The 57,272-nt window shown below is 67.2% G+C and carries 50 protein-coding genes and 1 pseudogene (1 of these 51 running past the window's edge); 25 read left to right on the forward strand and 26 right to left on the reverse strand.

What is annotated here, in order from left to right; genetic code table 11:
* Positions 1-583 (forward strand): MFS transporter (locus tag A5699_RS29500; protein ID WP_197508227.1); only part of this gene is annotated, 583 nt, incomplete at its 5' end.
* Between the two features lie 142 nt (positions 584-725).
* On the forward strand, positions 726-1,730 hold the full coding sequence (locus tag A5699_RS07930) for a L,D-transpeptidase family protein (RefSeq protein ID WP_067767929.1): 1,005 nt from the start codon (positions 726-728) through the stop codon (positions 1,728-1,730).
* 58 nt (positions 1,731-1,788) lie between these two features.
* Here A5699_RS07930 and A5699_RS07935 read toward each other — a convergent pair whose 3' ends face one another.
* Positions 1,789-3,771 carry a M13 family metallopeptidase gene (locus A5699_RS07935; protein WP_067768085.1) on the reverse strand — a complete coding sequence of 661 codons (1,983 nt, stop codon included), beginning with the start codon at positions 3,769-3,771 and terminating at the stop codon, positions 1,789-1,791.
* Between the two features lie 66 nt (positions 3,772-3,837).
* Between A5699_RS07935 and A5699_RS07940 the strand changes: the two genes are divergently transcribed.
* Together A5699_RS07940 and A5699_RS07945 are read left to right on the forward strand one after the other, a co-directional pair.
* Positions 3,838-4,449, forward strand: a complete 612-nt coding sequence (locus tag A5699_RS07940; RefSeq protein ID WP_067768087.1) for a hypothetical protein — start codon at positions 3,838-3,840, stop codon at positions 4,447-4,449.
* Positions 4,446-5,135, forward strand: coding sequence for a hypothetical protein (locus tag A5699_RS07945; protein WP_067767932.1), 690 nt, complete (start codon positions 4,446-4,448; stop codon positions 5,133-5,135). Before A5699_RS07940 ends, A5699_RS07945 begins: the two co-directional genes overlap by 4 nt.
* Positions 5,136-5,148: 13 nt before the next feature.
* On the opposite strand, the pseudogene A5699_RS07950 reads toward A5699_RS07945, so the two are convergent.
* Positions 5,149-5,604 (reverse strand): annotated as a pseudogene (locus A5699_RS07950) (XRE family transcriptional regulator); the annotation flags it as partial.
* Positions 5,605-6,020: 416 nt separating this feature from the next.
* Positions 6,021-8,879, reverse strand: a complete 2,859-nt coding sequence (locus A5699_RS07955; RefSeq protein WP_067767938.1) for an MMPL family transporter — start codon at positions 8,877-8,879, stop codon at positions 6,021-6,023.
* A 241-nt stretch (positions 8,880-9,120) separates the two neighbouring features.
* Between A5699_RS07955 and A5699_RS07960 the strand changes: the two genes are divergently transcribed.
* The 4 genes from A5699_RS07960 (at position 9,121) to A5699_RS07975 (ending at position 12,306) form a co-directional block, all read left to right on the forward strand.
* Positions 9,121-9,672, forward strand: coding sequence for a hemophore (locus A5699_RS07960; protein WP_067767941.1), 552 nt, complete (start codon positions 9,121-9,123; stop codon positions 9,670-9,672).
* A 131-nt stretch (positions 9,673-9,803) separates the two neighbouring features.
* Positions 9,804-10,187, forward strand: coding sequence for a heme-binding protein (locus tag A5699_RS07965; RefSeq protein ID WP_067767943.1), 384 nt, complete (start codon positions 9,804-9,806; stop codon positions 10,185-10,187).
* A gap of 73 nt (positions 10,188-10,260) precedes the next feature.
* Positions 10,261-10,929, forward strand: coding sequence for a response regulator transcription factor (locus A5699_RS07970; RefSeq protein ID WP_197508229.1), 669 nt, complete (start codon positions 10,261-10,263; stop codon positions 10,927-10,929).
* A 132-nt stretch (positions 10,930-11,061) separates the two neighbouring features.
* Entirely contained in the window at positions 11,062-12,306 is a 1,245-nt protein-coding gene (locus A5699_RS07975; protein ID WP_369806674.1) for a sensor histidine kinase, read from the forward strand.
* Here A5699_RS07975 and A5699_RS07980 read toward each other — a convergent pair.
* The 3 genes from A5699_RS07980 to A5699_RS07990 are packed head-to-tail and all read right to left on the reverse strand — an operon-like array spanning position 12,294 to position 14,957.
* Positions 12,294-12,659, reverse strand: a complete 366-nt coding sequence (locus tag A5699_RS07980; protein ID WP_067767953.1) for a DUF3054 domain-containing protein — start codon at positions 12,657-12,659, stop codon at positions 12,294-12,296. The genes A5699_RS07975 and A5699_RS07980 overlap by 13 nt on opposite strands.
* A complete protein-coding gene (locus tag A5699_RS07985) occupies positions 12,646-13,845 on the reverse strand; it encodes a M23 family metallopeptidase (RefSeq protein ID WP_067767956.1) in 1,200 nt (399 codons plus the stop codon). The genes A5699_RS07980 and A5699_RS07985 overlap by 14 nt, the downstream gene beginning before the upstream one ends.
* An 8-nt stretch (positions 13,846-13,853) precedes the next feature.
* A complete protein-coding gene (locus A5699_RS07990) occupies positions 13,854-14,957 on the reverse strand; it encodes a TIGR00374 family protein (RefSeq protein ID WP_067767959.1) in 1,104 nt (367 codons plus the stop codon).
* 72 nt (positions 14,958-15,029) lie between these two features.
* Here A5699_RS07990 and A5699_RS07995 point away from each other — a divergent pair, with 72 nt between their 5' ends.
* Positions 15,030-16,142 carry an AI-2E family transporter gene (locus A5699_RS07995; protein WP_067767962.1) on the forward strand — a complete coding sequence of 371 codons (1,113 nt, stop codon included), beginning with the start codon at positions 15,030-15,032 and terminating at the stop codon, positions 16,140-16,142.
* A gap of 18 nt (positions 16,143-16,160) precedes the next feature.
* Here the strand turns inward: A5699_RS07995 and A5699_RS08000 are convergent, their stop codons facing one another.
* The 3 genes from A5699_RS08000 to trmB all read right to left on the reverse strand — a co-directional run bounded on the left by A5699_RS08000 (position 16,161) and on the right by trmB (position 20,758).
* Positions 16,161-19,181 (reverse strand): MMPL family transporter, encoded by a 3,021-nt coding sequence (locus tag A5699_RS08000; RefSeq protein WP_067767965.1) that lies wholly within the window; start codon positions 19,179-19,181, stop codon positions 16,161-16,163.
* A 78-nt stretch (positions 19,182-19,259) separates the two neighbouring features.
* A complete protein-coding gene (locus tag A5699_RS08005; protein WP_369806675.1) occupies positions 19,260-19,946 on the reverse strand; it encodes an NYN domain-containing protein in 687 nt (228 codons plus the stop codon).
* Between the two features lie 14 nt (positions 19,947-19,960).
* Positions 19,961-20,758, reverse strand: a complete 798-nt coding sequence (trmB, locus tag A5699_RS08010) for a tRNA (guanosine(46)-N7)-methyltransferase TrmB (protein ID WP_067768089.1) — start codon at positions 20,756-20,758, stop codon at positions 19,961-19,963.
* Between the two features lie 224 nt (positions 20,759-20,982).
* On the opposite strand from trmB, the gene A5699_RS08015 reads away from it, so the two are divergent.
* From A5699_RS08015 to A5699_RS08025, 3 genes are all read left to right on the forward strand, one after another.
* Positions 20,983-21,882 (forward strand): hypothetical protein, encoded by a 900-nt coding sequence (locus tag A5699_RS08015; protein ID WP_231965645.1) that lies wholly within the window; start codon positions 20,983-20,985, stop codon positions 21,880-21,882.
* Complete coding sequence (locus tag A5699_RS08020; protein ID WP_197508228.1) at positions 21,879-23,369, forward strand: hypothetical protein; 1,491 nt, start codon at positions 21,879-21,881, stop codon at positions 23,367-23,369. Before A5699_RS08015 ends, A5699_RS08020 begins: the two co-directional genes overlap by 4 nt.
* A 156-nt stretch (positions 23,370-23,525) precedes the next feature.
* A complete protein-coding gene (locus A5699_RS08025; RefSeq protein ID WP_067767973.1) occupies positions 23,526-25,352 on the forward strand; it encodes a phosphoenolpyruvate carboxykinase (GTP) in 1,827 nt (608 codons plus the stop codon).
* A gap of 93 nt (positions 25,353-25,445) precedes the next feature.
* On the opposite strand, the gene A5699_RS08030 is transcribed toward A5699_RS08025, so the two are convergent.
* Positions 25,446-28,136, reverse strand: a complete 2,691-nt coding sequence (locus A5699_RS08030) for an adenylate/guanylate cyclase domain-containing protein (protein ID WP_067767976.1) — start codon at positions 28,134-28,136, stop codon at positions 25,446-25,448.
* The gene (locus tag A5699_RS08035; protein WP_067767979.1) at positions 28,133-30,778 is read right to left on the reverse strand and encodes an AAA family ATPase; all 2,646 of its coding nucleotides are present in this window, start codon (positions 30,776-30,778) and stop codon (positions 28,133-28,135) included. The genes A5699_RS08030 and A5699_RS08035 overlap by 4 nt, the downstream gene beginning before the upstream one ends.
* Positions 30,779-30,891: 113 nt before the next feature.
* Between A5699_RS08035 and ygiD the strand changes: the two genes are divergently transcribed.
* Positions 30,892-31,773: a 4,5-DOPA dioxygenase extradiol gene (ygiD, locus tag A5699_RS08040; RefSeq protein ID WP_067767982.1), complete on the forward strand. Its 882-nt coding sequence runs from the start codon at positions 30,892-30,894 to the stop codon at positions 31,771-31,773.
* 33 nt (positions 31,774-31,806) lie between these two features.
* On the opposite strand, the gene A5699_RS29020 is transcribed toward ygiD, so the two are convergent.
* Both A5699_RS29020 and A5699_RS08045 read right to left on the reverse strand, forming a co-directional pair.
* The gene (locus A5699_RS29020; RefSeq protein WP_076240448.1) at positions 31,807-32,025 is read right to left on the reverse strand and encodes a hypothetical protein; all 219 of its coding nucleotides are present in this window, start codon (positions 32,023-32,025) and stop codon (positions 31,807-31,809) included.
* Positions 32,026-32,090: 65 nt separating this feature from the next.
* Entirely contained in the window at positions 32,091-32,525 is a 435-nt protein-coding gene (locus A5699_RS08045) for a DUF4189 domain-containing protein (RefSeq protein ID WP_067767986.1), read from the reverse strand.
* A 151-nt stretch (positions 32,526-32,676) separates the two neighbouring features.
* On the opposite strand from A5699_RS08045, the gene fadD4 reads away from it, so the two are divergent.
* Together fadD4 and A5699_RS08055 are read left to right on the forward strand one after the other, a co-directional pair.
* A complete protein-coding gene (gene fadD4 / locus A5699_RS08050; protein WP_067767989.1) occupies positions 32,677-34,197 on the forward strand; it encodes a fatty-acid--CoA ligase FadD4 in 1,521 nt (506 codons plus the stop codon).
* Positions 34,194-35,090 (forward strand): enoyl-CoA hydratase/isomerase family protein, encoded by an 897-nt coding sequence (locus tag A5699_RS08055; protein ID WP_067767992.1) that lies wholly within the window; start codon positions 34,194-34,196, stop codon positions 35,088-35,090. The genes fadD4 and A5699_RS08055 overlap by 4 nt, the downstream gene beginning before the upstream one ends.
* On the opposite strand, the gene A5699_RS08060 is transcribed toward A5699_RS08055, so the two are convergent.
* Entirely contained in the window at positions 35,091-35,444 is a 354-nt protein-coding gene (locus A5699_RS08060) for a heme-binding protein (protein ID WP_067767994.1), read from the reverse strand. It lies immediately after the preceding gene.
* 72 nt (positions 35,445-35,516) lie between these two features.
* The gene (locus A5699_RS08065) at positions 35,517-35,831 is read right to left on the reverse strand and encodes a hypothetical protein (RefSeq protein ID WP_067767996.1); all 315 of its coding nucleotides are present in this window, start codon (positions 35,829-35,831) and stop codon (positions 35,517-35,519) included.
* Between the two features lie 205 nt (positions 35,832-36,036).
* Here A5699_RS08065 and A5699_RS08070 point away from each other — a divergent pair, with 205 nt between their 5' ends.
* The 7 genes from A5699_RS08070 (at position 36,037) to A5699_RS08100 (ending at position 43,949) form a co-directional block, all read left to right on the forward strand.
* Entirely contained in the window at positions 36,037-36,597 is a 561-nt protein-coding gene (locus A5699_RS08070; protein ID WP_067768093.1) for a hypothetical protein, read from the forward strand.
* Positions 36,598-36,605: 8 nt separating this feature from the next.
* Complete coding sequence (locus A5699_RS08075) at positions 36,606-37,934, forward strand: peroxidase (protein ID WP_067767998.1); 1,329 nt, start codon at positions 36,606-36,608, stop codon at positions 37,932-37,934.
* Positions 37,931-38,944 (forward strand): hypothetical protein, encoded by a 1,014-nt coding sequence (locus A5699_RS08080; protein ID WP_067768000.1) that lies wholly within the window; start codon positions 37,931-37,933, stop codon positions 38,942-38,944. The genes A5699_RS08075 and A5699_RS08080 overlap by 4 nt, the downstream gene beginning before the upstream one ends.
* Positions 38,945-38,983: 39 nt before the next feature.
* Entirely contained in the window at positions 38,984-39,970 is a 987-nt protein-coding gene (locus tag A5699_RS08085; protein WP_067768002.1) for a MaoC family dehydratase, read from the forward strand.
* Entirely contained in the window at positions 39,970-41,082 is a 1,113-nt protein-coding gene (locus tag A5699_RS08090; protein ID WP_067768004.1) for a CoA transferase, read from the forward strand. Before A5699_RS08085 ends, A5699_RS08090 begins: the two co-directional genes overlap by 1 nt.
* A complete protein-coding gene (locus tag A5699_RS08095; protein ID WP_067768006.1) occupies positions 41,076-42,353 on the forward strand; it encodes an amidohydrolase family protein in 1,278 nt (425 codons plus the stop codon). Before A5699_RS08090 ends, A5699_RS08095 begins: the two co-directional genes overlap by 7 nt.
* Positions 42,354-42,491: 138 nt before the next feature.
* Positions 42,492-43,949, forward strand: coding sequence for an aminotransferase class I/II-fold pyridoxal phosphate-dependent enzyme (locus A5699_RS08100; RefSeq protein WP_067768008.1), 1,458 nt, complete (start codon positions 42,492-42,494; stop codon positions 43,947-43,949).
* On the opposite strand, the gene A5699_RS08105 is transcribed toward A5699_RS08100, so the two are convergent.
* The gene (locus tag A5699_RS08105) at positions 43,919-44,566 is read right to left on the reverse strand and encodes a UdgX family uracil-DNA binding protein (protein ID WP_067768010.1); all 648 of its coding nucleotides are present in this window, start codon (positions 44,564-44,566) and stop codon (positions 43,919-43,921) included. The genes A5699_RS08100 and A5699_RS08105 overlap by 31 nt on opposite strands.
* 71 nt (positions 44,567-44,637) lie before the next feature.
* Between A5699_RS08105 and A5699_RS08110 the strand changes: the two genes are divergently transcribed.
* Both A5699_RS08110 and A5699_RS08115 read left to right on the forward strand, forming a co-directional pair.
* Positions 44,638-45,663 (forward strand): alpha/beta hydrolase, encoded by a 1,026-nt coding sequence (locus A5699_RS08110; protein ID WP_067768012.1) that lies wholly within the window; start codon positions 44,638-44,640, stop codon positions 45,661-45,663.
* Between the two features lie 50 nt (positions 45,664-45,713).
* Positions 45,714-47,810: a catalase gene (locus A5699_RS08115; protein ID WP_067768095.1), complete on the forward strand. Its 2,097-nt coding sequence runs from the start codon at positions 45,714-45,716 to the stop codon at positions 47,808-47,810.
* Positions 47,811-47,828: 18 nt separating this feature from the next.
* Here the strand turns inward: A5699_RS08115 and A5699_RS08120 are convergent, their stop codons facing one another.
* The 10 genes from A5699_RS08120 to A5699_RS08165 are packed head-to-tail and all read right to left on the reverse strand — an operon-like array spanning position 47,829 to position 55,687.
* On the reverse strand, positions 47,829-48,596 hold the full coding sequence (locus tag A5699_RS08120; RefSeq protein WP_067768014.1) for a GntR family transcriptional regulator: 768 nt from the start codon (positions 48,594-48,596) through the stop codon (positions 47,829-47,831).
* 50 nt (positions 48,597-48,646) lie between these two features.
* Entirely contained in the window at positions 48,647-49,426 is a 780-nt protein-coding gene (gene fabG, locus A5699_RS08125; protein ID WP_067768016.1) for a 3-oxoacyl-ACP reductase FabG, read from the reverse strand.
* A gap of 19 nt (positions 49,427-49,445) precedes the next feature.
* Positions 49,446-50,453, reverse strand: a complete 1,008-nt coding sequence (locus tag A5699_RS08130) for a phosphotransferase enzyme family protein (RefSeq protein WP_067768018.1) — start codon at positions 50,451-50,453, stop codon at positions 49,446-49,448.
* 32 nt (positions 50,454-50,485) lie between these two features.
* The gene (locus tag A5699_RS08135; protein ID WP_067768020.1) at positions 50,486-51,148 is read right to left on the reverse strand and encodes a microcompartment protein; all 663 of its coding nucleotides are present in this window, start codon (positions 51,146-51,148) and stop codon (positions 50,486-50,488) included.
* Between the two features lie 2 nt (positions 51,149-51,150).
* Entirely contained in the window at positions 51,151-51,432 is a 282-nt protein-coding gene (locus tag A5699_RS08140; protein ID WP_067768022.1) for a BMC domain-containing protein, read from the reverse strand.
* 12 nt (positions 51,433-51,444) lie between these two features.
* Positions 51,445-51,696 (reverse strand): EutN/CcmL family microcompartment protein, encoded by a 252-nt coding sequence (locus A5699_RS08145; protein WP_067768024.1) that lies wholly within the window; start codon positions 51,694-51,696, stop codon positions 51,445-51,447.
* Positions 51,690-52,256, reverse strand: a complete 567-nt coding sequence (locus tag A5699_RS08150) for a hypothetical protein (protein WP_067768026.1) — start codon at positions 52,254-52,256, stop codon at positions 51,690-51,692. Before A5699_RS08150 ends, A5699_RS08145 begins: the two co-directional genes overlap by 7 nt.
* A complete protein-coding gene (locus A5699_RS08155) occupies positions 52,253-52,858 on the reverse strand; it encodes a BMC domain-containing protein (protein WP_067768028.1) in 606 nt (201 codons plus the stop codon). Before A5699_RS08155 ends, A5699_RS08150 begins: the two co-directional genes overlap by 4 nt.
* 4 nt (positions 52,859-52,862) lie before the next feature.
* Positions 52,863-54,410: an aldehyde dehydrogenase family protein gene (locus A5699_RS08160; RefSeq protein ID WP_067768030.1), complete on the reverse strand. Its 1,548-nt coding sequence runs from the start codon at positions 54,408-54,410 to the stop codon at positions 52,863-52,865.
* Positions 54,407-55,687: an aspartate aminotransferase family protein gene (locus tag A5699_RS08165; protein WP_067768032.1), complete on the reverse strand. Its 1,281-nt coding sequence runs from the start codon at positions 55,685-55,687 to the stop codon at positions 54,407-54,409. Before A5699_RS08165 ends, A5699_RS08160 begins: the two co-directional genes overlap by 4 nt.
* 184 nt (positions 55,688-55,871) lie before the next feature.
* On the opposite strand from A5699_RS08165, the gene A5699_RS08170 reads away from it, so the two are divergent.
* Positions 55,872-57,272: the 5' portion of an APC family permease gene (locus tag A5699_RS08170; RefSeq protein ID WP_067768034.1), read on the forward strand. 135 nt of this gene lie beyond the right edge of the window; only the first 1,401 of its 1,536 coding nucleotides appear in the window; its start codon is at positions 55,872-55,874; its stop codon lies off the right edge, out of view.

Here is a 57,272-nt window from a genome sequence, read left to right on the forward strand (position 1 = left end):
TCTGCTGCTCCTGTCGGCATTGACCCTGATCGGCGTCACCGGCCACTTCATCGCGTACACCTTCATCGTGGTGATCATCCGCGACGTGGTCGGCATCCACGGCCCGCATCTGGCCTGGCTCTTGGCCGGTTTCGGCATCGCCGGTCTGGTCGCCATGGCGGCCATGGCGCGCCCTCTGGACCTGTGGCCCAAGGTGTCGGTGCTCGGCTGCCTGGCCGCATTGGCCGCCGCGCTCGTGACGCTGTCGGCGTTGGGGATGGGACATGTGTACGGCGCCGCCGCGGCGAGCCTGGGCGCGGTCGCGATGATCGTCTGGGGCGCCGCATCGACCGCGTTGCCACCGATGCTGCAGGCCTCGGCGATGCGTACGTCGCCGCACGATCCCGACGGTGCCTCCGGCCGGTACGTCGCGGCCTTCCAGGTGGGCATCATGGGCGGTGCGCTGATCGGCGGCGGTATCTACGACCACGGCGGCGCGACGGCGACCGTCGGGGCCGCCGCGGCGCTGATCCTCGTCGCGATGTGCGGTGTCGCGTTGTCTCGGGGCGTGTTCGTGGTTTCCTACGCCACCAGCGAGAAGTAACACAAGATCATCCGGGAGCGATGAAACTCGCAGTTCAGCGCCGCGGGCTCGGTAGCTGCCGGAGAACGACGCCTTCTCGCGGCAGTAGCTGGTCATTGCGCTGTGAGACACTGGGACGAGTAGTGCTGTCTGGAGGTTACTCATGCCGAAACCGGCAAAACGTCGACTGATCACCGCTTTCCTGGCCGCTGGGCTGGTCGGCGGGTTGGTGCTCAGCCCATCCGCCTACGCGGACCCTGAGGTGCCGCCGGCACCCGTCGACCCCGCTGTTCCGGGTCCCCCGCCGGGCGCGTACATCCCCCCGCTGCCGACCGACCCGATGGCCCCGTCGAGCACGTCCACCGGCCCGTCGGTGATCAACAACTACGGCGCCCCGGCGGTCCCGATCGAAGGCACCCCGGCCGGCCAGAGCACCGTCCCCTTCGAGGGTGAGCCGCCGTTCCTGCCGCCGTCGTTCAACCCGGTCAACGGGTCGATGGTCGGCGTGGCCAAGCCCATCTACATCAACTTCCAGCGGCCGATCGCCGACCGGCAGATGGCCCAGGACGCCATCCGGATCAGCTCGAACCCGCCCGTGCCGGGTCGCTTCTACTGGGTCACCGACACCCAGCTGCGGTGGCGTCCGCAGGACTTCTGGCCGGCCAACACCGTGGTGAACATCGACGCGGCCGGCACCAAGTCGAGCTTCCGGGTGGGCGACTACCTGGTGGCCACCATCGACGACAAGTCCAAGCAGATGGAAGTCATGCGCAACGGGAAGCTGGAGAAGACGTTCCCGGTGTCGATGGGCAAGCCCGACGGCAAGCACGAGACCAAGAACGGCACGTACTACGTGCTGGAGAAGTTCCCGGACATCATCATGGACTCGTCCACCTACGGCGTGCCGGTCGATTCCGCCGAGGGCTACAAGCTCAAGGTGCAGGATGCCGTCCGCATCGACAACAGCGGTGTGTTCGTCCACAGTGCGCCGTGGTCCACCGGTGACCAGGGCCGCCGCAACGTCAGCCATGGCTGCATCAACCTCAGCCCCGCCAACGCCCAGTGGTTCTACGACAACTTCGGCAGCGGCGACCCGGTGGTGATCAAGAACACCGGTGGTGGTTGGTACAACACGCCAGATGGCGCCTCTGACTGGCAGATGTTCTAGCAGAACGCCGATATGACAAAACCCCTGCCGATGGGCAGGGGTTTTGTCATATGTGTGGTCAGTTCCAGATGCGCACGCGCTCGGCCGGTTCCAGATACAGCTCGTCGGAGTCGGTCACGTCGAACGCCTCGTAGAACGAGTCGATATTGCGGATGACGCCGTTGCAGCGGAACTCCGGCGGGGAGTGCGGATCGACCGCCAACCGCCGGATCGCCTCGGCGTCACGGGATTTGGTGCGCCACACCTGCGCCCAGCCGAAATAGACGCGCTGCACTCCGGTGAGCCCGTCGATCACCGGGGCTTCCTGGCCCTTCAGCGACAGCTGATAGGCCAGCAGGGCGATGGACAGCCCACCCAGATCGCCGATGTTCTCGCCGACCGTGAACGCGCCGTTCACGTGATGGGAGGCGTCCAGCCCGCGCGGGGTGAAGGTCTCGTACTGGTCGATCAAAGCCTTTGTGCGAACCCCGAATTCAGCGCGATCGGCATCGGTCCACCAGTCCACCAGGTTGCCGTCACCGTCGTACTTGGCGCCCTGATCGTCGAAGCCGTGGCCGATCTCGTGGCCGATCACTGCGCCGATCCCGCCGTAGTTGGCCGCGTCGTCGGCCTGGGCGTCGAAGAACGGCGGCTGCAAAATGGCTGCGGGGAAGACGATTTCGTTCATCCCGGGGTTGTAGTAGGCGTTGACCGTCTGTGGTGTCATGAACCATTCGTCGCGGTCCACCGGGCCGCCCAGCTTGGCCAGTTCCCGATCGGAGTTCACCACGTGACCGCGGCGGTAGTTGCCGTACAGGTCGTCGCGGGCAACCTCGAGCGCCGAATAGTCCTTCCAGCGGGCCGGGTAACCGATCTTGGGGGTGAACTTGTCCAGCTTCACGAGGGCCTTGGCCCGGGTCTCCGGCGTCATCCAGTCCAGCTCGTTGATGCTGACGCGGTAGGCCTCGCGCAGGTTGGCCACCAGTTCGTCCATCCGGGCCTTGGCCTCCGGCGGGAAATGCCGCTGCACGTACAGCTTGCCCAGGGAATCGCCCATCAGGCCCTCGACCAGCGACACCCCGCGCTTCCACCGGTCACGGTTCTGCTCGGTGCCGCTCAGGGTGCGGCCGTAGAAGTCGAAGTTCTCGGCCACCAGGTCGTCGGTCAACAGCCCGGCCCGCGAGTGGATGACACGCCAGCGGGCCCAGGCCTTCCAATCCTGCAGATCCTCGCTCGACCACAGCGCGGCGAACGCCGTCACGTAATCGGGCTGGCGCAGCACCAGCTCGGCGACCTTCTCCGGGCTGGTGCCCAGGGCGTTCACCCAGCCGGTCCAGTCGAATCCGGGGGCGTCGGCGGCCAGGTCGGCGAACCGGCGCAGGTTGTAGGTCAGGTCCGCGTCGCGGCGCTTGACCACGTCCCAGTGCGCGGCGGCGAGCTTGGACTCCAGTGCGACGATTCGCGCCGCGACCTCGTTCTGGTCGGCTGTGTCGCCGTAGACAAGTGAGAACATCCTGGCGATGTGTCCTGGATAGGCGGCCAGGATCTCGGCGTGCTGCTCGTCGCGGTAGTAGGACTCGTCGGGCAGCCCGAGACCGCCCTGGCTCATGTGCAGCAGGTAGCGGGTCGAGTCCTTGGAATCGGTGTCGACGTAGACCCCGGCCCCTCCCGACACTCCGGTGCGCTCCAGACCGCCCAGCACCGCGGCCAGCGCATCGCTGTCGGTCGCGGCGTCGATCTGGGCCAGCTCCTCGAGCAGCGGGGCCAGGCCGCGGGCGGCGATGGTCTGCTCGTCCATGAAGCTGGCGTACAGATCACCGATGCGCTGCTCGTCGGTGCCCGGCTCGGCACCCGAGGCGGCGGCCTCGGTGATGATGTCGCGGATCTGCTCCTCGGCACGGTCGTGCAGCAGCCGGAACGCGCCGTCGGTGGCGCGGTCGGCGGGAATGTCGTAGTCGGTCAACCAGCGGCCGTTGACGTGGCCGAACAGATCGTCTTGCGGGCGGGCTTGCGGGTCGACATGGCTCAGGTCGATACCCGACTTGATGGCTTCTACCGTCACCGGAGACATTCTTCCAGAAGGCCGCGGGTGCGCTGGGCCGGTTTTGCGGCCGGTACCCTCACGGCCATGCCCGAGGCGCCCAGCAAGGACAGCAAGGACAGCAAGGACCGGCCTGACTCCGGCGGTGTCATCACCGGTTTCGGCTTCGCCTCGGCGGTCGCCGGTCTGATTGCCGTCGTCGCGGTGGTTCTCGGTGTGATGGTGTGGTCCGGGCATCGCAGCGAGACCGGCGAACGCGCGTACCAGACCCGGGTGCTGCGCACCGCTGTCGACTGGACGAACGTCTTGATCAACATCAACAAAGACACGGTCGAGGCCGGTATGCAGAAGCTGCGGGAGGGCACCGTCGGCCAGCTCAACGCCGACTTCGACGCCGCCGTGCAGCCCTACCGTGACCTGGTTCAGCGTCTGCAGGCCCGCACCACCGGCCAGATCGACTCCGTGGCCATCGAATCGCTGTACCACGCACCGCCGGGACCCGACGGCCGTCCGGCTGCGCCACCCGAAGCCGGGTTGGCCGGCATGGTGTCGCGCACCGACACCGTTCTGGTGGTGGCCACGTCGGTGAGCGAGAACGCCGGCACCGACAAACCTCAGACGGTGCGCTGGAACCTGCGACTCGACATCTCCGACGTCGACGGCACCCTGATGGTCTCCCGGCTGGAGCCGATCCGATGAGGAACCGGTTGCGGGTGCTGGCCTTCGACGTCGCCGCCCCGGTGGCCGCCATCGTGGCCCTGGTGTATCTCGGTGTGGCGCTGGGCTGGCCGCTGTGGTGGGTGTCGTTGTGCTCGGTGCTGTGCCTGCTGATCGTGCAGGGCGTCATCGTCAACATCGTGCTGGCGCGTCGCGACGGGGTGACGCTCGGCACCGACGACGACGCCCCGGGCCTGCGGTTCGCGGTGGCCGGAGTGGCCGCCGCCGCACTGGTGGCCGCGGTGACGGTCGGTTACCTGCGCTGGACCGTGCCCGACCGCACCTTCAACAACGACCGGGGCGAGGTGGTCCGCATCGCCAGCAGTGTCTCGGAGGCCACCGCCACCTTCAGCCCGCAGAGCCCGACGGCGTCGATCGACCGGGCCACCGCCATGATGTCACCGGACCGGGCCGATCAGTTCAAGAACGAATTCTCCACGGTGGCAAAGGAATTGACCAGCAAGAATGTGTCGGCCACGGCCGCCACCATCTCGGCCGGGGTGGAGGCGCTTGGCCCACAGGTGGCCAGCGTGGCCGTGGTCATGCGTGGCACTCAGAGCGCGCCGGGCAAACCCACCGACAACGCGGTACTGGCGTTGCGGGTCGCCTTGAGCAAGGTCGACGGCCGTTGGCTCGTCGACAACGTGACCCCGCTGCACTCCCGCTGAGTGCGCCGGAAAGCTACTTCGCGGAACGCTGGGCGGCCAGCTTGGCGAACCGGTCGGAGAGCCGCTGCATGCGCAACAGCAGCGACGCCGGTGGGCTGACGGTGCCCTCCAGATAGTCGGCGAAGGACTCGTTGGACAACCCGGCGCGCGAGGCGAATTCGGGTGCCTGCAGTTCGGAGCGGCGCAGCATGGCCTGGATCTGACGCGCCACCTCGGCCCGTTCGGTGGCCTCGAGGTGCTCACGGGTGCGCACCAGCACCTCCGACAGCGCCTTGGACACCCCGTACGGGCGGGCGGTCTGGAGCACCTCTTCAACCTGACGTGCCGTCCGGCCGTACGGATCCCGCTTGATCGCGGCGACGATGCGCTGCCAGACCGCCATGTCGTCGGTCTCCAGCGCGGCGCGGATCGCCGCGGTCGGCCAGTACTCGACCGGTCGCTCGTCGAATGCGGGTTGCCGCTGCGGCGGCGTGGCCTGGCCCTGCCGCGGCTGTCGCGACGGGGACGGCTGCTGCTGCGAGCGCTGTACCTGTGTGCGTGGCGTCTGCGTTCCCTGCCCCTGTGTGCGTTGTCTGTTCGTGCTCTGTGCGGGAGCGCTCGACGCCGGAGTGCTCTGACCCGGCGTGCGTTGCTCCTGACTCCGTTGTACCTGGGCGGGCTGATTCTGGGGGCGTTGTGCCGAAGTACGTGGTGCGGAGTTTCGCTGGGCCGACGGGCGCGGCGTGGACGTGCGCGGGGTGGACGCGCGTTGGGCCGGCGTGCGTTGGGCTTGAGGCCCCTGACCGCGCTGACCCGCAGGACGCCGCACGGATGACTGACCCGGCTGAACCTCGTCGCGACGGTTGATCCGCGCATCCCGCTGTTCCCGGACATCGGGGGCCAACGTCACTTCGCCTCCTCCAGCATCGCTACCGCAACCGACAGGCAGCGCTGCCTGACTTTCTCCCACTCGGCAGCCGCATCCGGATCCGACAGCACGAAGTCGTGTTCGTCCGATGGTTGGGGGTCGGCCAGCCGGCGCACCAGCTGGGTGGCCACCCATCTGCTCTTCGGGTTCTGCCCACAGTAATACCGGTCCATGCCCGACAACACCAGAGCTGCGGTCTCGGTTTCTACCGACTCGACAAGATCAGCAAACTCTTCGAAGTCTTTGGTGCTGTTGCGGCACATGATGAGATAGCTCTTCAGCCGCAGGGTTTCGGCGCCGGTCGGGATCTGCAGCCGGTCACCGGTCGGCAGCTGGACGTTGGTGGTCTCCACCGGGCTGAGCCGTTCCACGGGTGCGCGGTCGGCGTCGGCCTCGGTCTGCAGAGCATCCACGGCTACCGAAAGCCGGCCCCGCCACATGGTCACCGGATGCACCCCGGGGCACCGCTTCGGGCCGCCGGGGCGGCGGGCCGCCAACCGGGAGGAGGGTTTGCTGCACCCACTGAACGCCAGCGGGTCGGTGACGGTGATGGTCTGGGGCGCAAGGTGTTTCATCTTCGCGGCAGTCCGCACCATCATGCGCAGATCGGCTCCGCTCGGCCCCAGCGCCGAGATGTCGTCGGGGATGATCACCAGATCGGTCACCTCGACCTTGGGCAACGGCTTCTCGAAATCCACCTCGGGCAACAACCGGTCCAGCCAGTGCGGCAGCCACCAGTTCCACTCGTCGAACATCGCCATCAGGGCGGGCACCAGGACCAGTCGCACCACGGTCGCGTCGACGGCGATCGCCACCGCGCAGGCCACCCCGAGTTGCGCCACCAACGGCATGCCGGCAAATGCGAAGCCGATGAACACCGCGATCATGATCAGCGCGGCGCTGGTGATGGTCCGCGCGCTGGTGCTGACCCCGTAGGCAACCGCATCGCGGGTGTTGTTGGTCTGCAGGAACCGCTCCCGAATCCGGGTGAGCAGAAAGATCTCGTAGTCCATCGACAGACCGAAGGTCATCGCCAGGACCAACGGCGGGATCGTGCTGTCGAGTGAGCTGAGCTTCTGGAATCCGAGCCCCTCGAACCAACCCCACTGGAAGACCACCACCAGGCTGCCGTAGGCCGCGGCCACCGACAGCACGGTCATCAGCACACCCTTGAGGGCCAGCACCACCGAGCGGATCGACACCAGCAGCATGACGAACGCGATCAACGCCACGAACACGAACACCAGCGGCTGGGTCGCCGAGACCCGGTCGTCGAAGTCCTTGATCAGCGCGGTCGGACCGCCCACGTCGATCCGCGCGTCGGGCCCGGCAGCCGCGGGCAGCTTCTCGCGCATCCAGTCGATGGCGTCGCGGGCCGCCAGATCCTCCGGGTCTACCGACAGCACCGCCGACAGCAGCGCGGCGGTGTTGTTGTCGGAGAACGACGGCGGCTGCACCGACACCACATGCGGCGCCTTCGTCATCTCCTGGCGCACCGCGTCGAGCGTGGCGCTGCCTGCGGCATCCGAAGCGGTGCCCTCCGGGAACGTCACCAGCACTCGTACCGGGCCCAGCGCGCCCGGCCCCAGGGCCTCGGCGGCAGCATTCACGCCGCCGCGGATCTCGTGGGTGGGCTCGAACTGGCGCTGCATGCTGTTACCCAGCACCATGCCGAACGCCGGCGCGGCCAGGATCAGCAGCAGCGTCGTCGCGCCGAGGGCCGAGGCCCACGGGCGACGCATCACCGCGCCCGTCCACCTGGTCCAGAACCGTGACTGGCTGGCCTCGGCGCGCCGCGACCAGTGCAGGTACGACGAGCGTTTCGCCGCGGCCTTGCCGAAGGTGGCCAGCACCGCCGGGGTCAGCGTGGTCGACGTCAACACCGCGACCGCGACGGCCAGGATCGCGCCGGTGGCCATCGACACCAGCACCGGGGTGTTGATGAGGTAGATGCCGGTGACCGAGGCGATCACGGTGAGGCCCGACAGGGCCACCGCCAGACCGGACGTGGCCATCGCCGCGTCGACGGCATCGGCCGGGTCACGGCCGGCGCGCAGCTCCTCGCGGTACCGCATCAGGATGAACAACGAGTAGTCGATGGCCAGGGCGATGCCGAACATCGACACCGTCGAGGTGACGAACACGCTCATCTGCGTGTACATCGACAACAGATAGACCAGCCCCATGGTCACCACGACCGTGCAGACGCCGAGCACCAGCGGCAGCGCCGCGGCGGCCAGCGAGCCGAACACCGCCAGCAGCACGATCAGCACGATCGGCAGGTTCCACTTCTCGGCCGCGGCGATGTCGTGTTTGGTGGCCTGGGTGGCCGCCGCACCGAGCGCGCCCTGCCCGATGACGTAGAACTTGACCTTGCCGTCCTCGCTCTCGCCCGGCTCCTCGCCGTGGATCCCGACCTTCTGGCGCAGTTGCTTGGCGACGTCCACCGCGCCGGTGTTGTTGAAGTCCAACTGCAGCGTGACGACGTAGGGCCGGTCCGGCTGCGGCGCCGGCTGCTGCGGGTTCGGCACGATCTTGACGCTGGGTACCTCGCCGGCGACCTTCTCCAGCCACTTCACTGCGGCGTTCATGTCCTCGAACGAGGCGTCGGCCCGGGGGGAGGCGATCAGGGCAAGCGGCGAGGCGCCCTGGTCGGGGAAATGTTCCTCGAGTTGCCGCTGGACGTGGAGCGACTGCGAACCCTCGACGTCGAAACCGCCGCCGGTGAGGTTCGACGACTGGTTGATCGCGAGGTAGATCGAGGGCACCAGGAGCAGCAACCACGTCGCGAAAACCGCCCAGCGGAATCTGCGCAGACTGCTGCTCAAGCGCATCATGAACTGCTGGATTCGAGGTCCCCGCTTTCTCGGTTAGGCCTGGTCGGGCGTGTCCTGGCCAGCGTCAGCGTGAGCGTACCCCCACCGGGGTAATGTGGCCCGCCCTCTTCGCGTTCTGAAATCGCACTGAGATATCCGTAGCGTTACCTGTGCGCGGCTAACGTACGCGCGCCGTCCGGCGACATAGCTGAGGACGACCCTGGCTGACGTGTGCGCCGGGGCCAACGCTTAAGGAGTCTCCATGAAACCGACCAACGGTGGCTTGCGCCGCAGTCTGGCCGTCGCCCTCGCGGTGACCGGAGGAGGCGGTGCCATGGTGGCCGCGCTGCTGGTGCCGTCCGCCACTGCGGCCACCGATCCCTGTGCGGCCAGTGAGGTCGCCCGCACCGCGGGCAGCGTGGCCACCAACATCGGCAACTATCTGGACAAGCATCCGCAGACGAACCAGGCGTTGACGACCATCAGCCAACAGCAGGGCGGTGCCCAGTCGCTGGCAGCTCTGAAGACTTACTTCGACGCCAACCCCCAGGCCGCCAAGGACATGCAGCAGCTACAGCAACCGCTGGCCAACCTCGGGAGCCGGTGCAAACTGCCGATCAGCCTGCCGCAACTGATGGGTTTGGTGCAGGCCACCCAGCAGGGCGGCGCGGCCACCGGTTTGCCCGCCGGGGTGCCCTCGGCGCAGAACGTCGGGGTGCCGGCCGCGGCGGTGCCGGTGCAGTCTTCGCCGGCATCGGCGGTCACGTCGGGCTCGGGGCCGCTTCCCGGCCCCGCCGCCGCGGCCACTCGCTGAACTGCAGTTTCGCGGTGTGACGCGACAGGATGGGCGCAAGGCAGGAAACTGGTGACGGATTCTGATTAGCTTTTCCCCAGCCGTTAACCGTTTGGGGTTACGGCCTTCCCATCCGATGAAGGAGCTTGACCATGTTGCTCTCGGCCCGTAATGCGCGGCGTGTGGTAGCTGGCGTGGCCGGTGCCGGCGCGGTAGCCGGTGCGATGCTGTTCGGCGCGATTCCGTCGGCCCTGGCCGACGACCCGGCGAACAACCCTCCCAACTGCAGCGCTGCCGATCTGGCCGGCGTGGCTGCCGGGGTGTCCGCATCCACTTCGGCCTACCTGTTCACCCATCCCGATGTGAACTACTTCTTCACCAGCCTGGAAGGTCTCCCGCGCGAGGAGGTCAAGACCAAGGTGCACGACTACCTGGAGGCCAACCCTCAGACCAAGGCCGAGCTGACCGGTATCCGCCAGCCGCTGGTGGATCTCAAGAATCGCTGCGGCGCAGCTCCGGCTCCGTCGATCCCGTAACCGCGTGCGGGTGGATACAACCCCCGCCGGCGGCGAAGAAGCGGTGAGCGAGAGCGTCAACCGCACGGTGTTGATGGTCGACGACGACCCGGATGTACGTACTTCGGTTGCCCGCGGTTTGCGGCATTCGGGGTTCGACGTCCGGGTCGCGGCGTCGGGCAAGGAGGCACTGCGTCTGCTGTCGAACGAGTCGCACGACGCGCTCGTGCTCGACGTGCAGATGCCCGAGCTCGACGGCGTGGCCGTGGTCACGGCGCTCCGCGCCCTGGGCAACGAGATCCCGATCTGTGTGCTGTCGGCGCGCGACACCGTCAACGACCGCATCGCGGGTTTGGAAGCCGGCGCCGACGATTACCTGACGAAACCGTTCGATCTGGGCGAGCTGGTGGCCCGGCTCAATGCCCTGCTGCGCCGGGCCAGTCTGGGCGAACGTCCGTCGGACACCATGACCGTGGGGGCGCTGACGATCGATACCGCCCGCCGGTTGGTGTTCGTCAACGGCGATCGGGTGGATCTGACCAAGCGCGAATTCGATCTGCTGGCCGTGCTGGCCGAGAACGCCGGGGTGGTGCTGTCCCGGCAGCGGCTGCTGGAACTGGTGTGGGGTTACGACTTTGACGTCGACACCAACGTGGCCGACGTGTTCATCTCATATCTGCGGCGCAAGCTCGAGCGTCCCGACGTGCCCCGGGTGATCCACACCGTCCGCGGGATCGGGTACGTGTTGCGGGAAGATGCGTGAGGGCCGCGTGATCGAATCCGTGAGAACCGGGGTCAGGTGCGGCTTTTCAGCGTGATCCGGTCGGCATCGTTGCGCACCAGAGTCGCGGTGGCCTCGGCGCTGGCGGCCGCGGCGGTGGTGGCGGTGTTCACCATGCTGACCTCGGTGGTGCTGGCGAACAACGACTCCGCGCAACTCGACCGTCGGCTCGACTCGATCGTCGACGCCAGCATCAGCCCGCAGAACCTGGCCGATCCGCGGCGCGGGGTGTTGACGACGGGGCGTTCGCGTTCCACCGGGCAGGTGGTGTTCCAGCGGGGCTTCCAACTTCCGTCGCTGCCGCCGGGTACCGAGACCGTCGAGGTCAACGGGGTCGACTACCGGGTACGCACCGTGCCGCTGGAGCAGCAGGGCGGGGTGTTGATGTCCATCGGTATCCGCGCCGACAGTATCTTGTTGAGCCCCAACCGAATTCCGCTGTACACCGGCATCGGGGTGGTCACCGTGCTGGTGGCGGGCATGCTGGGTTGGCTGCTGGCCGGACCGGCCATCCGGCCGCTGCGCAAACTCACCGAGCACACCTCCAAACTGGACAGCGGCACCGAGACGATGCCGCGGGTCCGCGGCGTGCGCGAGGCCGAGGATCTGTCCGAGGCGATGGCGGGCATGCTCACCCGGCTGGCCGCCGCGCAGCGCGCCACCACCAATTCCCTTCAGGCGGCCCAGGATTTCGCCGCCAATGCCGCACATGAACTACGTACGCCGCTCACCGCGATGCGTGCCGACCTGGACACCCTGCGAATCCACAACCTGCCCGAATCCGAGCGCGACGAGGTGGTCGCCGACCTGTCCCGAGCGCAGCGCCGGGTGGAGGCCATCATCACCGCACTGGGCCAACTCGCATCCGGACAATTGGCCCAGGCCGAGGACCGCGAACTGATCGACATCACCGATCTGCTCGACCGGGTGGTCCGGGAGAACACCCGGGTGGGCGGGACGGTGCGGTTCGACGTGCACGTCGAGGACGACGTGGGCCTGGTGCTGGGCTGGCCCGGTGGCCTGCGTATCGCGGTGGACAACCTGGTGCGCAACGCGATCGTCCACGGCGAGGCCACCCGGGTGGTGCTGACCGCGCACCGCAGCGACGGCATGCTGGTCATCATCGTGGACGACGACGGCCGCGGCCTGCCGGCCGAGGAACATCAGACCGTACTGGGCCGATTCCGTCGGGGCAGCACCGCGATGGCGGGTGGCTCCGGGCTCGGACTGGCCCTGGTCGCACAGCAGGCCCAGTTGCACGGCGGCGAGATCAGGTTGTCGGACGGGCCGCTCGGTGGGTTACGCGCGACGCTGACCCTGTCGACGTCCCCGCCCGATGGTCCGGCTCAGGCCGATTGACGACGCCGCAACCCACTGACCACCGCGCGCCAACCGAGCAACAGCACCGCCGTGGTCAGGGAGGCGACCACGATGAAGCTGACGGCCACCCCGGCCGAGGTCAGTTTGCGCAACACCATCCCGACCACCACCGTGCTGATCCACACGATGAGCCCGGTGGGCGCCAATGACGTCGGCTTTTGCCAACCGCGGGAGAGCAACCAGCCCACCACGGTTCCGGTCAGAAACGGCCAGGCGGTCTCGGCGATCCCGGCCACGGTCAGGCCCTCGGCATGGCTGCGTCGTCCGATGGTGCAGAACACCACCACGCAGATCAGGTCGGTCAGCAGCGCCGGCAGGCTAGCCCGTCGCATAGGTCATCACGTCTCCTACCAGTGGGCTGACATCCGACTGGTCGCGCACGGCGAAGCCCGGTTGCCGTGCGGCCGGTTTGCCGTCGAAAAGCGCGTCGGCCGCGCTCAGCGACGTCAGCCGGGAATCCAGCCGGAACGATGTGAAGGTAAATGGTAAGCCATTGGACGCCAACGGATCCGGACCGTCCATCACATGGAAGTGCAGGTGCGGCGCGTCCGAGTTGCCGGAATTGCCCAGGGCGCCGATCACCTGACCGCTGCTGAGGGTGTCGCCGGGCTTGACCTTGAGGCTGTTCGGCTGCAGGTGTGCGTAGAAGGCGTAGTTGCCGTCACCGATGTCCTGCACGATGTGGTTTCCGCCGTACTGCGCCAAGGTGAGCCCTTTCGGCGTGACGCCGGGCACCTGCTCGGGTAAACCGTCGAGCACCGCCACCACCGGGCCGTCGGCCACCGCGTGGATCTCGGCGCCGAAGTAGGGGTAGCTGTCCACCTTGGCCCGGTCGCCGGTGGACAGTCGTCCGTCACCGCCGAGCTGTACATAATCGATCGCGAAACGTTCTGCAGCCCAGACCTTTCCGTTGATCGGGTTGAGGGCCATCCGGTGTGGCGTCATGTCACAGCACCCGTTGGCGTTCACCCAGTTGTCCCCGCTCAGCGGCGGGGAGATCGACACCGGCTTGCGGGTCTGCACCGCCACCGGCGCCACCGGCTGGGTCAAGGTCGGCCCGACGAGCGGGGGCATCGGCCGGGCCACGGCGATCTCGATCTCGTGGCTGAGCTCGGTGGGCACCTCCGACGGGTTGTCGGCGACCACGTCGAGCCACACGTAGGCGCTCTGGCCGGGGCCGAGCACGTTGGTGCCGACCGCGGAGTTGCCCACCGCCCTGGTCCAGTACTTGAGGCTGTCACCGGGCAGGGTGAGCAATCTGCGATCGCCCGTCACCGCGCTCAGCGAGTTCAACGTGACGTTGCTCGGTGAGGTGTTGGTCAACATCAACTCGTACGCCAGATGAGTGCGGCCATCGGTGGCGGCCACCGGAACCGGTTCGGCCAGAACCTGTCCCACCACCGGGGTGACCATCGGCGGCGGAGTACTGGTCGTGGTGGACTCCGGCGGCGGAGCCTCTGCCGATGAACACCCGGCCAGGGTCAGAGCCAGCACTGCCAACGGGTACCGGATCCGCATGGAATCTCCTAGGGCTCGGGGTGGGGGTTCGGGGAGCTCGTCGGGTCGGTCTCGGTGTCGGTCTCGGTGTCGGGATCGATGTCCTTCTCGGTGCGGAACATGAAGAAGAACACCACCCAGCCGATCGCGGAGATGAAGATCCAGCTGACCAGCCGGTAGATGAGCATGGCCGAGATGGCCGCGGCCAGAGTCATTCCGGAGGACACCAACCCCGGCACCAGCACGGCTTCCACCACCAGTAGGCCGCCGGGCATCAACGGGATCGACCCCACCGCGCGGGCGGCGGCATAGGCGACGGTGACGCCGGCCAATGACGGATGGCCGCCGGCGGCGTAGCAGGCGAACGCCAGGCAGGCCACGTCGGCGACCCAGTTGAACATCGACCAGCTGAACGCCACCGTGAGGTCACGTCGGCCCAGGCTGACCGACTCGAGCTGGCGCAGGATCTCCCGCCACTTCTCCAGCCCGGTGTCAGCGGGCTTGCCGCGCAACGAGTTCGCCCACGACAACACCTTGGCCCCGATGCCGTCGATCAGTTCCGGTCTCGTGGCCACCGCCTGGGCCAGGAGGATGATCGCCAGGAAGGCGCCGAGCGAAAAGATCAGTGACAGCGGGTTTTTGGTGGCGCCGAGCATCAGGGCGCCGCCCAGGCCCAGCAGCGCCAGGCCGACGACCTGCAGCACGCCCGACATCACCAGCTGCCAGGAGGCCACCAATGGCGAGGCGCCCCAGATACGTTGCTGGCGGTAGACGAACGTCGCCGAGAGCACCGGCCCACCGGGCATCGTGGTCGACAGTGCGTTGCCCGCGTAGAACGCCGCCTCCGAACGCCACTGTCTGACGGGCACGCCCGCAGAGCGCAGCAGGGTCCGCTGGATCTGGGCGAAGCTGTGCATCGAGGCCATCGCCGCGCCGACCGCCGCCAGCACCCACCAGGCGTTGGCCGTCAACAGGCTGCGCCACGCCTTCGCCAGCTGGTCCCAGACCAACGTCACCTCGACGGCGAGCACCGTGACGGCGAGGGCGATGACCACCCATCGCACCCACCAGTACCTGCCGCGCGTAGAGCCGGCCCGGGCCCGGGCAGTATCGGCCGGCGCGTCCTGTGACACGCTCTACAGGGTAACCGTGCAGGTAATCACGACATCGCCGGTTCTGACGGCGCGCCGCATTACGCTACCGACATGTCACCGGATCCCGTTGCTGATGAGGCCGTCACGCCGTTCGTCCGCAAGGTTGCCGCTTGGTCATGGCGCCTGTTGGTCATTCTGGCCGCGATTGTGGCGTTGCTATGGCTGGTCAAGCACCTCGAAGTGATCGTCGTGCCGGTCGCGCTGGCGACCATGGTGGCGGCGTTGCTGCTACCCGCGGTGGATTTCATGGACCGTCGCGGGGCGCCGCGCGGCGCCGCGGTGGCTCTGGTGTTGCTGGCCAGTTTCGCGGTGGTGGGCGGCATCCTGAGCTTCGTCATCTCCCAATTCATCGAGGGCGCACCGCAACTCGTCGAGCAGGTGACCCGAAGCATCGACGGGGTGCGTAACTGGCTGATCAACGGTCCGCTGCAGTTGAGCAAGGAGCAGATCGACCAGGCCGGCAACACCGCCATCGAGGCGTTGCAGCGCAACCAGGAGAAGCTCACCACTGGAGCGCTGTCCACCGCGGGCACCCTGACCGAACTGCTCACCGGTGCCCTGCTGGTGCTGTTCACCTTGATCTTCCTGCTGCAGGGCGGCCGCAACATCTTCGCCTTCGTCACCAAGGTGTTCCCGAGCCATGTGCGGGAGCGGGTCCGCGACGCCGGCAGGGCCGGTTTCCATTCGCTGGGTGGTTACATGCGGGCCACATTCCTGGTGGCCCTCGTCGATGCGGTCGGTATCGGCACCGGCCTGGCCATCATGGGCATCCCGCTGGCGTTGCCGCTGGCCTCGTTGGTGTTCCTGGGTGCGTTCATCCCGCTGGTCGGTGCGGTGGTCGCCGGATTCCTCGCGGTGGTGGTGGCACTGCTGGCCAAGGGCTTCATCTACGCCCTGATCACCCTCGGTCTGATCATCGCCGTGCAGCAGCTGGAAGGGCACGTGCTGCAACCGCTGGTGATGGGCCGCGCGGTGTCGATCCATCCGCTGGCGGTCGTGCTCGCCATCGCCGCCGGCGGTGTGCTCGCCGGCATCGTGGGCGCGCTGCTCGCGGTGCCCACCGTGGCCTTCATCAACAGCGCCACGCGCATCCTGCTGGCGGAGAACCCCGAAGACGTGGAGGCCCAATTGGAGGAATCCGAGGGCGTCGTCATCGAGGAGTAGCGGTCGACCGCGAAGGCCCTAGAGCCGGCCTTCGCGGCGCAGGAGATCCTGGGCGCTCATCCCACCGCCACGCCGTGGCGGCTCGTCGTCGTCATGGGCAGTGAACTTCTGCGTCGACGGATCCTGCTCGCGTGGGCCCGGCGGCGGGGTCGGACCCGGACGCTGCGCGTTGAATGCCGTCGTCGGGGCGTTCTCCCCACCGGCGGGCGGTCGCTGCTGCGGCTGCGGCATGGCACGCGTCGCGTCGGTCGACGGCCGCGGTCCCGGCGGCGGAGGAGGCCCGGGCGGGGTGCCGTTGGCCGGCCCACCGGTCGTGGGTCCACCGCGCAGCGCACCCAGCCATGATTCGATCTCCCGATCTTCCCGCTGCGGCCCGGCCGCCGGACCGCTGCTCGGCCGTGCCGTCGGGGCTGCGGTGCGTTCGGTGCGGGTGTTCGCGTTGGCATTGCTGTTACCGGTGGCGGTGTTGACGGTGTTGACCGCGCTGTTCACTGCGTTGCGTACGGCGTTGCGGGCCATGGCGAACCGCGTGGTGGCCGGTTCCGGTTCCGGTTCCGGATCGGGCCGCCGCTGAGGGACATTCTGCGGAGGCGTGATCCGCGCCGTGCCCGCCGCCGAGGGCGCATTGGTACGCGGCATGGGAGGACGCATGGGCTCGATCGCCGGATGGGTCGGGTCGTGCGGCCGCGGCGGTGGCGGCGGCCCGCGCCCGACGCCGGCCAGGGCGCGCGGGTCTTCCCCGGAATCCTGCATGACGGGACGCTTGCGCTCGTCGGGCAGCTCGGTCTCGCCGAGGCCGATCGCCTCCTGGATCCGCTTCATCCAGCGCGGCGCCCACCAGCAATCGTCGCCGAGCAGTTTCATGATGGCCGGCACCAGGAACATACGAATCACGGTGGCGTCCAACAGAAGTGCGATCAGCAGACCGAAGGCCAGGTACTTCATCATCACCAAGTCGGAGAACGCGAACGCGCCGGCGACCACGGCCAGCACCAGGGCGGCGCCGGTGATCAGGCGGCCGGTGGTCGCGGTACCGATCCGGATGGCCTCGGCGGTGGACATACCGCGTTCACGGGCCTCCACCATGCGGGAGACCAGGAACACCTCGTAGTCGGTGGACAGACCCCAGATCACCGCGATGATCAGACCGATCATCGGTGCCATCAGCGGCTGCGGGGTGTAGTTCAATATGCCCGAGCCGTGGCCGTCGACGAACATCCAGGTCAGGATGCCCATGGTGGAACCGAGGGTGAGCGCGCTCATCAACGCGGCCTTGATCGGCAGCACGATCGATCCGAACGCCAGGAACATCAGGATCGTGGTGGTGATCACCAGGATGGTCACCATCAGCGGCAATCTGTCGAACAGGCTGTGGATCGAATCCTGTTCCAGGGCCGGTGTGCCGCCGACGAACACGTCGATGCCGTGCGGTGGTTGCAGCGCACGCAGATCCGAGATGTTGGTGGCCGCGTCGCCGCGGTTGACCAGACCGTTCTGGATCACCCGGACCGACGGGTCCTTGGAGCCGCTGTCGGTGGCCGGACGTTCCTTCCACATGGAATCCGGGTTGTTGTCCGGATCGGTGAAACCGGAAACCGTCAGCGCCTTGGCCCGCATGTCGGCGATCTGCGCGTCGGTGATCGGCTCGCCGTCTTCCCGCTGCATCACCAACGTGATCTGCTCGGTGCGGAACCCGGGGAACAGTTTGTCGAACTCCTCCTGCGACTGGCGCACCGAGTTGTCCGGGGGCAGATACTTCTCACTGATGCCGGCGAGGGTCAGCGAGCCGATCGGCAACACCAGCAGGGTCATCACGATCAGGATCGGCGTGGCGAAGGCGATCGGACGCTTCATCACCACGTTGACCAGCCGGCCCCAGAAGCCCTTCTCGACTTCTTCGCGGGTCATGGTCTTCTGGGTCTTTTCGATGAACCAGTCGATGATCCGGCGCGAGAACGGCCAGTTGGCCAGGAACGGCACCTTCAGCAGCGTGCGCACCCCGAGCGCGTCGACGTTGGCGCCCAGGATGCCCAGCGTCGCGGGCAACACCGTGATCGACAGGAACGCCGCCAGCAGCACCGAGGCGATGATCGCGTAGGTGATCGATTTGAGGAAGCCCAGCGGGATCAGCAGCAGCGGCAGCGAGGAGGCCACGATGATCACCGCGGAGAAGGCCACGGTGCGGCCCGAGGTCATCACCGATCTTCGTACTGCGGCCGCGGTGTCATAACCTTCGGCGAGTTCTTCTCGGAACCGGCTCACGATGAACAGGCCGTAGTCGATGGCGATACCGAAGCCCATCATCGTCACCACGGGTTGGGCGAAGAAGTGGACGGGGCCGAACTCCGCGGTGAACCGCAGGATGCCGAGCGCGCCGGCGATGGTCAGACCACCGATGATCGCGGGCAGAGCCGCGGCCACCGCGCCGCCGAACACGAAGAACAGCACCACGGCCACCAGCGGGACGATGGCCAGTTCGGCGCGTTTCTGATCGGTACCGATGGTGCCGGTGAGCTCGCTGGCCAGTGGGTTGAGCCCGGCCAGCTGGATGTTGCCGTCGTTGATCGCCCGGAGTTCGGGCTCGACGGCCTGGTAGTTCTTGAGGATGTCGTCGTCGTTGTCGCCCTGCAGCGGAATACTGACGAAGGTGTGCCGCTGATCTTCGGTCTTCATCGCGGCCAGGCCCGCCACGTCGGGCGCCTTGAGCCAGCCGACCCAGCTGACGATCTGATCCGGGTTGTCCTCGACGACCTTGTCGAGCTCGCCGGTGACCTTCTTCTGCCATGCCTTGTCGGTGACCAGCTTGTCGTCCGGAGGCGTCAGGATCGCCACGATGTGGCTGGTCCGGTCACGGCCATACACTTCGTCGGCCAGCAGCGAGGCCCGGACCGATTGGCTGCCTTCGTCGTAGAAACCGCTCTGGGTGACGCGCTTTCCAAGGTCGGCGCCGTAGATGCCGCCACCGAGGCATAGCGCCACCATGACACCGATGACGATGTACCGGAACTGGTACACCGTTCGACCCCACCAGGCGAACACTTAGGCTCCTAACGCTTTGATACTTCGCTCTAAAACTTTTGGTGACCCGCGCTTCGACTGGACGAGGGTCTTCAGTTGTCACACACGCGCGGTCAGTAGCGATGACAGCGGCCGGAACGGTTGCAGCCATGCTCCCTGCTCGGGTAGCGAGTCCAGGCCGATCCGTGGCAGCGGTTCCCGGAACACACCGGGAATATCCTCCAGATCGACAAACTCCAAGGTATCCGACGCTAGCGCCCAGCTCGCATGTTCGCGAAATCCGAGCACCTGCACCGGAGTGCCCTCCCGGGCGATCTCTTCCAGCGGTTGCCGGAACGCCTGCCCGTCGGCCGACGCCACCAGGACCGCCGCGAGCCCTTCACTGCGACGTAGGGCGATGTGGTCGAGCATGTCGCTGTCGACATCGCTGTCGTCGTCGATCTTCGGCTTGGCGAAGACGGCGAACCCCACGTTACGCAGCGCTTCCACCCAGGGCCGCACAACATCGGCGCTACCTGGGGCGATGTTGGTGAAGACGGTGGCCTCGGGCTCCAGGGAGACGGCCGCGTCGTCGCCCTTTGCGGCCGACAGATCCGCGGTGTAGCCGAGCAGCCAGCGGCCCAGCGCATCGAAGCGGGGGCGATGTGCGGCGGTCGGTCGACCGCCCAGGATCGCGCCCAGCCCCATGTCCAGATTGGGGGCGTCCCACACCAGCAGCACCCGGCGTGGCGGGGTGGCCGGTGTGGCGGAATCGGATTCCTCGACCTGCGCGGACGCGTCGTGCATGTCTTCGGTCACACTCATGGCCGTTTCTCCCACACCAGCTCGGTGACGTCGGGGCCGGCCAGGGCTTTGCGCTCGTACTTGGTGACCGGGCGCTCGGTCGAGATCGGCAGATCCGCACCTGGGGAGACCCGGCGCAGCCGCGGTTCGGCGTCACCGACCTCGGCGATGTGTTCGGCGTATCCGGCGTGGTCGGTGGCCGCATGCAGGATTCCGCCCGGGCGCAGCCGGTCGGCGATCAGCGCGACGGTCGCCGGTTGCAGCAACCGGCGCTTGTGGTGACGGGCCTTGGGCCAGGGGTCCGGGAAGAACACCCGCACGCCGGTCAGCGTCTCGGGACCGAACATGTGCTCCAGCACGTCGACGCCGTCACCGCGGACCATGCGGATGTTGGTGACCGGGGTGGGGGTCTGGGCGGTGCGGTCGATCGCGCTGAGCAGTTGGGCCAGGCCCTTGCGGTAGACCTCTACGGCGATCACATCGAGATCCGGCTCGGCCTGGGCCATCGCCAGGGTGGATGTGCCGGTACCCGAACCGATCTCGAGGATCACCGGTGCCGAGCGGCCGAACCAGGCCGCGGTATCGAGGTTGACGATCGGTTGCGAATTGTCGTCGCGGGCCTGAAGGCCCAGTTCAGGCCACAGCCGGTCCCAGGTTTCCTGTTGCGCCGGCGACAGCGTCGAGCGGCGGGTCCGGAAGCTGGTCACCCGGGGGAAACGGTGTGGCTGGGCAGCCGGCCCGTCGGCTACTTCATCTGCCGAGGCCGGTCCGCCGACGTCGGACCTGGACGGGTGCATCAGTCCATGGTCTCTTATCGGGGGCGGCGCGCCCGCATCGTGGTAGAGATTGATACCCAACAGTTGCCTCCGGCCGGCAGGAGGCAAACATCCGTTCGCGGGTCCGCCGCGGCCGTGTCACGATTTTTCCTGACGCCCCGGATTGCGCCCGTCACCAGGAAGGCTGCCAGATTTTCGCCGACGAGCTCACACGCTTTGCCGACCGCGCCGGCGATGCGCGGTTGGCCGAGATCTGTGCGCGAGTGACGGCTCCGGTGGCCGTCGAGGTGCAGGGGCGCCGCGGGGTCGGTACCAGCACCGTGACCGGGGCCCTGGGCGACGCGGGCCTGCAGATCGCCGCAACCGGTGAGGTCGCGGTGGTGGTGATCGCCGAGGTGCTCAAACCCGAGGACCGCGCGCTGCTGACCGAATTGAGCCGGGCCGGGCGGCCGGCCGTGGTGGTGTTCAACAAGGCCGACCTGGCCGGATCCTCCCCGGGCGGACCGATGGCGACGGCTCATCGCCGGGCCCGCCGCCTGCAGGACATGGCTGGGGTGCCGGTGGTGCCGATGGTCGCGCTGCTGGCTTCGGTGGCCTTGGCGGCGCACGAGGTGGCCGCGTTGGGCGTGCTGACGCGCGAGCCTGGTGACCTGACGTCGGCGGACGCCTTCGTCGACGCGCCGCATCGGCTTCCGGTCGAGGTGCGCGCCGGGCTGCTGCGGCGGCTGGACCGGTTCGGGATCGCCCATGCCACGCTGGCGTTGAGCCGCGGCGCGGATGCCGCATCCCTGCCCGGTGTGCTGCGCGGGCTCAGCCAGGTCGACCGGGTGCTGACGGCCATCGACGCCGCGGCCGCCCCGGTGCGGTATCGCCGGGCGCGGTGGGCGCTGACGGAGCTGCGTGCGATCGGGGGCGAAGCGGTGGGCCGCTTCCTGGCGGCCGACGACACAGTCCTCGCGATGATGGGCGCGGCCGTCGACGTGGTGCAGGCCGAGGGCCTCACGGTGGAAACGGGTGATGGTCACGTCGACCACCTGTGCCGGGCCCGGCGCTGGCGGCACTACCGCGACGGGCCGGTGAACGCCCTGCACCGCCGGTGCGCCGACGACATCGTGCGTGGGTCGCTGAGACTGCTGGACGCGACGGCGGCCGACAGGCGATGACCGACGTGGACACCGAGCGGGATCCGGAGGCGGCGCGAGCGGCCAAAGCCGCCGCTGAGGCCGAAGCCGATGCCGTGGTCGCGGCGATCGATCCCGGACTGAACTCCCCGGGGGTGCAAACCCGGGACGTGGTGCTCGTTTCCGGCCCGTGGCTGGCCGGATCGACCAGCGTGATGGCGGCGCTGCGGGACCGGATGCCACAGACCGAGTTCGTCGAATCCACCGAGTTGGTGGCCGGGGAGGCACCCGCGGCGGTGGTGTTCGTGGTTTCGGCCTCCGCGCCGCTCACCGAATCGGACTGTGCGCTGGTCGATTTGGCGACCCGGTACACCGATCTGGTGATCGGTGTGGTGTCCAAGATCGATGCTCACCGGGATTGGCTTGACGTGCGCGATGCCGACGCCGCGATTCTCGCCGAGCGTGACGCGCACTACCGGAACATGCCCTGGGTCGGGGTGGCGGCCGCACCCGACCTGGGTGAGCCGCAGCTCGACGACCTGGTCGACCTGCTCACCGAGCAGCTGGCCGATCCCGACGTCGCCCGGCGAAACAGGTTGCGGGCCTGGGAAACTCGTCTGGAGGCGGTGATCAGCCGGTATGAGGCCGACGCTTCGGGGGCTGACCGTCAGGCGCGCGTTGACGTGTTGCGGGAGCGTCGTGCCGAACTGACCAGGATGCGGCGGCTGACCCGCACCGAGCGCAGCATCGCATTGCGCAGCCAGTTGCAGCAGGCCCGGGTGCAGCTGGGTTATTTCGCCCGCAACCGGTGCAATTCGGTGCGCACCGAACTGCAGGAGGATGTGGCCGGCATCGGCCGTCGCCGCATCGCGACGTTCGACGAATATGCCCGCCGCCGCGCCGACGAGGTCGTCGGAGAGGTCGACGAGGGCGTCACCACGCACCTGCACGCGCTGGCCGGCGAACTCGAACTGCCCACCCCGCCGAGGGCTGCTGCCGCGTCGGCCCCCGCCCTGCCGGCGCCGCCGCTGAAGTCCCGCACCGCCGAGACCAGGTTGATGCTGGTTCTCGGCGCCGGCTTCGGGCTCGGGGTGGCGGTCGCGGTCAGCAGGTTGTTGGCCGGTGCTGCGCCGCGGTTGGCTGTCGCCGGGCTCGTGGTCGGCGCCGTCGTCGGCCTGTTGCTGGCGATCTGGGTCGTGGCCACCCGCGGGCTGTTGCACGACCGGGCGGTGCTGGACCGCTGGGTCACCGAGATCACCACCACGCTGCGGTCGACGGTCGAGGAGCTCGTGGCGACGCGCGTGCTGGCCGCCGAAACCGCGCTCACCACCGAGCTGGCCGGCCGGGAAGAGGCCGAGAGCGCCCAAGCGGCCGAGAAGACCGCCACCATCGACGCCGAACTGCGCGAGCACGCCATCGCCACAGCTCGGGCGGCCGCGCAGCGCGACCGGCGTATCCCGCCGTTACGCCGCGCCCTGGCCGCTGTCCGGGCGGCCCGGTACGGCTACAACGACGCTACCGGTGAGTAACCGGCCGATAACGCCGATCTGAATCGTTCCTGTGAGTGATCGGACATACCACTGGTTCACCTTGGGTATGTCACCCGCGTTAACCTCTACCCAAGGGGTAGCCGTGACCGCGATGCAACGTGGCTTGGGTTACACAAACCTACGCAGGAGAATTTGATGACCTCAGCGACCATTCCGGGTCTGGACACCGCACCGACGAAACATGAGGGACTGCTGGCCTGGGTCCAGGAGGTCGCCGAGCTCACTCAACCGGACCGGGTGGTATTCGCCGACGGCTCCGAGGAAGAATTCGACCGGTTGGCCGCCCACCTCGTCGAGGCCGGAACCTTCACCAAGCTCAACGACGAGAAGAAGCCCAACTCCTACCTCGCCCAGTCCGACCCCGCCGACGTCGCGCGGGTCGAGTCCCGCACCTTCATCTGCACCGAGCGGGAACTGGACGCCGGCCCCACCAACAACTGGATGGACCCGGCCGAGATGCGCGGCATCATGACCGACCTGTACCGGGGCTGCATGCGTGGCCGCACCATGTACGTCGTCCCGTTCTGCATGGGGCCGCTGGGCGCCGAGGATCCCAAGCTGGGTGTGGAGATCACCGACTCCGAGTACGTCGTGGTGTCCATGCGCACCATGACCCGGATGGGCAAGGCCGCGCTGGAGAAGATCGGCGACGACGGTTTCTTCGTCAAGGCGCTGCACTCGATCGGTGCGCCGCTGGAGCCGGGCCAGAAGGACGTGCCCTGGCCGTGCAACGAGACCAAGTACATCACCCACTTCCCGGAGACCCGTGAGATCTGGAGCTTCGGCTCGGGTTACGGCGGCAACGCGCTGCTGGGCAAGAAGTGCTACTCGCTGCGGATCGCCTCGGCGATGGCCCACGACGAGGGCTGGCTCGCCGAGCACATGCTGATCGTCAAGCTGATCTCCCCGGAGAACAAGGCGTACTTCATCGCCGCGGCGTTCCCCTCGGCCTGCGGCAAGACCAACCTCGCGATGCTGCAGCCCACGATCCCGGGCTGGCGCGCCGAGACCGTCGGCGACGACATCGCCTGGATGCGGTTCGGCAAGGACGGTCGTCTCTACGCCGTCAACCCCGAGTTCGGTTTCTTCGGTGTCGCGCCCGGCACCAACTGGGATTCCAACCCGAACGCGATGAAGACCATCGAGGCCGGCAACACCGTGTTCACCAACGTGGCCCTCACCGACGACGGCGACGTGTGGTGGGAAGGCCTGGAGGGCGACCCCGACCACCTGATCGACTGGAAGGGTCAGGACTGGTACCGCGAGTCGGAAGATAAAGCGGCACACCCGAATTCGCGTTACTGCACACCGATCTCGCAGTGCCCGACGCTGGCGCCGGAGTGGAACGACCCGCAGGGTGTGCCGATCTCGGCGATCCTGTTCGGTGGTCGCCGCAAGACGACCGTCCCGCTGGTGACCCAGGCCCGCGACTGGCAGCACGGCGTGTTCATCGGCGCCACACTCGGTTCCGAGCAGACCGCCGCCGCCGAGGGCAAGGTCGGTACTGTGCGCCGCGACCCGATGGCGATGCTGCCCTTCCTGGGCTACAACGTCGGTGACTACTTCCAGCACTGGATCAACATCGGCAAGAACGCCGACGAGTCCAAGCTGCCCGCGGTGTTCTTCGTCAACTGGTTCCGCCGCGGCGAGGACGGCCGCTTCCTGTGGCCGGGATTCGGTGAGAACAGCCGCGTGCTGAAGTGGGCCATCGAGCGCATCGAGCACAAGGCCGACGGCAAGAGCACCCCGATCGGCATCGTGCCCACCGCGGCGGATCTCGACCTGTCCGGGCTCGACGTGGATCCCGCCGACGTCGACGAGGCCCTGGCCGTCAACGTCGCGGAGTGGCAGGCCGAACTGCCGCTCATCGAGGAGTGGTTCGAGTTCGTCGGCGAGAAGCTGCCCACCGGCATCAAGGACGAGTTCGACGCCCTCAAGCACCGTTTGGCCGAAGAGGCCTAATCCCGCGAGCAGACGCAAACCCGTACCAAATCCGTTGATTTGGTACGGGTTTGCGTCTGTTCGGCGAGTGGCCCAGTGGCCCTGATCCGCTTGCTAGCCATGGCGTCCCGGTTCAGGAGCAAGTGCGGACCGCACCCGGCCGATCTGTTCGAATGCGTAGTCGGCCACCTCGCTGACGGTCATGCTTGCCCCGGCGGACGCAAGTGACCCGTAGCCGTCGTCTCCAAAAGTTCGTCTCAAATCCGTGATCGCGGCATCGATTTCGGGAAAGCTCGCGCGGGCCATCGCGGTCGAGGCGAACCCGCTGATGATGGCTGCGGGTCGGTGTTCGCCGAGCCGGACGAGCAGTGCGGTGAGCAGCCGCAGCGAGTTACGCATGAGCTCGACGGTGCCGGAATCGTAGTAGTGCCGGACGGCTTGGGTGATGTAGTCGAGGGCGCCGGCGGTCTCGCCGCGGGCGGCGGCAAGCCCGGCCAGTAGGCAGGCGAAGATCGACGCCTGCTGTCGATCTCCGCTTTCCTCGGCGAGCGCCCACCCTCGGCAGAGGGCCTGGTTCGCAGATGCCGGGTCCGTCTCGCGGCGGGCCCAGCCATATCCGAGCAGTGCGGCACCGGCCAGGGCGGGGTTGGCAGTGCTCTCGGCGTCGGTGGGCAGACGCGCCGATTCGTTGATCGCCTCCTGGGCGGCACCGCAGACTGCCAGCGTCACCGACAACACGGCCTGGCTGGCGGTGTGGCGCTGAGGGAGGCGAGCGATCGTTGCCCGGCACCACTCGATTGCCCGGTCGGGGCGCCCCGTTGTGTTGTAGCCGGCGGCCACCACGCAGGAGAACTCGTCGCCGACATCGTCGAAGTCTCCGTCCTCGATTGCCGACCTGCTGGCTTCGGCGTATTCATTGAAGTCGTCGACGCGTCCCAGCGCAGCGCAGTTGGTGGCGCCGACCAAGAGTTGAGCCAGCCGCCGATGGCGTGCGGTCCGGGCGGCCGGCAGGATTTCCTCCACCCAGCCCAGGGGCTCCCACTGCTCGAGGAAGTACCCGAAGTAGATCGCATTCACCGCGACTGCGGCCGCGGTGTCGAGATCGCCGTTGTCGGTCGCCCATCGAAAGGCCGTACGGAGGTTCGGCAACTCGATGTTGAACCAGTCGTAGGCCTCCCGCTGACGCGGACTGTCCCACAACGCGAGAAGTTCAGCCTCCAAGCTCGCGAAGTAGCGCGCATGTGAGGTGCGCGCTTCCCGTGCGCCGCCGGAGCGAACAAGTTGTTCCTCTGCGAACTGACGGATGGTCTCCAGCATCGAGAAGCGAGTGCGCGATGCTGTCCGGTCCGCCGCCAACAGCGACTTGCGCACAAGGGCGTCGAGCAGATCGAGTGTGCCCAGATCGTCGTGTGAGCCCGCCACCGCGCACGCGGCCGCCAGATCGAACCCGCCACTGAACACGGAAAGCCTTGTCAGCAAGTACTTTTCGTCGCCGTCGAGCAGGTCGTAGGACCATTGCACGGCGTGGCTGAGCGTCTGGTGGCGTTCCAACCCCCGCCGCGAGCCCACGAGCAACCGGAAACGGTCGTCGAGCCGGTCGCGGATCTCCGACGCCGTCATTGAAACGATGCGCGACGCCGCGAGCTCGATCGCCAGCGGAATTCCGTCCAAGCGACGGCAGATCTCCACTACCGCCGCGGATTCGACCGGCGAGGTGAAGGAGGCGTGCGGCGATACCGCCTGAGCTCGGTCGACGAACAACTCCGCGGCCGCGGATCCCGGCCCGTCGCGGATGTCCAGTGACGGTACCGGCCACCGTTGCTCGTCTTTGAGTCGTAGTCCCTCGCGGCTGGTCGCAAGGACGGTGACCGTCGACGAGTGGGTGAGGATCGCCTCGATCAGGTCGGCGGCCGCGTTCAGGACGTGCTCGCAGTTGTCGAACATCAACAGGCGTGATCGGCCTTGCAGCGCGGCGGCAATGCTCTGGGTGACGGTCAGACCGGCCTGCTGGGTGACCCCGAGAACATCCGCGACGGAGTCCGGCACCGCCGCCGGATCACCGACCGCAGCGAGTTCGACGACGAACACTCCGTCCGGATATGCGTCGGCCGAGCGTGCGGCCAGCTCCAATGCCAGCCGGGTCTTGCCGACGCCGCCGACACCGGTCAGTGTCACCAGGCGATGCGATTTCAGCGCGGTGCTCAATTCCGCCAGATCCGCCTCGCGGCCGATGAGGCTGGTGGTCGCAGCCCGCAGATTTCCCGGTCCGGTGGTGACAGTCTTCAGCGGCGGAAACTCGGAGGGCAGCCCTGCGGCTTGAACCTGGTGTATCTCAACCGGTTTGGTGATGTCACGTAGTCGTCTCGGTCCCAACGAGATCAGGTCGACGTCGGTGATCAGGCCGGCTGTGACTCCGTCGAGCAGGATCTGACCGCCGTGTCCGGCGGCCATGATGCGGGCGGCTCGGTTGAGTACCGCTCCGAAGTAATCGCCGTCGCGCGATTCCGCTTCGCCGGTGGCGATGCCCATCCGCACCGGCAGACCCAATTCGCGCTGGGCGGTGATGGCCGCTCCCACAGCGTCTTTGGGTGATGCGAAGATGGCGCATATGCCGTCGCCGGTGTGTTTGAAAATCCGGCCGTGGTGCTGCTCGATGGCGTTGCGCAACTCCACGTCGTGGGTTTCCAGGGCGGTCTGCATCGCCGCCGGGTCGGTTTCCCAGCGGCGGGTGGAGCCCTCGATGTCAGTGAACAAGAAGGTGGTGATGCCCGTGTGTGCCGTCGGGCCGGCGCCAGGGACCGTCATCTGTAGTTCTCGTGTGTGATAAAGGCACGTGCCTGGTCGATATGGTCGAACGCGTAGGCCACGATCTCGGCGTGCGTCATGGCATTGCCGCAGTGGCGTAATGACTCGTACCTGGACTCGTCGAGGCTCTCGCGAACGTGCACGATCGCCGGTCCGGCTTCGGCGAATGTACTGAGCGGTCTGGGCTCGGCGGCGAAGCCGAACAGCACGGCTGCGGGTTCATGTAAGTCGAGCTGGTCGAACACGACCCCTAACAGCGTCAGCGGTCCGCGGATCAGTTCGTAACTGCCAGAATCGAAATACAAATGCAGGACGTCGGCCAACAGGTCCAGCGCGCCCGCGGCGCGGCCACTGACGACGGCAAGGCGGGCCAGCCCGATAACCGCAGTGGATTCGGTTAGACGATTTCCGCTGTCGCGGGCCATCGCCAGCGCACGCGTCTGGATGGCGTAGGCAACGGCCGGTTCGGTGGAGAAATGGCTCCAGCCATAGGCGGTCAGCGCGAGCACCTGGGCGTTGGGATTGCGGGTGGTTTCGGCGACCTCGAGCAGGCCCTCGGCGGCCTCCCGAGCCTCGTCATCCGCGTTGGCCTGGGCCAGCGCCAGGGCCAGGCAGGCCTGTGCCAAGATATGGGGACTGCGCGCGATCACATCGCGCAGGAAGCGAGTGGCTTCCAGCGGTTGGCCCGCCATGCTGTGACCGGCATACAGGGCGGCCTCGAATCCGAACGGCACCGGGTCGAAGCCACCACTCGCGATGATCGCCTCTCCCATCGCCGCGTAGCTCATCGCGTCGTCGAGCCGTCCGGCTGCATAACACTGCGCTGCTCCTACGAAGAGCTGGGCCAGGCGCGGGTGGCGCGCCTCGCGTGCCGGCTCGATGAGTTCGACGGCCCAGCCGATCGGCTCGGATTGTTCGGTCAGGCAGCCGAGCATCGATGTGTAGAAGGCAATTCCCGCGGCAGCGTCGAGATCTCCTTGGTCGGCCGACCACCGGAACGCAGCCCGCAGATTGGCCAGGTTCGCAGTGAACCATTCGTACGCTTCGCCTTGACGCGGGCTGTCCCACAACGCCATCACGTCGGTCTCGCATGCGGCGTAGTACTCGGCGTGCGCAGACCGACATTCCTCGGCTGTACCGCACGCAGCAAGGCTCTCCTCGGCGTACTGCCGGATTGTCTCGAGCATCGAATATCTTGTGTGGCCCCCTGTTCTGTTAGCAATGACCAATGACTTGCGGACCAGTGCATCAAGCACGTCGAGAGTGCCGAACTCGTCTTCTGAGCTGGTGACCGCACAGGCGGCGGCGAGGTCGAATCCTCCGGCGAACACCGAGCATCTTGTCAGTAAGGATCTTTCGTCGCCGGACAGCAGGTCGACGGACCATGCCACTGCGTGACGCAGGGTTTGGTGGCGCTCCAGGCCCCGTCTGGATCCCACGAGCAGTCGGAAGCGGTCGTCTAACCGATCGCGGATCTCCGTCACGGTCATCGACTGCAGACGCGAAGCGGCCAATTCGATTGCGAGCGGGATCCCGTCGAGACGTTCGCAGAGTTCATCCACCGCCGATGTCTGAGTGGGCGAGTCGAGCGAGTTCCCCGGTGCGACTGCCCCGGCACGGTCGCGAAACAGGCACACGGCCGCGGAGCCGGCCCCGGTGGTCAGCGACGGCACTGGCCAGAGCTGTTCATCGGTAGCTCCCAGACCTTCGCGGCTGGTGGCGAGGATCTTCACGGTGTCCGACGCGCCGAGGATTGTGTCGACCATCTCGGCAGCGGCGTCCAGCAGATGTTCGCAATTGTCCAGGATCAGTAGCCGGCTGCGTCCTGCCAAAGCGTCTGCGACGCTTTCGGCGACGGAACGCCCAGGTTGCTGCATGATGCCGAGCGAGCCGGCAACCGCGTCGGGCAACGCGCGTGGATCGGTGACGGCGGCAAGCTCGATGAGCCAGACGCCATCGCGGAACCGACTCGCCAACCTGACACCGACCTCGTGGGCCAGTCGCGTCTTACCCACGCCGCCCACTCCCGTCAGCGTCATCAACCGGTGGGCGAGCACTGCTTCGACGAGTTCGGATACCGCAGACTCACGGCCGACGAAGCTGTTTGTGAGTGCTCGTAGATTCCCCGGCACCGGGTCTTCGGTCTTCAGCGGCGGAAACTCGGAGGGCAGCCCTGCGGCTTGAACCTGGTGTATCTCAACCGGTTTGGTGATGTCACGTAGTCGTCTCGGTCCCAACGAGATCAGATCGATGTCGGTGATCAGGCCGGCTGTGACTCCGTCGAGCAGGATCTGACCGCCGTGCCCGGCGGCCATGATGCGGGCGGCTCGGTTGAGTACCGCTCCGAAGTAATCGCCGTCGCGCGATTCAGCTTCGCCGGTGGCGATGCCCATCCGCACCGGCAGACCCAATTCGCGCTGCGCGGTGACTGCAGCGTCTATCGCGGCTGCGGGTGACGAGAATGCAGCGCAGACGCCGTCGCCGGTGTGTTTGAACGTGTGTCCGGCGTGGGATCCGATGGCCGCGCGCAACACGTCGTCGTGTACGGCCAGCGCGGCCCGCATCACGTCCGGTTCGGTTTCCCACCGCCGTGTCGATCCTTCGATGTCGGTGAACAGGAACGTGACGACCCCCGACGGCATGTGGACGCCGTCCTCAAAGCGCTTCGGTCGATCGCACCGGCACTCCCACGCTTGCTCCGCTGGGTGTCTTGACATCGTAGGACCGCAGCTCGCATCCGGGGTAGGAAGGAGGTATGCAGGAGACGCCGCGAGTCGACGAGCGGGTCGAGTTACTGCCCGCCGCGTTCATCGGGCACGGCAGCCCGATGAACGCCCTGGAGGTCAACCGGTACACGTCGGCGTGGAAGGCTTTCGGGCAGGCGGTCCCCAAGCCCAGGGCGATCCTGGTGATCAGCGCGCACTGGTACATCAACGCCACGGCTGTCACCGCGATGCCGCGGCCGCGAACGATCCACGATTTCTACGGCTTCCCGCAAGAGCTGTTCGATGTGCAGTACCCGGCCCCGGGTCTGCCGGACTTGGCCGAGGAAGTGGCCGACGTGGTGCATCCGACGTGGGTGGGCGCAGACGTGGACAGCTGGGGAATCGATCACGGCACCTGGTCGGTACTGGTACACGCTTTCCCGGAGGCGTCGATCCCGGTGGTCCAGCTGTCGATCAACGCCGACAAGCCACTCGAATACCACCTCGAACTCGGTGCCAGGCTGGCTGCCCTACGAGAGCGTGGTGTGCTCATCATGGCCAGCGGCAATGTGGTCCACAATCTGCGCGGAATGGACTGGGGCCGCCCGGACACCGGCTATGACTGGGCCCAGCGGTTCAACACCGATGCGACGGCGCTGATGCTTTCGGAGCCCGCCGACGCTGGGCGGCTGCAAGAGCACTCCGATTTCCGGCGCGCGGTGCCGACGCCGGACCATTTCATCCCGCTGCTGTACCTGGCCGGCGTCACCGCGGCCGAAGGGGACACTCTCGACGTACTCGTGGACGGCTACACCTACGGATCCATGTCGATGACGGCCTACACGTTGGGACTGAACGGCGCGAGCAGCACGAGTCACCACGGAGGAGCGCCGCCGCCGCCGGATTTCCCGGCCGACGCCTCGAACATCTGACGCGGGTAGACCAGACCGGCTACGGCGCTCTCATCAGACGCCGGGAAGGCCGATCCACGGGATCGCGGGCCGGTTTGCCGGCGGAGCCGTCGTCACCGGACGTGACTTGACCGCCACGCTGCCGTTCGTCGAGCAGACAGTCGTCGCCGCGCCGGTGCTCTGGCAGGTCGGTCGAGCGTGCGCGACCGGGGCTGAAACCGCTGCCGCCACAACGAAACCCGCCGCCACCAGTAGTGACTTACCTCGGTCCATCGTTCCGCCTTTCAAGCACAATCCGAAACCGCGAATCGCGGTGAGGTGTAACCCTGAACACCGGGTCATGGGCAATCCGAGATCACCACGGGGGAGGTGGGACTCATCGGGTTGTTGTGGGCAGCAGCGCGCTGGAGTGCATCCTGGCGAGCAGCCTCGACGGTGATACCGGCGCCGCCGGCCACGACATCTCCGGCGTCATCGGCGACAGACACGATGCACAGATGGTCGTTGGTCTCCTCATCGCTGGTGCAATCGTTGCCGCCGGCGTCCTGGCAGGCTGCGATCACCGCCGCGGCGGCTTCCTCCCGGGTGTTGCCGGTACCCCGGAAGCCGACGAGGGAATCGCGGAAGGCGCCGGTGCCGACTGCCACAAAGCTGTGTTCGTCCGAGTTCTCGACGGTGCCATCGGGCCCGCCCGCCCATGCGATACCTGTCGACAGCCACGCGGCACTCAGCCCCGCGGCAAAGAGCGTCGAAACCCACCGTGTATTGGACATACCCCGACCTCTCGCCGAATGGAGAATCACCGATCGGTCGCGGCATACCCGGTGCGGTTTCGGGTAAACACTCTGCCGACGTCCTGTGCCTGAGGCGAGCCGAACGGGCGCCACTTGACACCTGTCAAGTGGCGCCCGTTACAGTGCCTTCATGCAGATCCGTGAGCATGCCGAGGCCAACCCCGAGAAGCCGGCCATCATCCTCCACCCGTCGGGCACCGTCGTCACCTTCGGCGACCTCGAGGCCCGGGCGAATCGGTTGGCTCATCACTTCCGTCAACAGGGTCTGCAGGAGGGCGACGTGGTCGCGATCCTCATGGAGAACAACGAGCACATCCACGCGGTGATGTGGGCGGCCCGACGCATCGGTCTGTACTACGTGCCGATCAACACCCACCTCACCCCGGCCGAGGCGGCGTACATCATCGACAACAGCGGGGCCAAGGCCATCGTCGGCTCGGCCGCTCTCAAAGATGTGCTGGCCGGCCTCGACAAGGAACTGCCCAACGGGTTACCGGGCACCCTGCTGATTGCCGACGGAGAGTTGGAGGGCTGGCAGCGCTACCCCGAGGCGGTCGCCGACCTGCCCAGCACCCCGGTCGACGACGAGATGGACGGCGACCTGCTGCAGTACTCGTCGGGCACCACGGGCCGCCCCAAAGGCATCAAACGCGAGCTCCCGCATCTGCCGCCCTCGCAGACCCCCGGCATGATGGCCGCCCTGGTCGGCTTCTGGATGCAGCCGGATTCGGTATACCTGAGCCCCGCACCGCTGTACCACACCGCACCGTCGGTGTGGTCGATGCAGACCCAGGCCGCCGGTATCACCACCGTGGTGCTGGAGCGCTTCGACGCCGAAGGCTGCCTGGAGGCTATCCAGAAACACAAGGTGACCCACGGCCAGTTCGTCCCGGTGATGTTCACTCGGTTGTTGAAACTGCCTGAGAGCGTACGAGATTCGTATGACGTGTCGAGCCTGCAGCGGATCATGCACGCCGCCGCGCCGTGCCCGGTGGAGATCAAGAAGCAGATGATCGACTGGTGGGGCCCGATCGTCGACGAGTACTACGCCTCCTCCGAAGCCATCGGCGCCACGCTGATCACCGCCGACGAGTGGCTGGCCCACCCGGGTTCGGTCGGCCGGGCGATGACGGGCATCGTGCACATCCTCGATGAGGACGGCAACGAGCTGCCGCCCGGTCAGGCCGGGGAGATCTTCTTCGAGGGCGGCCAGGACTTCGAGTACCTCAACGACGCGGAAAAGACCGCCTCGTCCCGGGATTCGCACGGCTGGAAGACGGTGGGCGACATCGGTTATCTCGATGAGGACGGTTACCTCTACCTCACCGATCGTCGCCACCACATGATCATCTCGGGCGGAGTGAACATCTACCCCCAGGAAGCCGAGAACATGCTCGTCGTCCACCCGAAGGTGATGGACGCGGCGGTGTTCGGTATCCCGGACGACGAGATGGGGCAGAGCGTCAAGGGCGTGGTGCAGACCGTCGATCCGGCAGATGCCACCCCCGAATTCGCCGAGGAACTGCTGGCCTGGTTGCGGGACAAGCTGACCCATTACAAGTGCCCGCGCTCGATCTCCTTCGAGGCCGAGTTGCCGCGCACCGACACCGGCAAGCTGTTCAAGCAGGGGCTGATAAACAAGTACTCGTGAGCCACGAGCTGCCCGGCGGGATCGTCGTCGGGGTCGACACCCCGACGGACGCGGCGACGTTCACGGTGACCGAACATCCGAGTACCGACCGCCGGGTGGTCACCGTCGGATCGGTCGAGCAGACCTTGGACGAGCTCACGCAGCGGTGCGACCGGTGGCCCCAGGCCGCCGCGGTGTGTGACGACGTGCTGCGCTCGTTCGATCCGGCCGGCCCCACCCGGTCCGGACTCATCACCGAATCCTTGGCCTACTCGACCCTGCAATCGGGGCCGGAGTTCGCCCGGTGGCTGGCCGAGCGCGGCCCGGCCAGCGCACCGCAGCTGCCCGATCCGGTGCTGGCCCACCGCGACGGCAATACGTTGTACGTCCGGTTCAACCGGCCCCAGCGGCACAACGCGTTCTCCACCGACGCCCGGGCCGCCCTGCTGGAGGCGCTCGAGGTGGCCCGGCTGGACGATTCGGTCGACGAGGTGGTGCTCGGCGGCACCGGCCGATCCTTCTGCAGCGGTGGTGATCTGGCCGAGTTCGGTTCGTTCGACGACCCGGCCAGCGCTCATCTGGCCCGCACCCGGTACAGCCCCGCTCTCGTCCTCGACGAACTCACCGCCAGGCTCGGGCGGCGCTGCCGCGCCGAAGTGCACGGGCAAGTTCTCGGCAGCGGACTGGAAATGGCCTGCTATTGCGGGTGGGTCAGCTGCCACCCGGACGCCGTCATCGGCCTGCCGGAACTTGCGCTCGGTCTGATCCCGGGCGCAGGCGGCACGGTGAGCATCACCCGACGCATCGGCCGGTGGCGCACCGCGTACCTGGTGTTGTCCGGGCGCACCATCGACGCGGCCACCGCCCTGGCGTGGGGGCTGGTCGACGAGATCGGCCCGGCCCCGTCGGCCTGATCAGCCGCAGCGGTCGCGGAACTCGACGGCGGGTTGGCGGATCCCCTGCAGATCGGCACGGACCTGGGGGTTCTCGTCGCCGTAGGCTCGGATCTTCTCCCGGATCTGGTCTTTGGGCAGGCCCTTGAGCCCGGTCATGAAGGTGTTCACCTCGGGGTGGGCGAACAAATAGTCCGACGTGGCCGCCGAGACGCCCGACATGACCCTGGCGAGGTCGGCGGACGTGCAGTCCGGTGGCGGGTCGGCGGCTGCGCCCGCGGCGGTGCCCACCAGTGCGGCGCCGGCGATCGCCGCACCGGCAATTCCGACCATCAGCCGGTGCAGGGGGAGGTGCAGGGAAAACGGTGTTGTCATGTTCGGCTCCTCACCGATACGTGTGCGACCTGAACGGCATTGAACGAATACCTTTCGGGGACAGCGGGTTACTCAACGCGGGCCGATCCCGGGCCGGCCCGGACGTCCGATGTCGATACCACCGCCAGGCGGTGGCCCTGGGTCGATTCCGATGTCGAGATCCCAGTCGGAGTCGCAATACCAGTCGTATTCGCAGGGGTAGGGCACGACAGGACCGGACAGTCCGGGCCCGCTTCCGCCGTTGGCGCCACGTACTTCCCCTTGCGCGCACACGGTGACGCCGTTGGCATTGGTGCATTCGGCGGCGACGGGTGGGGCGCCGGCGATGGCGATCGGCACGGCAGTGGTGCCCAGGGCTGCGATCAAGAAACGGTGCAGGACTGACATGGCCCGCCTTTCCGCCGGAACGCCTTGACCTCTGTGAGCGTAAGCGACGTGAACAGAAAATTCACAGTTTCTTGCGGGAAAACTAAACAGCAGAGCCGCAATGTATTTGGCTTCGCAAACAAGTGACCGGCCGCCGAACCGAAGCCGTTTGTGCTTGGATGAAGCCACCAACCATCTGGAGTCCGGTCGCGCCACGGGAGGCCCGATGTCGACGAGTGAGAACACCTGGACCACACCGGCAGCCAAGGCCATTCCGAAAGAAGGCTATTTCGAGCTCGAGCGTGGTCGATACGGCCCGATCTACCCGAGAACCCCGGCCTGCTACGGGTTCTCCATCATCGCCAAGGTGAAAGAGGGGCGGGAGGAGGCGATCCGCGCCTACGGCAAGCAGATCGAAGAGGCGATCGAGGCCAGCCCCGACGTTCTTGCCCCGCTCCGGCTCCACTATTTGCGGTGGCTGCTTTTCGATGTCGGGTCCGGGCTGCACTTTCAGTACCAGGGCATCTTCGACACCGACTTCGACAAGTACACCGAGGATGCGGTGGCGCTGTTCAGCCAGACCGGAATCACCACGGTGTTCACCAACCTGGAGGGCTTCCCGGAGGATTGGAAGGAGAACCCGCAGGCCTTCGTCGAGTTCGTCCGAGCCCATCAGTGTCCCAGCTTCCTGGAGTACGGCGAATACCCGTACGTCACCGCCGACGAGATCAAAAAAGCGTTGCGGTTGAAGGCGGCCTTCTCGACCGCGCTCGATCAGATGCAATAGGGCATCGGATGTCATCCGTCCTGGAGCTCGACGACATTCAGCACATCGTGCTGACCCGTACACCGGCCTTGACGGGCCGTTACGAATTCCTGTCGTTCGATGACGCCGCCGACGGACGCGGCTGGTTGCGTGGCCTGCTCGACCGGGTGGCTTCAGTGGCCGAAGCGCGTGATTCGATGGAGGCCACCCGACGCTGGATCAGCCTGGCGTTCACCTGGAATGGGCTACGCGCCCTGGGCGTCGACGAAGAATCGCTGGCCACTTTCCCTGAGGAGTTTCGGGAAGGCATGGCGGCTCGGGCGGACATCCTGGGCGACACCGGGCCGAACAGCCCGCAGGGCTGGGTGGGCGGGCTGGCCGGAGACGATGTGCACGCCATCGCCATCCTTTTCGCGCGCGACGCGGAGGAGCATGCGCGCTGCATCGGCGAACACGACAAACACCTGGCCCGGTTCCCCGGTGTCCGCAGCCTGTCGTATCTCGATCTCAACGCGAACCCACCCTTCAACTACGCCCACGACCACTTCGGCTTCCGGGATCGGTTGTCGCAGCCGGCGGTCAAGGGCGCCGGTGAGGAGCCGACACCGGGCTCCGGCCCGGCGCTGGAACCGGGGGAGTTCATCCTGGGTTATCCCGACGAGAACGGTCCGCCGGCCGGTCTGCCGGAACCACAGGTGTTGTCGCGCAACGGCAGTTACCTGGCTTACCGCCGGTTACGTGAACATGTCGGGGTGTTCCGCGACTTCCTGCGCGCAGGCGCCGACACACCCGATGCGCAGGAGTTGCTGGCCGCCAAACTCATGGGTCGCTGGCGTAGCGGGGCCCCGCTGGTGCTGGCTCCGGACCGGGATGACCCGGAGCTGGGGGCAGATCCGATGCGCAACAACGACTTCAACTACAAGGAGATGGATCCGCACGGTTATGCCGTGCCACTGGGATCCCACGCGCGACGGTTGAACCCGCGGGATACCGCCCACAACATGAACCGGCGACGGATGATCCGCCGGGGCGCCACCTATGGTCCGGCCCTACCGGAAGGTGCGCCTGACGACGGCCTGGACCGTGGCATCGCCGCATTCATCATCTGCGCCAGCCTGGTCCGCCAGTTTGAGTTCGCCCAGAACGTCTGGATCAACGACGCGTCGTTCCACGAGCTCGGCAACGAGCACGACCCGATCTGTGGAACACAAGACGGCACGCTTGATTTCACCGTGCCGCGCCGGCCGATCCGCAAGGTGTTCAAGGGTCTGCCGGCATTCACCACGGTGTTGGGCGGCGCGTATTTCTTCCTGCCGGGGATCAATGCGTTGCGGTACCTCGCGGAGGGCCAGGCATGAGCACCCTCAGGCGCGCGCGCACGTACAACCAGAGCCATGTGGCGCGACCACCTTCGGGCGGGCGGCGGATCAGCATCTACTGGACGTGGAGCTACCCCTGGGAATCGCAACGCAGCCCCGCCGAGATGGACAACCGGTTCTCCACGCTGACCGAGGTGCGCAACGCGCTGTGGCCGGCCTACGAGACGCCCGAGTATGACGCAGCCAACTTCCTGCAGGGCGTGGCGGGAACGTTGGAACTGTTCCACCGGTCCACCCTGGCTTTCCAGCAACTCGCCGAGGAGGTCACGGGCCACCCCGTCGCGGTCTTTCAACGCATCGACCAGGCGGGCTATCAGCTCGGAATCGACGAACGGATCTTGGACGACACCGACACGCTGATGGTGTTCGGCCTCGACCATCTGCCGTCCGGGCAGGAGGCCACGGCCGACGAGATCGCCGCATTGCAAGTCTGGCTGCAGCGGGAGGGCACCTGTCTGGTGCTGGCGCCACATCACGACGTCGGCTTCACCGAGGATCTCGGCCAGCGCCAAGTCGAACATGAGCATCACGGTGACCCGCTCGTGCCCCGCCGGCAACGGTTCGGCCGCTACACCCGATCCCTCATGGCGGCGCTCGACGTACCGGTACACAACATCTGGGGCCTGCGACCGGCGGTGGTGCCCGGCACCGGCGAGATTGCGCCGTTGACGATGGCGCGGGATCTCGACCGGCTACGGCTGCTGGACAACGTCACCACCTTCAATTTCCACCCACACCTGCCGCACTATGAGCTGACCGCGCCGGAAAGTGCCGGGTTGCATGTCCTCGGCCGCCAGCGCGTCGACCCGGATCGGCCGCATCCGTTCACCGCGGCCGGCGAGACCGAGCTCAACGCCTTGATCTGGTTGCCGCCGACCGGGCGTCGGGCCGGGAACATCGTCCTGGTCGACTCGACCAACTTCACCACGCTTTTCGGTGGCACGGAAAGCCTCAGGAACTTCTGGCACAACCTGGCCACGATGGTGTGAGGCCCGGCCGTCCGTGCGCCATGACTAGCATGTGACTCCATGGCAGCGCCTCATCGGACATTCGGTGGCCCGTTCTTCGACGACCTCACCGTCGGTCAAGTGTTCGACACGGCTCCGTCGATGACGCTGACCGCCGGTGCCGCCGCCGCGCATCAGGCGATCCTCGGTGACCGGTTGCGGTTGGCGCTGGACGCCGAACTCGCGACCGCGGTGACCGGTCAGCCCGGCCCCCTGGCGCATCCGGCGTTGGTCTGCGATGTGGCGATCGGTCAGAGCACGCTGGTCACCCAACGGGTCAAGGCCAACCTGTTCTACCGGGGGCTGGCGTTTCACCGCTGCCCGATGATCGGGGACACTTTGTATACCCGGACGGAAGTGGTTGGTCTGAAACAGAATTCGGCCAAGCCGGGTCGTGCGGCCACGGGTCTGGCCGCGCTGCGGATGACCACCGTGGATCAGAAGGATCGCAAGGTTCTGGACTTCTACCGCTGCGCGATGCTGCCGCTGTCCGGCGATTCCGTCGACACCGGTCATGCCGACGACCTGTCCGCCATCGGGGTCGACGTATCGGCGCCGGACCCGACCGCCGGCTGGGATGCCGAGGCTTTCCGAACCCGAGTGCCGGGGCCGCATTTCGACCCGGACCTGGCCGGCGCGGTGCTGCACAGCACCGCCGACGTCGTCAGCAGCGCCCCGGAATTGGCCCGGCTGACCTTGAACATCGCTGCCACCCACCATGATTGGCGGGCCGGCGGGCAGCGTCTGGTGTACGGCGGGCACACGATCGGTCTGGCGTTGGCCCAGGCCGGCCGATTGCTGCCGAACCTGGTCACCGTGCTGGGCTGGGAGTCCTGCGACCACACCGGTCCGGTGCACGAGGGCGACACGTTGTTCAGCGAGCTGCACGTCGAATCGGCCGAGGCCGGGGTGCTGCGGCTGCGGTCACTGGTGTACGCGGCAGGTGGACCCGACGGCGGTGAGGATCGCCAGGTGCTGGACTGGCGGTTCAGCGCGCTGCAGTTCTGATGACACCGTTGGCGATCCCGCGGGCCGTGCTGAGGCAGGCCCAGGCGGTCGCCGACGACTTCGCCGCGCACACCGGCGTCGCGGTGGATGCCGCCGAACTGATCACCGGCCGTGCCGCGTTACTCGATATCGCCCCTGCCGGACAGGTTTCGGCCGGCGGGGCGACGCGATTGCTCGGCGCCCGCGACGGTTGGATTGCCCTGACCTTGTCGCGTACTGATGACATCGCCACGATTCCAGCCTTGCTGCAGGCCGATTCGATTGACGACGACCCGTGGCCGGAGATCGGGACGTGGACGGCGGCCATCACGGGGGCCGAAGCGGCTGAACGGGCGCGACTGCTCGGACTGCCGGTGGCCGTGCTCGGTGAGACATCGGCGACGCCCCCGGTGGTGACGCCACTGGGCTCCGGCAAACCGGGCCCGCTCGACGGAATGTTGGTGGCCGACCTGTCGTCGATGTGGGCCGGCCCGTTGTGCGGCCAGCTGCTGGCCCGGGCCGGGGCCACCGTGGTGAAAGTGGAGAGCACCGGCCGGCCCGACGGTACCCGCGCCGGGTCCCCGGAGTTCTTCGACTGGATGAACGGTGGAAAGCTTTCGTATGTCGTCGATTTCGACGCTCCGCAGGAGCTGGCCGCCCTGCTGTGTGCCGCCGACGTGGTGATCGAGTCGTCGCGCCCGGCGGCGTTGGACCGGCGTGAGCTGGGACCGGTCACCGTCGCGGCCCGGCCGGGCCGGATCTGGCTGCGCATCACCGGACACGGCGCCGAAGGTGAGCAGGCGGACTGGGTGGCGTTCGGCGATGACGCCGCGGTATCCGGTGGGTTGGTCGGATATCGCGACCGCACACCGGTGTTCATCGGGGACGCCCTGGCCGATCCGCTGACCGGATTGCAGGCCGCCGCCGCCGTCGCGGCGTCGCGAAGACGCGGTGGCGGTGAACTCATCGAGTTGTCGATGGCGGCAGTGGCTGCCGGTTACCAATGCCAAACCGCAGATGAGATCGAGGTGACGCCCGCACTCCCGGCCATCGCCTCAACCGGCCGCGAACTCGGGGCCGACAACGCCGCTGTGCGGGCGCTGGTGGCGCAACGGAACACGGCCCCATGCTGATTCGCCGCGCGACCCTGCTGGACGGCCGCGTCACCGACATCCGCGTCGGCGAGACCATCGAAGCGGTCGCCGAATCACTGCCGGCCGAGCCCCACGAGCAGGTGATCGATGCCGCGTTCGCCACGGTGATCCCGGGACTGCAGGACCACCATCTGCATGTGCACTCCGCTGCGGCCGAACAGGATTCGGTTCGCGTCGGCCCCGCCGAGGTGGCCGACGAGGCCGCGTTGGCCTCGGTGTTGACGGCCGCAGGGCCCGGCAGTGACGGCTGGATCCGCGCCGTCGGCTACCACGAGGCGGTGGCCGGTCCGCTGGACCGCCGCCGGCTCGACCGGTTGTCCCCGGACGTCCCGGTACGGGTGCAACACCGCAGCGGAGTGTTGTGGACGGTGAACTCGGCGGGGTTGGCCGCCGTCGGTCTGACCGACCACCCCGACGGGATCTTGCGCAGTGCCGACCACACCTGGTCGGACACGCTGCAACGCCGGCCCGCCGCGGTTGCCGAGCTCAGCGACACCCTCGCCGGCTACGGCGTCACCGGCGTCACCGATGCCACGCCCGACCTACGACCCGAGGACCGTCCGGTCGGTCTGCGTCAGCGCGCGCACTACCTGGCACCCGGTAAGCGCATCCTGCACGACGACAGCCTCGACCTGGAGGCGCTGACGGCGTGGATCGCCGAGCGGCACCGGGCCGGCGCTCCGGTGGCCGTGCATTGCGTGACCTCGGCACAACTCGTCGTCACCATCGCCGCGCTGCGGGCGGCGGGCAGCCACCCCGGTGATCGGATCGAACACGCTGCGATGGTGCCCGCCGACGTCGTCGACGATCTCGTCGCCCTCGGCGCCACCGTCGTGACCCAGCCCAACTTCGTCGCCGAGCGCGGCGACCAGTACCGCACCGACGTGCCGGCCGATGAGCAGGATCAGTTGTGGCGGGTGGCCACGCTGCTGTCCGCGGGCATCCCGGTGGCGCTGTCCACCGACGCGCCGTTCGGTGCTGCCGACCCATGGGCCGCCATGCGCGCGGCCGTGCATCGCCGTACCCCGGCCGGTGTGGTGCTGAACCCGGCCGAGCGCATCACCGCAGTTCGCGCGCTGACGCTGTTTTTCGGCAGTGCCGAGCATCCGGCCGTCCCACGCCGCATCGCCGCCGGCGAGCCCGGTGACCTGTGCCTGTTGGCTGCCGCGCCGCAGCGGGTACTCGATGAGCTCGACGCCGCCCTGGTGGCCACCACCATCATCGGCGGTGAAGTGGTGTTCCAGCGCTGATCTCTGTGTTGACTTTGAACTGACGCCGCAGTTGTGCGGGTGGCGGTGTGCGTGGGTTCAAAGTCAACGGGACCGGACCGGCGGTGACCAGGGGTGTGGGGGTCGGGTCGATGTGGGTATTCCACCGCCATGAGCGGTATGGACCAGGCCGAAGCGCCGCTGCTTGACGCGCTGAACAAGTACCACAATTCGAACCATTACGGGTTTTCGCCGCCGGGGCATCGGCAGGGTCGCGGTGTCGACCAGCGGACGCTGCAGGTGTTGGGTCGCGAACCGTTCCTCAGCGACATCCTGGCCAGCGGTGGGCTCGATGACCGCAAGATGAGCAACGGGTACCTCAAACGGGCCGAGGACCTGATGGCCGAGGCCGTCGGCGCAAAAGTGGCGTGGTTTTCCACCTGCGGCAGCTCGCTGTCGGTCAAGGCCGCGATGATGGCCGTCGCCGGGCAGGACGGCAGCTTGCTGCTCAGCCGGGACAGCCACAAGTCGGTGGTGGCCGGCCTGATCTTCTCCGGTTTGGTGCCGCGCTGGATCACGCCGCAGTGGGACACCGAACGGCACCTGTCGCACCCGCCGTCCCCGCAGCAGGTCGAAGAGGCCTGGCAGCGTCATCCCGACGCCGCCGCGGCGTTGATCGTCAGCCCGAGCCCGTATGGCACCTGCGCCGACATCGAAGGCATCGCCGAGGTCTGCCATGCGCGGGGCAAGCCGTTGATCGTCGACGAGGCGTGGGGAGCGCACCTGCCGTTCCACGAGGACCTGCCGACGTGGGCGATGAATGCCGGTGCCGACGTGTGTGTGGTGAGTGTGCACAAGATGGGTGCGGGTTTCGAGCAGGGATCGGTCTTTCACCTGCAGGGCGATCTGGTGGACCAGAACCGCCTGTCGGCGTGCGCCGATCTGCTCATGACCACGAGCCCGAATGTGCTGGTGTACTCCGCGATTGACGGCTGGCGCCGGCACATGGTGCAGCACGGCCACGAATTGATGGACGCGGCACTGGAATTGGCGAACGAGACCCGTCGTGAAATCGAGGACATCGACGGCATCGAGGTGCTCGACAAGGAGTTGCTGGGCAAAGAGGCCTCGCACGATCTGGACCGGTTGCAGGTACTGATCGACGTGTCGGGCACGGGCACGTCGGGCTACCAGGCGGCGGACTGGTTGCGCGAGTACTGCCAGCTCGACATGGGAATGACTGACCATCGGCGAATCCTGGCCACCATGTCCCTGGCCGACGGAGCCGATACCGCCGGTCGGCTGGTCGAGGCTCTCAAGCTGTGGCGCAAGGCCGCCCACGATTTCGACCCGCCGGCCCGGGTGGACCTGCCCTCGCCCGACGAACTTCAACTCGAGACGGTCATCGCGCCGCGCGACGCGTTCTTCGCCGAGGTCGAGGACGTCCCGGTGGACAAGGCGGCAGGCCGCATCTCCGCCGAACAGATCACCCCGTATCCGCCGGGTATCCCCGCCGTGGTCCCCGGCGAGCGGATCAACCAGCCGGTACTGGATTATCTGCGGACCGGGCTCACCGCAGGGATGAATCTGCCCGACCCGGCGGATCCTCAGCTGCGTACCGTTCGGGTGGTCGCGTAGGCGGTACGGAGATCGGCCACCAGGCCGTCGAACGCCTCGTCGCGGGTATCTGACGGTCCGCGCAGCACCGCCGACGGGTGGATCGTCGCCACCAGGGCCGGATCGCCCTTCGATACGAGTCCGGTCACGTGCAGGATCTCACCCCGATGACGCGTCAGCCGGAAGTCGTTGCCCAACAAGGACTTGGCCGCGGTGGCGCCGAGGAGTACGACGGCATCCGGTGATACCGCGTCCAATTCGGCCAGCAGCCACGGCCGACATGCCACCACCTCGGTGCGGCTGGGCGTTTTGTGGATACGTCTCTTGCCGCGCTCGTTGGTGGTGAACTTGAAGTGCTTGACGGCGTTGGTCAGGTAGAGCTGCGCGCGGTCGATCTCGGCGGCGGCAAGGGCATTGTCCAGAACACGCCCGGCCGGGCCGACAAACGGTTCACCGGCACGGTCTTCACGGTCGCCGGGTTGCTCACCGATCAAGACCACCCGGGCGTTCGACCGGCCGGCGCCGAACACGGTCTGGGTGGCGTCGCGGTACAGCGGACAGCCCTGGCAGCCGCGAGCCGCGTGCGCAAGCTCGGCGAGATCATCTGTCGCCGGTACGTATTCCTCGGCACCATCCATGCCGACGGGATACCCCGCGGGGCGTTTCACCAAGCCTTTTACGGGTATTCGGTCGTTCCTTACAACAGGAGATGGTGCACATGACCGGGGAACAGGGCGCGGGCAAGCGGGTGCTTCACCGCAGCCGAAGCCTGGAGGCGAGGGCGCTGGGCGCCGGGTGTCGCGTGGCTGTGAAGAACGCCGTCCGCGCGTGGGCGTTACAGCCGAATCTGGCCTGGCCATTGGGCTCGATCGACCGGATCATCGGCCTGGTCCCGGGCCGGTTGACCGCGTCGGTGCGGCCGGTGTCGTTGCCGGGCTGCCCCGCCGAAGTGGTTCGGGCACGAGGTGCATCGACCCGCAACGCGATCCTGTACCTGCACGGCGGCGCCTTCCTCACCTGCGGGCTCAACACGCATCGGGCGCTGGCGGCCCGGCTGTCTGCGGCCGCCGACGCGATGGTGCTCAACGTCGGCTACCGGATGTTGCCCACCTGCGGGCTCACCGACGCCGTCGATGACGCGCTGTCGGGGTTGGCCTGGTTGGAGCGCAGTGGATACGACCCGAAACGCGTGGTGATCGCCGGTGATTCGGCCGGCGGCTATCTGGCGTTCGCCGCGATGCTCACATCGCTGGCCCGCGGCGTGGTTCCGGCAGCGGGGCTGGTCGCCCTGTCACCGCTGATCGATCTCGATCCGGCGCGAAAGCTGGCTCACCACAACATCGGTCGCTGCTCGATGTTCACCGGCCCCGCCTTGTCGGCGTTCGCCCGGCTGTTACGAAAGAGCCAGTGCGAGGGAAAGCTGATCGATCCCACCACGGCCGATCTGTCGGGCATGCCGCCGGTGATGATCCACGTCAGCGAGGACGAATCGCTTCTGGTGGACTCGGAGTTGGTGGCCGAACGGCTTGCCGACGCTGACACCCCGTGCGAACTGCATGTCTGGCGGGGACAGATACACGACTTCCCGCTGGCGGCCGAGATCCTGCCCGAGGGGCGGCGGGCGATCCGCTATGTGGGCGACTTCGTCAAGGGCGTCACGTCGGGGGCCGCGGCGCCGGCAACTGGGCGTTTGCGTGCCGGTCGCCTCGGGTACCCGGCGGCAGACGCCAGTTGACCTGGCGTGCCCGGAACGTGCCGGGACTTCGTGTGCAATGAGGAGGCGTGGTGGCCGACAAGCCAGACCCCAAGCATGAGCAGCTCGATCAGTTCCGCTTCACGCGGGCCGAGGGATACCTGACCACCCAGCAGGGTGTGCGTGTCGACGACACCGATGACGCGCTGACCGTCGGTGAGCGTGGGCCGACCCTTCTTGAGGATTTCCATGCCCGGGAGAAGATCACCCACTTCGACCATGAGCGGATACCCGAGCGTGTCGTGCATGCCCGCGGCGCCGGGGCGTACGGCTATTTCGAGCCGTATGACGATTCGCTGAGCGAATACACCGCGGCCAAGTTCCTGACCAGTCCGGGCACCCGCACCCCGGTCTTCGTGCGGTTCTCGACGGTGGCCGGCTCACGTGGCTCGGCCGACACCGTGCGCGACGTACGTGGCTTCGCCACCAAGTTCTACACCGAGCAGGGCAATTACGATTTGGTCGGCAACAACTTCCCGGTGTTCTTCATCCAGGACGGCATCAAGTTCCCCGACTTCGTCCACGCCGTGAAACCCGAGCCGCACAACGAGATTCCGCAAGCGCAGTCCGCGCACGACACCCTGTGGGATTTCGTCGGTCTGCAGCCGGAGACGCTGCACACGATCATGTGGCTGATGTCGGACCGCGCCCTGCCGCGCAGCTACCGGATGATGCAGGGCTTCGGCGTGCACACGTTCCGCTTCGTCAACGCCGCGGGTGAGGGCACGTTCGTGAAGTTCCACTGGAAGCCCAAGTTGGGTGTGCATTCACTGATCTGGGACGAATGCCAGAAGGTGGCCGGCGCCGACCCCGACTTCAACCGCCGCGACCTGTGGGAGGCAATCGAATCCGGGCAGTATCCCGAGTGGGAACTGGGAGTCCAGCTGGTGCCCGAGTCCGACGAGTTCAACTTCCCGTTCGACCTGCTCGACGCCACCAAGATCATCCCCGAGGAGACGGTCCCGGTGCGGCCGGTGGGCAAGATGGTGCTCAACCGCAACCCGGACAACTTCTTCGCCGAGACCGAGCAGGTGGCCTTCCACACCGCCAACCTGGTTCCCGGCATCGATTTCACGAACGATCCGCTGCTGCAGTTCCGCAACTTCTCCTACCTGGACACACAGCTGATCCGGTTGGGCGGACCGAACTTCGCCCACCTCCCGGTCAACCGGCCGATCGCCGAGGTGCACACCAACCAGCACGACGGCTACTCCCAGCACCGGATTCCCCAGGGCAAGACCAGCTACTTCAAGAACACCCTCGGCGGTGGCTGCCCGGCGCTGGCCGATGAAGATGTGTTCCGGCACTACACCCAGCGCATCGAGGGGCAGGCCATGCGCAAGCGGGCCGAGACCTTCAAAGACCATTACAGCCAGGCCCGGGTGTTCTGGAAGAGCATGACCGCGGTGGAGGCCAAGCACATCGTGGCGGCCTTCGGCTTCGAACTCGGAAAGGTCAACGCCGAGACGGGGATTCGAGAACGTGTGGTCGATCAGCTCAACTTGATCGACAACGCCTTGGCCGCCCAGGTGGCTGCCAAGCTCGGTCTGCCCGCCCCGGCGGCCGTCCCGATCGAACGAGACGAACCGGCGTCCCCGGCGCTGTCCCAGCTCAACACCGCCACCGACAGCATCGAATCCCGCAAGATCGCCCTGCTCGCGGCCGACGGTGTCGATGCCGACACCGCAGAGCAATTCAAGAGGGCGATGACCGAACGTGGCGCGATCGTCGAGGTGCTCGCGCCCAGCGGCGGCGGCACGCTGCGGGGCGCCTCGGGCGGCGAGCTCAAGGTGGACAAGGGCATGACGACCATGGCGTCGGTCCTCTATGACGCCGTCGCGGTGGCCGGCGGGGCCGAATCGGTCCAAAGCCTCGTGCAAGACGGCTACGCCGTGCATTTCGTCACCGAGGCATACAAACACCTCAAGGCCGTGCTGGCTCTCGGAGAGGGCGGCGAAATGTTGCGCGCCGCAGGCGTCGTCGCAACGCTGCCCGACAAGGTGAGCTCGGTAGGCGGCGTGATCACCGCGCCGAGTGGCAATCTACCGGCGGAGTTCGTCGAGGCCGCGGCGGCGGTCATGGCCCAACACCGGGTCTGGGACCGTGATACCGACGCGGTGCCGGCCTGACGGGTACGCCGAAGCGGGTCAGCCGGCCTGACGCTGCAGGGTGACCGAGGCGGTGTTGGCATCGGCGTGGGTGGCGATACCGCTACCTTTGGCCGTCACCGCCAACGCCGTACGGTCCCCGCGGAACAGGTCGCGGGAGAACTCGCACGGGGTGCCGTTCTGGTCGTAGGTGATCCGGGTGATCAGCAGCAGTGCCGCTTTGGGTTTGATGCCCAGCAGGGTGGCCTCGTTGCTGGTGGCGTTGACGGCTTCGATGCGTTCGTCGGCCCGGCCGGTGACCAGACCGTAACGGGATTCCAGGATCTCGTAGAGCGATCCGCCGAGTTGTTGGTCGAGCAGTCCGGGGAACGCGTCGGCGGGGAACTGGGCGTGCTCCAACGAGATCGGGAAGCCGTCGGCCAGCCGCACCCGCTGGATCTCGATGACGTAGTCGCCGGGGCCGAGCCGCAGCGCGGCCCGGGTGGCGTCGTCGGGCGTGGTGATGCGCGTCGAAAGCACGCGGGTACCCGCGACGTAACCCTGGTTGGCCAGGAACGCGGGTACTCCGACCACGTCCGACAGCTGACGCTCCACCTGGCCGTGGCTGATGAAGATGCCGCCGGCCCGGCCGATCACCCGGTGCACCAGCCCGGCTTCCTCCAACGCAGCCAACACCTGGCGCAGGCTGGAGCGGCTGGTGCCGTACTGCTCGGCCAGGTCGCGTTCACTGCCCAGTTTGGTGCCGGGGGTGCCGGCGTTGATGTCGGCGACGATGCGCCTGCGCAGCTCCTCGCTGTGAAGTGCCACCCCGGCCCCCTTAACCGTGTATTGGTACAGCCAATTCTATCCGGGCCGGACTACAGTTCGGCGATCGCCATGTGCGATTCGGGCAGAATCTGTCCGCCGTCCACGACCAGCGACTGTCCGGTGATGTAGGCGGCTTCGTCGGTGGCGAAGAACAGTGCCGCGTTGCCGATGTCGGCGACCGATCCGAGCCGGCCCGAGGGCACCGCCGAGGTCATCTGGTCGAGGTAGTCCTGGCCCATGCCGTCCAGCCCCTCGGTGACGATGTTGCCGGGCAACACGGCGTTGACCGTGATCTTCTTGGGCGCCAGTTCCATTGCGGCGGTGCGCAGGAAGCCCAACTGGGCGGCCTTGGACGCGCCGTAGTGCGACCAGCCGGGGTAACCGGTGATCGGCCCGGTGATCGACGACGTGATGACGACGCGACCGTGCCCGCTTGCCGTCAGCGCCTCAAGGGCGGCCTGCACGATGTAGACGGTGCCTTTGAAGTTCACCGCCAGCACCTGTTCGATGTCGTCGGGGGTGAGCTCCTCGAGACGCCCGGACGGAAAGATGCCGGCGTTGGCGCAGACGATGTCGAGTCCGCCGTGTCGTTTGACCGCCTCGTCGACCACCTGAATAGCGGCCTCGGGGCTGGTCACGTCGGCGCGAAGACCGCTCACCCGGCCCGGGGCGCCAGAGAGCGCGGTGACCGTCTTGTCGAGGTCGTCCTGGTTACGGCCCGTGATCAGGACATCCACGCCGGCGTTGGCGAAGGTTTCGGCGATGCCGCGGCCGATGCCCTTGCTGCCGCCGGTGACGATGGCCGAACGGCCCTGAAGCGATGTGAACATGGGTGGGGTCCTTTGGAAGTCAGGTCAGGGAATGGCCGTTGGAACGCAGGTAGCGCTCGGCCAGTTCGCAGCTGCCGGCGGCGTAGCTGATCGCCTTGGTAGCCGATTCCTTGGAGTGGCTGTGGCTGCCCATCCAGGCCAGCAACAGCAGCCGGCGCAGCAGTACGAACGAGGCCAGCATGTCCTCGTCCGAGGCGGGCAGGTCGCGGCGGGTGCGGTAACCGCTCACCCAGGCGTCCTGCCAGTCCGGCAGCGCGGGGTCGTCTTCGATGAACGACACCGCCGTGCCGAAATCGTAGAAGTACCAGCCGAATCCACAGTCGTCGAAGTCGATGACGGTGATCTGCGGACCGGACGAGCCTGCGTCGGGATTGACGAGCAGGTTCGCCAGCCGAAGATCGGCGTGGATCAGGCCGTAGACGTCGGGGCCGGTGCCGTAGGCCCCGAGCCGCTCATGGAGCAGCTTCTGGGCCCGCTCCAACACCTGCCGCTCGGCCCCGCCGACCCCCGAGGCGTCGTGCCAACGCCCCCAGCGCGGTGTCGCGCCCAGGCTGTGGTCCCAGTCCCAGGCGAAGCGGCCGAAACCGGCTGGGCGCTGCCACCGCTGCGAATGGTCGTGCAGGGAGGCGGTGATACGGCCCAGGGTGTGGAAATCGTCGAGGGTCAAGGACCCTTCGTCGGGCTCGGCTCCAGCCACCATGCCGAAGTGCACGACATGGCGGGGCACCCCGGCGGTCTCCTCACCGGTGACGGTCACCAGCCGCCGGCCATCACGCGTCGGCAGCACCGCGGGCACCGTGACGTCGCTGTCGGTCCGCAATGCCTGCAGCCAATCCAGTTCCGACTCGATCTCGTGGGGCCGGTGATAGTCCTGCCGATGCACCCGCAGGATCGATTGGGTGCCGGCATCTTCGACGAGATAGGTGGCATTCTCGGACAGGTTGAGCAGTCGCAGCGTCGCGTCGGCTCCGATGTCGTACTGGCGCAGCGCCAGTCGGGCGACATCGATCTCGTCGGTGATAACCATCAGTACCGTCTCTTCTTCACGCTGGCGACCATCTAGTGGTCGCGTCCCTCAATACCATCCAACACCGTCGTGATCCGGTCCCGGGCCACGGTCACATCGGCGGTGCTGCCGCCGATGTACAGCCTGCCCGCGGCGCCGATCATCTGCACGTCGACGACGGTGAGCCCGGGGGCCGCCCGCTCCGCCTCGTTGGCCGCGACCGCGGCGAACAACGCCGGGGTCATCTCGTAGACCAACAGCGACTGGCCAGGCAGGATCATCGAGGCCTGCCGGTTGCGGTTGAGGATCACCGCGTGCTGATCGGTGATGTTCTCGATGATGTCGTGGTAGAGCACCCGCGGCCGCAGTTGATCGGAGGCCTTGTTTCCGGTGCCGGCCAGGATCGCCTCGCCGGCCCGCTTGACGTCCTCCAGATCGGCCGAGTGGATCTCCAGCACGCCGAATTGTCGCTCCACATACAGGATTCCGGGCTGGATGCCGGGCACCTCACGCAGGGCCAGGTCGATCACCCGCTCGATGGCCAGAGCGGGGGACACCTCGACGATCAGGGCGTGTTCGCCCTCGTACGGCGGGTATCCCCGCGCCCGGGTCGGTGTTCCGAGGTACGCGGCGAACTGGCGCTGCAGGTCCTCCACCAACAGGTAGACGCGGATCTGGGTGTGAATCCGCGTGCTGTCCTCAGCTGTGGTCGGCATGGCTACTTGCTGGCGACCGCGAAGTGCGCGCCCAACTCACCGTGCGGGCGGGGGATGACGTGCACGCTGACCAGTTCACCGACCTGCGAGGCGGTCTCGGCGCCGGCCTCGGTGGCGGCCTTGACGGCACCGACCTCACCGGTGACGATCACGGCGACCAGTCCGTCGCCGACCTGCTGACGGTCGGTGATGGTGACGTTGGCAGCCTTCACCATGGCGTCGGCGGCGGCCAGCGCAGCGACGTAGCCCTTGGTCTCGATCAGTCCGATTGCGTTGCTGGACATGGGTTTTTCTCCTTATTTGTTGGGATTGGAATCGATGGAACCGATGATGAGGGCGTCGACCGGGGGCGGGGTGCCGGTGAACCAGTTCGCGGCCACCGAGCCCTGGGCGATCAGGACGCGTTCGCCGACGCCGGTGCCGAGTACGTCGAACGCGATCATCCGGGAGGTGCCCCCGTCGACCTCTACCTCGAGGAACGCGCCGGCCGGGATGCCGTCGATCCGACGGGTGGACCACACGTTGCCGGTGACAGTCGCTGCTAGCACTTTCGCTCCTTCTCAATCGTGATCCCCAAAGTGCGCGCCTTCTCGCGAGCCAGTGGGGTGAGCACCGCCTTGCGGCCGAGCACCAAGGTGCCGCCGGCCAGATCGGCGATCTGCCGTTCGGTCACCGCACCCGCCTCGATGCGATGCACGGTGCCGCGACCGCCGGCCGACGCCGTACCGGCCAACCGGAAGCTGAGCCGCCCGGCCTTGAGGTCAGCGCGGGTCTTCGGGCTTTCGAAGAGCCGCAACAACTTCCGGACAAAGCTGTCCAGGTCCTTGTCATTGGTCAGCTGCACGGTCTCGGTGCGGTTCTTGCCGTCGGCGGCGCGGGGACCGGTGGGGTCCAGGCCCATCTGCTCGGCGGCCGTCGTCGGCGGAGCCGACAATCCGGCCGTCGTCGGCGGAGCCGACAATCCGGCTCGTGTGGGGGCCGGGGCCGGTGGTGGGGGGACAGCCACCGGCCCCGGGGTCTTGGATGCCGGCCCCGCCGACAGGCCCGCTACCGCTTCGCGAACCACTTCGCGCACCAAGGCACGTAGGTCGTCTCTGCTGACGTTCATGCAGTGGCCCTGGCCAGTGCGTCTTGGGCCGCCTCGGCCGCGGTGCGGATGTCGGCCTCGGTACCGGACAGGTACACGCGGCCGGTGGCGCCGATCATCCGGAAGTCGATCACCTTGATGTCGGCGGCTTTCTCGGCCTCGTTGGTGGCCAGGATCGCGTAGGACGCCGGCTGAACCTCGAGGACGAACAGCGATTCCCCGGGCAGCACCATCGAGCCGATCTTGTTGCGGTTGATCAGGAATGCGTGTTGGTGGTCGACGCTGGAGATGATCCGCGAGGCCAGCACTTCCGGTCGTTTCGCGTTGCCGGTGTCACCGCCGAGCTCATCGAGCGCGGCGTCGGCCGCGGCCTTCACCGCACCGGTCTCACCGTGGAACTCCAGGTACCCGAATTGCCGCTCGACCACGAGGATTCCGGCCTTGACCTCGGCATGCTTGAGCGCCACGTCGGTGACCCCCTCGATGTCGAGGCCGGGGGCCACCTCGATGATCTGGGCTGCCTGGTTGGCCCGGGGCAGGGCACCTTTGATCCAGGTGCCCAGATACGACATCGTCTGCGGTTGCAGCCGGTCGATGAAGATAAAGGAACGCAGTTCGGCCACAGCCCTACCTCTTGATCAGTTGTGCGAGTTCTTCGACGACCAGCGCGCGCAGCTCGGCCCGCAACGCGTCCAGCCCCGGGTCGTTCGACCGGCCTGTCGCGGCATAGGAGCGGCGCGGTGGCACCGCGACGCCGTTGCGGTCGTTGGATGCGCGCGGATACTCCGGCACGGGACCGGCGGGCGCGTGCCACGGGTCGATGCCCGCGAAATTGCCCATCGGCACCGCCGAATCGCTGTTGTAGGCGATGCGGGCCCAGTTGATCAGGTTCTGCGGTTGCAGGTTCTCACCGATCGAGCTGCGCCCGACGAAACCGGTGCCGATGGTCATCGACGGCGCCAGGTTGGTGTCCAGCCCTGAACTGCCGGTGCTGTTGCCGACGTTGACCGACACCCGCAGCACGGGTACCTGCGCAGCGAAATCGGTGATCACCGAGGCGTTCTCGCTGTGGATGGCGGCCGAGTGGCCGGCCCCGCCGATCCGGACGACGGCCCGGGCCGCGCGGATACCGCGGGCGGCGTCGGCCGCGGTGGTCATGCCCAGCACCGGGGACAGCTTTTCGTGGGCCAGCATCTCCTCGGCGATCACGTCACCGAACGGCGCGATGAGCACCCGGGTCTTGGGGGTCACCCGCAGCCCGGCCTGCCCGGCGATCCAGGCGGCGTCGCGGCCCACGACCTCGGTGTTGAGGTGGCCGTCGGCAAACATGTAGGCCCGCAGCCGCCGTGCGCTGTCCTCGTCGAGGATGTGTGCCCCGGCGCGGGTCAGTGCCCCGCCGAGCCGCTCGGCGATCGCGTCCTCGGCGATCAGCACGGATTCGTTGGTACACAGCACCGAGTTGTCGAACGCCTTGCTGTCCACGATCCGCTTGGCCGCCGCATTGAGATCGGCGCTGGCCTCGACGAACACCGGGACGTTGCCCGGCCCGACGCCCAGTGCCGGGTTACCCGACGAGTACGCCGCCCGCACGACGCCGGTGCCGCCGGTGGCGACGATGACATCGGTGCGCTCGTCGGCCATCAGGGCCTGGACGAGGGGGATCGATGGTTCGTCGATCACCTGCACGATGCCGTCGGGTGCACCGGCGGCGACGGCCGCCTCGGCCAGGAGCCGGGCCGCGTCGGCCGAGCACCGCTTGGCCCGCGGGTGTGGGGCGATGACGACGGCGTTGCGGGTCATCAGGGCCAGGATGGTCTTGAAGTACACCGTGGCAACGGGATTGGTGGTGGGGGTGAGCGCGAGAACCACTCCGGCGGGCCGGGGTAGCTCGACGATCTTGCGTGCGGTGTCGACGCGGGGCGACACGTAGTCCTCACCCGCGTAGTAGTCGACGATGCCGCGGGAGCAGGCCCGGTTCTTGGTCACCTTGTCGGCGGCCACACCCATACCCGTCTCGACGACGGCCTCGGTGGCGAACCGTTCGGCCGCCGCGTAGGCGGCGTCGGCCACCGCGTTGACGATGTTGGTCACCGCAGCGGCGTCGTAGTCGGCGTATGCCGCAGCGGCCCAGCGGGCCCGCTCCAGCATGTGCCCGGCTTGTGCGGTACTGGTCATGATGCTTTACGTCCTCTCACGACGGACTCGGCCCGGGCCACCGCAACGGCGAGGCGGTCCAGCACGTCTTCACACAGCTCGCGCGAGAGCAACAGGCCCGGCTTGAACTGCAGCACACGGGGATCCAGCGTGGAGAAGATCGCCCACACCCCGTTGTCATAGAGCTCGCGCATCACGAACTTGGCGCCCTCGGGGTGATCGAACTCCAGTCCGATCACCACACCGTTCTGCCGGATGCCGACGAACCAGTCCGGATGGTCGGCTTGGATGCGCTGTAGCCCGTGGTCGAAGATGTCGGCGATGTAGTGCACCATCGAGCGCACCTCGGGCCGGGTGGAGATCTCCAGCGTCTTCAGCGCTGCGACACAACCCAGTTCGGCGCCACCGAAGGTGGAGATGTGGCCGAAGCCGTCCTCATCGAGCCACTTCGCGGCGCGATCACTGAGCAGGGCCGCGGTGATTGGGTACATACCGCCGGACAGGCCCTTGCCGGTCACCAGGATGTCGGGCTCGATGCCGTGCTTGGTGATGCCCCACAGCTCGCCGGTACGCATCAGCCCGGTCTGGACCTCGTCGGCGATGTAGAGCGTGCCGTGTTTTTCGGTGGCCGCCTTGACCGCTTCGAGGTAACCCGGTGCGGGAAGCGGGAATCCGTAGGTGGCCGGAATGGTCTCCATGATCACCGCCGCGACGTCGCCGCCGGCCAGCACGCGTTCCATCGCCTCGATGTCGTTGAACGGCACCTGCAGGAACTCATCGGGCTGATCGGCCAGGAAGAACTTGGCGAACCGATCGTCGCCGGTGGCCACCGCCAGACCGGTGTGCCCGTGGTAGGCCTTGACGATCGAGACGATCTTGCGCCGCTTGGTGGCGTGCCGGGCGCTCTTGAGGGCGATGTCGATCGCCTCGCCGCCGCCGGACCCGTAGGCCACCTTCTTGATCGACGCCGGCGCGGTCTCGACCAGGCGCTGTGCCAGCGCGGTGCGGGCCACCGACGGGAAGTGGTGGTTGCCGACGTCGAAGTGCGTCATGCCTTCGGTGATCGCCTGCATCACTTCGGGATTGCGGTGGCCGAGGTTGTAGGTTCCCCCGTTGAGATGCATATCGATCAGGCGGCGTCCGCCCATATCCCACAGGAAATATCCCTCGCGGCGGTCGATCACCAGATCGACACCCGTGTCGGTCCAGAACTGTGTCTTGTCTGGATTCCAGAACGTCTTGGCTCGTTCCAGCACTTCGGCTTTGGAATCGAACGTGAACGTGCCGTAGTCGTACATGCGGCTCCCTCTTCAGCTATCCGGTAGCTGTGATGGCCCTCACCGTAAACGGTTGCGACCATTTGTGTCAATGGTCGCAGGAAACGCTTGCGAACGCCTTTTGGTCATGCCAATATGCGTAAGGTTCGTTATGTGGTGCAGGCCACAACGGGCGTCCACTGTAACCTGGAAGGTATTCCACTAGATGACCGATCAAGCTGTCGCTGGGAGCGAAACTGCAGCTCATGACGTCCAGAGACTGAAACGCAACGCCGTCGGCACCGTCGGCGTCATCTTCATGGCGGTGGCGACCGCCGCCCCGATCACGGCAATGGTCGGCAACGTCCCTATCGCTGTCGGATTCGGAAATGGTTCACATGCGCCGGCCGGCTACATCGTCGCAACCGTAGTCCTCGGCCTCTTCGCCGTCGGCTACGCGACCATGGCCAAGCACATCACCACCACCGGTGCGTTCTACGGCTATATCTCCCACGGACTCGGCCGTATCGTCGGCATGGCCAGCGGCGGATTGATCACCATGGCCTATGTGGTGTTCGAGGCCTCGTTGATCGGGATCTTCTCGTTCTTCTTCCAGAACTTCATGCAATCCCAGCTGGGCATCCACATCCACTGGATCATCCCGGCGCTGCTGATGCTGGTCACCAACGCGGTGCTGACCTACTTCGACGTGAACCTCACCGCCAAGGTGCTCGGGGTGTTCCTGGTGACCGAGATCGTCATGTTGGCGCTCGGTGCGGTGGCAGTGCTGTTCCAGGGTGGCGGTCCGGACGGATTCGCCGTCGCCGAGACCATCAATCCCATCGGGGCGTTCTCTCCGGCAGCCGGAATTGCCGGTGCCAGTGCCGGTTTGGGTCTGTTCTTCGCCTTCTGGTCCTGGGTCGGCTTCGAATCGACCGCCATGTACGGCGAGGAGTCGCGTAACCCAAAGAAGATCATCCCCCGGGCCACCATGCTCAGTGTCGTCGGCGTCGGTGTGTTCTACGTGTTCGTGTCCTGGATGGCGATCGCCGGCACCGGCCCGCAGCACGCGGTGGAACTCGCGCAGGATTCCGCGACGTCCTCGGAGATTTTCTTCGGGCCGGTGCGTGACACCTACGGCGAGTGGGCGATCACGGTGTTCAACATCCTGCTGGTCACCGGATCCTTCGCCTGCGGCATGGCGTTCCACAACTGCGCCTCGCGCTACCTGTACGCCCTCGGACGTGAGGGGCTGTCCAAGAACTTGCAGAAGACCTTGGGCGCAACACATCCCACGCACGGCTCACCGCACATCGCCTCGTTCGTGCAGAGCGGGATCGCGTTGGTGATCATCCTGGCCTTCCTGTTCGCCGGGATGGATCCGTACGTGCACATGTACACGCTGCTGGCCATTCTGGGCACCATGGCGATCCTGATCGTGCAGTCGCTGTGCGCCTTCTCCGTCATCAGCTACTTCCACATCCGCAAGAACCACCCGGTCTCCAAGCACTGGTTCAAGACGCTGATCGCCCCGGGCCTCGGCGGAATCGGCATGCTCTACGTCGTGTACCTGCTGTGGGAGCACAAGGATGCGGCGGCAGGCACGGCATCGGGCACCCTGCTGTTC

The sequence above is a fragment of the Mycobacterium sp. E802 genome, from assembly GCF_001666875.1.
Taxonomy (GTDB): domain Bacteria; phylum Actinomycetota; class Actinomycetes; order Mycobacteriales; family Mycobacteriaceae; genus Mycobacterium.

What these genes read in the sequence shown, in the direction of transcription:
- A5699_RS07930 (WP_067767929.1), top strand. Translation starts at nt 726, where the DNA reads ATGCCGAAACCGGCAAAACGTCGACTGATCACCGCTTTCCTGGCCGCT.
- A5699_RS07940 (WP_067768087.1), top strand. Translation starts at nt 3,838, where the DNA reads ATGCCCGAGGCGCCCAGCAAGGACAGCAAGGACAGCAAGGACCGGCCT.
- A5699_RS07945 (WP_067767932.1), top strand. Translation starts at nt 4,446, where the DNA reads ATGAGGAACCGGTTGCGGGTGCTGGCCTTCGACGTCGCCGCCCCGGTG.
- A5699_RS07955 (WP_067767938.1), bottom strand. Translation starts at nt 8,879, where the DNA reads ATGATGCGCTTGAGCAGCAGTCTGCGCAGATTCCGCTGGGCGGTTTTC.
- A5699_RS07960 (WP_067767941.1), top strand. Translation starts at nt 9,121, where the DNA reads ATGAAACCGACCAACGGTGGCTTGCGCCGCAGTCTGGCCGTCGCCCTC.
- A5699_RS07965 (WP_067767943.1), top strand. Translation starts at nt 9,804, where the DNA reads ATGTTGCTCTCGGCCCGTAATGCGCGGCGTGTGGTAGCTGGCGTGGCC.
- A5699_RS07970 (WP_197508229.1), top strand. Translation starts at nt 10,261, where the DNA reads ATGGTCGACGACGACCCGGATGTACGTACTTCGGTTGCCCGCGGTTTG.
- A5699_RS07975 (WP_369806674.1), top strand. Translation starts at nt 11,062, where the DNA reads ATGCTGACCTCGGTGGTGCTGGCGAACAACGACTCCGCGCAACTCGAC.
- A5699_RS07980 (WP_067767953.1), bottom strand. Translation starts at nt 12,659, where the DNA reads ATGCGACGGGCTAGCCTGCCGGCGCTGCTGACCGACCTGATCTGCGTG.
- A5699_RS07985 (WP_067767956.1), bottom strand. Translation starts at nt 13,845, where the DNA reads ATGCGGATCCGGTACCCGTTGGCAGTGCTGGCTCTGACCCTGGCCGGG.
- A5699_RS07995 (WP_067767962.1), top strand. Translation starts at nt 15,030, where the DNA reads ATGTCACCGGATCCCGTTGCTGATGAGGCCGTCACGCCGTTCGTCCGC.
- A5699_RS08005 (WP_369806675.1), bottom strand. Translation starts at nt 19,946, where the DNA reads ATGCACGACGCGTCCGCGCAGGTCGAGGAATCCGATTCCGCCACACCG.
- A5699_RS08020 (WP_197508228.1), top strand. Translation starts at nt 21,879, where the DNA reads ATGACCGACGTGGACACCGAGCGGGATCCGGAGGCGGCGCGAGCGGCC.
- A5699_RS08025 (WP_067767973.1), top strand. Translation starts at nt 23,526, where the DNA reads ATGACCTCAGCGACCATTCCGGGTCTGGACACCGCACCGACGAAACAT.
- A5699_RS08030 (WP_067767976.1), bottom strand. Translation starts at nt 28,136, where the DNA reads ATGACGGTCCCTGGCGCCGGCCCGACGGCACACACGGGCATCACCACC.
- A5699_RS08035 (WP_067767979.1), bottom strand. Translation starts at nt 30,778, where the DNA reads ATGCCGTCGGGGGTCGTCACGTTCCTGTTCACCGACATCGAAGGATCG.
- ygiD (WP_067767982.1), top strand. Translation starts at nt 30,892, where the DNA reads ATGCAGGAGACGCCGCGAGTCGACGAGCGGGTCGAGTTACTGCCCGCC.
- A5699_RS29020 (WP_076240448.1), bottom strand. Translation starts at nt 32,025, where the DNA reads ATGGACCGAGGTAAGTCACTACTGGTGGCGGCGGGTTTCGTTGTGGCG.
- A5699_RS08045 (WP_067767986.1), bottom strand. Translation starts at nt 32,525, where the DNA reads ATGTCCAATACACGGTGGGTTTCGACGCTCTTTGCCGCGGGGCTGAGT.
- fadD4 (WP_067767989.1), top strand. Translation starts at nt 32,677, where the DNA reads ATGCAGATCCGTGAGCATGCCGAGGCCAACCCCGAGAAGCCGGCCATC.
- A5699_RS08060 (WP_067767994.1), bottom strand. Translation starts at nt 35,444, where the DNA reads ATGACAACACCGTTTTCCCTGCACCTCCCCCTGCACCGGCTGATGGTC.
- A5699_RS08065 (WP_067767996.1), bottom strand. Translation starts at nt 35,831, where the DNA reads ATGTCAGTCCTGCACCGTTTCTTGATCGCAGCCCTGGGCACCACTGCC.
- A5699_RS08070 (WP_067768093.1), top strand. Translation starts at nt 36,037, where the DNA reads ATGTCGACGAGTGAGAACACCTGGACCACACCGGCAGCCAAGGCCATT.
- A5699_RS08075 (WP_067767998.1), top strand. Translation starts at nt 36,606, where the DNA reads ATGTCATCCGTCCTGGAGCTCGACGACATTCAGCACATCGTGCTGACC.
- A5699_RS08080 (WP_067768000.1), top strand. Translation starts at nt 37,931, where the DNA reads ATGAGCACCCTCAGGCGCGCGCGCACGTACAACCAGAGCCATGTGGCG.
- A5699_RS08085 (WP_067768002.1), top strand. Translation starts at nt 38,984, where the DNA reads ATGGCAGCGCCTCATCGGACATTCGGTGGCCCGTTCTTCGACGACCTC.
- A5699_RS08090 (WP_067768004.1), top strand. Translation starts at nt 39,970, where the DNA reads ATGACACCGTTGGCGATCCCGCGGGCCGTGCTGAGGCAGGCCCAGGCG.
- A5699_RS08095 (WP_067768006.1), top strand. Translation starts at nt 41,076, where the DNA reads ATGCTGATTCGCCGCGCGACCCTGCTGGACGGCCGCGTCACCGACATC.
- A5699_RS08100 (WP_067768008.1), top strand. Translation starts at nt 42,492, where the DNA reads ATGGACCAGGCCGAAGCGCCGCTGCTTGACGCGCTGAACAAGTACCAC.
- A5699_RS08105 (WP_067768010.1), bottom strand. Translation starts at nt 44,566, where the DNA reads ATGGATGGTGCCGAGGAATACGTACCGGCGACAGATGATCTCGCCGAG.
- A5699_RS08110 (WP_067768012.1), top strand. Translation starts at nt 44,638, where the DNA reads ATGGTGCACATGACCGGGGAACAGGGCGCGGGCAAGCGGGTGCTTCAC.
- fabG (WP_067768016.1), bottom strand. Translation starts at nt 49,426, where the DNA reads ATGTTCACATCGCTTCAGGGCCGTTCGGCCATCGTCACCGGCGGCAGC.
- A5699_RS08130 (WP_067768018.1), bottom strand. Translation starts at nt 50,453, where the DNA reads ATGGTTATCACCGACGAGATCGATGTCGCCCGACTGGCGCTGCGCCAG.
- A5699_RS08135 (WP_067768020.1), bottom strand. Translation starts at nt 51,148, where the DNA reads ATGCCGACCACAGCTGAGGACAGCACGCGGATTCACACCCAGATCCGC.
- A5699_RS08140 (WP_067768022.1), bottom strand. Translation starts at nt 51,432, where the DNA reads ATGTCCAGCAACGCAATCGGACTGATCGAGACCAAGGGCTACGTCGCT.
- A5699_RS08150 (WP_067768026.1), bottom strand. Translation starts at nt 52,256, where the DNA reads ATGAACGTCAGCAGAGACGACCTACGTGCCTTGGTGCGCGAAGTGGTT.
- A5699_RS08160 (WP_067768030.1), bottom strand. Translation starts at nt 54,410, where the DNA reads ATGACCAGTACCGCACAAGCCGGGCACATGCTGGAGCGGGCCCGCTGG.
- A5699_RS08165 (WP_067768032.1), bottom strand. Translation starts at nt 55,687, where the DNA reads ATGTACGACTACGGCACGTTCACGTTCGATTCCAAAGCCGAAGTGCTG.